Annotated in this window: 59 protein-coding genes; 19 read left to right on the forward strand and 40 right to left on the reverse strand. The window is 64.2% G+C overall.

All coding sequences use genetic code 11. From position 1 onward, the window contains the following. The first annotated feature begins 241 nt into the window (after window positions 1-241). The gene (locus tag DTX69_RS28025) at window positions 242-1,168 is read left to right on the forward strand and encodes a LysR family transcriptional regulator (RefSeq protein ID WP_119304896.1); all 927 of its coding nucleotides are present in this window, start codon (window positions 242-244) and stop codon (window positions 1,166-1,168) included. 321 nt (window positions 1,169-1,489) lie between these two features. Here the strand turns inward: DTX69_RS28025 and DTX69_RS28030 are convergent, their stop codons facing one another. From DTX69_RS28030 to DTX69_RS28070, 9 genes are read right to left on the reverse strand one after another with little or no spacing between them, the layout of a single operon-like run. Continuing rightward, complete coding sequence (locus DTX69_RS28030) at window positions 1,490-2,590, reverse strand: ABC transporter ATP-binding protein (RefSeq protein WP_119304897.1); 1,101 nt, start codon at window positions 2,588-2,590, stop codon at window positions 1,490-1,492. Further along, entirely contained in the window at window positions 2,587-3,399 is an 813-nt protein-coding gene (locus tag DTX69_RS28035) for an ABC transporter permease (protein ID WP_119304898.1), read from the reverse strand. The genes DTX69_RS28030 and DTX69_RS28035 overlap by 4 nt, the downstream gene beginning before the upstream one ends. After that, the gene (locus DTX69_RS28040) at window positions 3,399-4,229 is read right to left on the reverse strand and encodes an ABC transporter permease (protein ID WP_119304899.1); all 831 of its coding nucleotides are present in this window, start codon (window positions 4,227-4,229) and stop codon (window positions 3,399-3,401) included. Before DTX69_RS28040 ends, DTX69_RS28035 begins: the two co-directional genes overlap by 1 nt. Before the next feature lie 60 nt (window positions 4,230-4,289). Continuing rightward, window positions 4,290-5,312, reverse strand: a complete 1,023-nt coding sequence (locus DTX69_RS28045) for an ABC transporter substrate-binding protein (RefSeq protein WP_119304947.1) — start codon at window positions 5,310-5,312, stop codon at window positions 4,290-4,292. Between the two features lie 38 nt (window positions 5,313-5,350). After that, window positions 5,351-5,665 carry an NIPSNAP family protein gene (locus tag DTX69_RS28050; RefSeq protein WP_119304900.1) on the reverse strand — a complete coding sequence of 105 codons (315 nt, stop codon included), beginning with the start codon at window positions 5,663-5,665 and terminating at the stop codon, window positions 5,351-5,353. After that, the gene (locus DTX69_RS28055) at window positions 5,665-7,140 is read right to left on the reverse strand and encodes an aldehyde dehydrogenase (RefSeq protein ID WP_119304948.1); all 1,476 of its coding nucleotides are present in this window, start codon (window positions 7,138-7,140) and stop codon (window positions 5,665-5,667) included. The genes DTX69_RS28050 and DTX69_RS28055 overlap by 1 nt, the downstream gene beginning before the upstream one ends. Window positions 7,141-7,156: 16 nt before the next feature. Further along, window positions 7,157-8,194: an LLM class flavin-dependent oxidoreductase gene (locus DTX69_RS28060; protein WP_119304901.1), complete on the reverse strand. Its 1,038-nt coding sequence runs from the start codon at window positions 8,192-8,194 to the stop codon at window positions 7,157-7,159. Between the two features lie 12 nt (window positions 8,195-8,206). Further along, window positions 8,207-9,946 carry an alpha/beta fold hydrolase gene (locus tag DTX69_RS28065; RefSeq protein ID WP_119304902.1) on the reverse strand — a complete coding sequence of 580 codons (1,740 nt, stop codon included), beginning with the start codon at window positions 9,944-9,946 and terminating at the stop codon, window positions 8,207-8,209. Next, a complete protein-coding gene (locus DTX69_RS28070) occupies window positions 9,936-10,523 on the reverse strand; it encodes an amino acid synthesis family protein (RefSeq protein WP_119304903.1) in 588 nt (195 codons plus the stop codon). The genes DTX69_RS28065 and DTX69_RS28070 overlap by 11 nt, the downstream gene beginning before the upstream one ends. Window positions 10,524-10,610: 87 nt before the next feature. Here DTX69_RS28070 and DTX69_RS28075 point away from each other — a divergent pair, with 87 nt between their 5' ends. Next, window positions 10,611-11,369, forward strand: coding sequence for a GntR family transcriptional regulator (locus tag DTX69_RS28075; RefSeq protein ID WP_284736121.1), 759 nt, complete (start codon window positions 10,611-10,613; stop codon window positions 11,367-11,369). A 199-nt stretch (window positions 11,370-11,568) separates the two neighbouring features. On the opposite strand, the gene DTX69_RS28080 is transcribed toward DTX69_RS28075, so the two are convergent. Next, on the reverse strand, window positions 11,569-11,973 hold the full coding sequence (locus DTX69_RS28080; protein ID WP_119304904.1) for a GFA family protein: 405 nt from the start codon (window positions 11,971-11,973) through the stop codon (window positions 11,569-11,571). A gap of 469 nt (window positions 11,974-12,442) precedes the next feature. On the opposite strand from DTX69_RS28080, the gene DTX69_RS28085 reads away from it, so the two are divergent. Continuing rightward, window positions 12,443-13,369 carry a complex I NDUFA9 subunit family protein gene (locus DTX69_RS28085; RefSeq protein ID WP_119304905.1) on the forward strand — a complete coding sequence of 309 codons (927 nt, stop codon included), beginning with the start codon at window positions 12,443-12,445 and terminating at the stop codon, window positions 13,367-13,369. 132 nt (window positions 13,370-13,501) lie between these two features. On the opposite strand, the gene DTX69_RS28090 is transcribed toward DTX69_RS28085, so the two are convergent. From DTX69_RS28090 to DTX69_RS28155, 15 genes are all read right to left on the reverse strand, one after another. Then, complete coding sequence (locus DTX69_RS28090) at window positions 13,502-14,704, reverse strand: NAD-dependent formate dehydrogenase (RefSeq protein ID WP_119304906.1); 1,203 nt, start codon at window positions 14,702-14,704, stop codon at window positions 13,502-13,504. Between the two features lie 177 nt (window positions 14,705-14,881). Next, the gene (locus DTX69_RS28095; RefSeq protein ID WP_119304907.1) at window positions 14,882-15,235 is read right to left on the reverse strand and encodes an SUF system Fe-S cluster assembly protein; all 354 of its coding nucleotides are present in this window, start codon (window positions 15,233-15,235) and stop codon (window positions 14,882-14,884) included. Then, window positions 15,232-15,690, reverse strand: a complete 459-nt coding sequence (gene sufU, locus DTX69_RS28100; RefSeq protein ID WP_119304908.1) for a Fe-S cluster assembly sulfur transfer protein SufU — start codon at window positions 15,688-15,690, stop codon at window positions 15,232-15,234. Before sufU ends, DTX69_RS28095 begins: the two co-directional genes overlap by 4 nt. Then, on the reverse strand, window positions 15,687-16,940 hold the full coding sequence (locus DTX69_RS28105; RefSeq protein WP_284736122.1) for an aminotransferase class V-fold PLP-dependent enzyme: 1,254 nt from the start codon (window positions 16,938-16,940) through the stop codon (window positions 15,687-15,689). Before DTX69_RS28105 ends, sufU begins: the two co-directional genes overlap by 4 nt. After that, window positions 16,937-18,259 (reverse strand): Fe-S cluster assembly protein SufD, encoded by a 1,323-nt coding sequence (sufD, locus tag DTX69_RS28110; protein ID WP_119304909.1) that lies wholly within the window; start codon window positions 18,257-18,259, stop codon window positions 16,937-16,939. Before sufD ends, DTX69_RS28105 begins: the two co-directional genes overlap by 4 nt. A 22-nt stretch (window positions 18,260-18,281) precedes the next feature. Further along, window positions 18,282-19,034 (reverse strand): Fe-S cluster assembly ATPase SufC, encoded by a 753-nt coding sequence (gene sufC / locus DTX69_RS28115; RefSeq protein WP_119304910.1) that lies wholly within the window; start codon window positions 19,032-19,034, stop codon window positions 18,282-18,284. Between the two features lie 22 nt (window positions 19,035-19,056). Beyond that, on the reverse strand, window positions 19,057-20,520 hold the full coding sequence (gene sufB, locus DTX69_RS28120) for a Fe-S cluster assembly protein SufB (RefSeq protein WP_119304911.1): 1,464 nt from the start codon (window positions 20,518-20,520) through the stop codon (window positions 19,057-19,059). Between the two features lie 15 nt (window positions 20,521-20,535). Then, window positions 20,536-21,003, reverse strand: a complete 468-nt coding sequence (locus DTX69_RS28125) for an RrF2 family transcriptional regulator (protein ID WP_284736123.1) — start codon at window positions 21,001-21,003, stop codon at window positions 20,536-20,538. Between the two features lie 325 nt (window positions 21,004-21,328). After that, window positions 21,329-22,012 (reverse strand): alpha/beta hydrolase family protein, encoded by a 684-nt coding sequence (locus DTX69_RS28130; RefSeq protein WP_119304913.1) that lies wholly within the window; start codon window positions 22,010-22,012, stop codon window positions 21,329-21,331. 15 nt (window positions 22,013-22,027) lie between these two features. After that, window positions 22,028-22,318: a DUF2277 domain-containing protein gene (locus DTX69_RS28135; protein WP_119304914.1), complete on the reverse strand. Its 291-nt coding sequence runs from the start codon at window positions 22,316-22,318 to the stop codon at window positions 22,028-22,030. 284 nt (window positions 22,319-22,602) lie between these two features. After that, complete coding sequence (locus DTX69_RS28140; protein WP_162917640.1) at window positions 22,603-22,839, reverse strand: hypothetical protein; 237 nt, start codon at window positions 22,837-22,839, stop codon at window positions 22,603-22,605. 403 nt (window positions 22,840-23,242) lie between these two features. After that, window positions 23,243-24,196, reverse strand: coding sequence for a fatty acid desaturase family protein (locus tag DTX69_RS28145; RefSeq protein ID WP_162917641.1), 954 nt, complete (start codon window positions 24,194-24,196; stop codon window positions 23,243-23,245). Window positions 24,197-24,470: 274 nt separating this feature from the next. Continuing rightward, window positions 24,471-24,902 (reverse strand): GlcG/HbpS family heme-binding protein, encoded by a 432-nt coding sequence (locus DTX69_RS28150; RefSeq protein ID WP_119304917.1) that lies wholly within the window; start codon window positions 24,900-24,902, stop codon window positions 24,471-24,473. Between the two features lie 153 nt (window positions 24,903-25,055). After that, complete coding sequence (locus tag DTX69_RS30455; RefSeq protein WP_162917642.1) at window positions 25,056-25,229, reverse strand: hypothetical protein; 174 nt, start codon at window positions 25,227-25,229, stop codon at window positions 25,056-25,058. 120 nt (window positions 25,230-25,349) lie between these two features. Further along, window positions 25,350-25,799, reverse strand: coding sequence for a PaaI family thioesterase (locus DTX69_RS28155; RefSeq protein ID WP_119304918.1), 450 nt, complete (start codon window positions 25,797-25,799; stop codon window positions 25,350-25,352). A 184-nt stretch (window positions 25,800-25,983) separates the two neighbouring features. Between DTX69_RS28155 and DTX69_RS28160 the strand changes: the two genes are divergently transcribed. Further along, window positions 25,984-26,670: a class I SAM-dependent methyltransferase gene (locus tag DTX69_RS28160; protein ID WP_119304919.1), complete on the forward strand. Its 687-nt coding sequence runs from the start codon at window positions 25,984-25,986 to the stop codon at window positions 26,668-26,670. Window positions 26,671-26,994: 324 nt separating this feature from the next. Here the strand turns inward: DTX69_RS28160 and DTX69_RS28165 are convergent, their stop codons facing one another. Genes DTX69_RS28165 through DTX69_RS28180 form a run of 4 tightly spaced genes read right to left on the reverse strand, consistent with a single transcriptional unit; the run spans window position 26,995 to window position 30,219 of the window. Continuing rightward, window positions 26,995-28,485, reverse strand: coding sequence for a sensor histidine kinase (locus DTX69_RS28165; RefSeq protein WP_119304920.1), 1,491 nt, complete (start codon window positions 28,483-28,485; stop codon window positions 26,995-26,997). Beyond that, the gene (locus DTX69_RS28170) at window positions 28,472-29,203 is read right to left on the reverse strand and encodes a response regulator transcription factor (protein WP_119304921.1); all 732 of its coding nucleotides are present in this window, start codon (window positions 29,201-29,203) and stop codon (window positions 28,472-28,474) included. The genes DTX69_RS28165 and DTX69_RS28170 overlap by 14 nt, the downstream gene beginning before the upstream one ends. Window position 29,204: 1 nt before the next feature. Beyond that, entirely contained in the window at window positions 29,205-29,822 is a 618-nt protein-coding gene (locus DTX69_RS28175) for a hypothetical protein (RefSeq protein WP_119304922.1), read from the reverse strand. 40 nt (window positions 29,823-29,862) lie between these two features. Then, complete coding sequence (locus tag DTX69_RS28180; RefSeq protein ID WP_162917643.1) at window positions 29,863-30,219, reverse strand: hypothetical protein; 357 nt, start codon at window positions 30,217-30,219, stop codon at window positions 29,863-29,865. A 257-nt stretch (window positions 30,220-30,476) separates the two neighbouring features. On the opposite strand from DTX69_RS28180, the gene DTX69_RS28185 reads away from it, so the two are divergent. From DTX69_RS28185 to DTX69_RS28205, 5 genes are all read left to right on the forward strand, one after another. Then, window positions 30,477-31,007 carry a dTDP-4-dehydrorhamnose 3,5-epimerase family protein gene (locus tag DTX69_RS28185; protein ID WP_119304924.1) on the forward strand — a complete coding sequence of 177 codons (531 nt, stop codon included), beginning with the start codon at window positions 30,477-30,479 and terminating at the stop codon, window positions 31,005-31,007. A gap of 68 nt (window positions 31,008-31,075) precedes the next feature. Beyond that, window positions 31,076-31,615, forward strand: coding sequence for a dTDP-4-dehydrorhamnose 3,5-epimerase family protein (locus DTX69_RS28190; RefSeq protein WP_162917644.1), 540 nt, complete (start codon window positions 31,076-31,078; stop codon window positions 31,613-31,615). After that, window positions 31,612-32,523 carry a Gfo/Idh/MocA family protein gene (locus tag DTX69_RS28195; RefSeq protein ID WP_119304926.1) on the forward strand — a complete coding sequence of 304 codons (912 nt, stop codon included), beginning with the start codon at window positions 31,612-31,614 and terminating at the stop codon, window positions 32,521-32,523. Before DTX69_RS28190 ends, DTX69_RS28195 begins: the two co-directional genes overlap by 4 nt. 12 nt (window positions 32,524-32,535) lie before the next feature. Beyond that, the gene (locus DTX69_RS28200; RefSeq protein WP_119304927.1) at window positions 32,536-33,021 is read left to right on the forward strand and encodes a glycosyltransferase family 2 protein; all 486 of its coding nucleotides are present in this window, start codon (window positions 32,536-32,538) and stop codon (window positions 33,019-33,021) included. Between the two features lie 65 nt (window positions 33,022-33,086). Continuing rightward, window positions 33,087-33,458, forward strand: coding sequence for a hypothetical protein (locus tag DTX69_RS28205; RefSeq protein ID WP_119304928.1), 372 nt, complete (start codon window positions 33,087-33,089; stop codon window positions 33,456-33,458). Between the two features lie 16 nt (window positions 33,459-33,474). Here DTX69_RS28205 and DTX69_RS28210 read toward each other — a convergent pair whose 3' ends face one another. Next, the gene (locus DTX69_RS28210) at window positions 33,475-35,349 is read right to left on the reverse strand and encodes a potassium transporter Kup (protein WP_119304929.1); all 1,875 of its coding nucleotides are present in this window, start codon (window positions 35,347-35,349) and stop codon (window positions 33,475-33,477) included. 305 nt (window positions 35,350-35,654) lie between these two features. Here DTX69_RS28210 and DTX69_RS28215 point away from each other — a divergent pair, with 305 nt between their 5' ends. After that, a complete protein-coding gene (locus DTX69_RS28215) occupies window positions 35,655-37,118 on the forward strand; it encodes an NAD(P)/FAD-dependent oxidoreductase (protein WP_119304930.1) in 1,464 nt (487 codons plus the stop codon). 67 nt (window positions 37,119-37,185) lie between these two features. Here DTX69_RS28215 and DTX69_RS28220 read toward each other — a convergent pair whose 3' ends face one another. Both DTX69_RS28220 and DTX69_RS28225 read right to left on the reverse strand, forming a co-directional pair. Beyond that, on the reverse strand, window positions 37,186-37,632 hold the full coding sequence (locus tag DTX69_RS28220) for a DUF6130 family protein (protein ID WP_284736124.1): 447 nt from the start codon (window positions 37,630-37,632) through the stop codon (window positions 37,186-37,188). Window positions 37,633-37,690: 58 nt separating this feature from the next. Continuing rightward, window positions 37,691-38,092 (reverse strand): Ohr family peroxiredoxin, encoded by a 402-nt coding sequence (locus DTX69_RS28225; RefSeq protein WP_119304931.1) that lies wholly within the window; start codon window positions 38,090-38,092, stop codon window positions 37,691-37,693. Window positions 38,093-38,251: 159 nt separating this feature from the next. Between DTX69_RS28225 and DTX69_RS28230 the strand changes: the two genes are divergently transcribed. Both DTX69_RS28230 and DTX69_RS28235 read left to right on the forward strand, forming a co-directional pair. Next, on the forward strand, window positions 38,252-38,713 hold the full coding sequence (locus DTX69_RS28230) for a MarR family winged helix-turn-helix transcriptional regulator (RefSeq protein WP_119304932.1): 462 nt from the start codon (window positions 38,252-38,254) through the stop codon (window positions 38,711-38,713). A gap of 88 nt (window positions 38,714-38,801) precedes the next feature. Then, window positions 38,802-39,707 carry a DMT family transporter gene (locus tag DTX69_RS28235; RefSeq protein ID WP_119304933.1) on the forward strand — a complete coding sequence of 302 codons (906 nt, stop codon included), beginning with the start codon at window positions 38,802-38,804 and terminating at the stop codon, window positions 39,705-39,707. On the opposite strand, the gene DTX69_RS28240 is transcribed toward DTX69_RS28235, so the two are convergent. The 3 genes from DTX69_RS28240 to DTX69_RS28250 are packed head-to-tail and all read right to left on the reverse strand — an operon-like array spanning window position 39,675 to window position 42,818. Further along, window positions 39,675-40,775 (reverse strand): ABC transporter substrate-binding protein, encoded by a 1,101-nt coding sequence (locus DTX69_RS28240; RefSeq protein WP_284736125.1) that lies wholly within the window; start codon window positions 40,773-40,775, stop codon window positions 39,675-39,677. The genes DTX69_RS28235 and DTX69_RS28240 overlap by 33 nt on opposite strands. After that, a complete protein-coding gene (locus DTX69_RS28245; RefSeq protein ID WP_284736126.1) occupies window positions 40,772-42,154 on the reverse strand; it encodes a sensor histidine kinase in 1,383 nt (460 codons plus the stop codon). The genes DTX69_RS28240 and DTX69_RS28245 overlap by 4 nt, the downstream gene beginning before the upstream one ends. Next, a complete protein-coding gene (locus DTX69_RS28250) occupies window positions 42,147-42,818 on the reverse strand; it encodes a response regulator transcription factor (protein ID WP_119304934.1) in 672 nt (223 codons plus the stop codon). Before DTX69_RS28250 ends, DTX69_RS28245 begins: the two co-directional genes overlap by 8 nt. Before the next feature lie 414 nt (window positions 42,819-43,232). Between DTX69_RS28250 and DTX69_RS28255 the strand changes: the two genes are divergently transcribed. Genes DTX69_RS28255 through DTX69_RS28265 form a run of 3 tightly spaced genes read left to right on the forward strand, consistent with a single transcriptional unit; the run spans window position 43,233 to window position 46,185 of the window. After that, on the forward strand, window positions 43,233-44,201 hold the full coding sequence (locus tag DTX69_RS28255) for a Bug family tripartite tricarboxylate transporter substrate binding protein (RefSeq protein WP_119304935.1): 969 nt from the start codon (window positions 43,233-43,235) through the stop codon (window positions 44,199-44,201). A 4-nt stretch (window positions 44,202-44,205) separates the two neighbouring features. Next, the gene (locus tag DTX69_RS28260) at window positions 44,206-44,697 is read left to right on the forward strand and encodes a tripartite tricarboxylate transporter TctB family protein (protein ID WP_119304936.1); all 492 of its coding nucleotides are present in this window, start codon (window positions 44,206-44,208) and stop codon (window positions 44,695-44,697) included. Beyond that, window positions 44,698-46,185 (forward strand): tripartite tricarboxylate transporter permease, encoded by a 1,488-nt coding sequence (locus DTX69_RS28265; protein ID WP_119304937.1) that lies wholly within the window; start codon window positions 44,698-44,700, stop codon window positions 46,183-46,185. Here the strand turns inward: DTX69_RS28265 and DTX69_RS28270 are convergent. The 4 genes from DTX69_RS28270 to DTX69_RS28285 form a co-directional block, all read right to left on the reverse strand. Next, entirely contained in the window at window positions 46,161-46,589 is a 429-nt protein-coding gene (locus tag DTX69_RS28270) for a DUF4112 domain-containing protein (protein WP_119304938.1), read from the reverse strand. The two genes, DTX69_RS28265 and DTX69_RS28270, sit on opposite strands and share 25 nt — an antisense overlap. A 187-nt stretch (window positions 46,590-46,776) precedes the next feature. Further along, the gene (locus DTX69_RS28275) at window positions 46,777-47,163 is read right to left on the reverse strand and encodes a c-type cytochrome (protein WP_119304939.1); all 387 of its coding nucleotides are present in this window, start codon (window positions 47,161-47,163) and stop codon (window positions 46,777-46,779) included. A gap of 61 nt (window positions 47,164-47,224) precedes the next feature. Beyond that, window positions 47,225-49,411: a xanthine dehydrogenase family protein molybdopterin-binding subunit gene (locus DTX69_RS28280; protein ID WP_119304940.1), complete on the reverse strand. Its 2,187-nt coding sequence runs from the start codon at window positions 49,409-49,411 to the stop codon at window positions 47,225-47,227. 9 nt (window positions 49,412-49,420) lie between these two features. Then, entirely contained in the window at window positions 49,421-49,873 is a 453-nt protein-coding gene (locus DTX69_RS28285; protein ID WP_119304941.1) for a (2Fe-2S)-binding protein, read from the reverse strand. A gap of 306 nt (window positions 49,874-50,179) precedes the next feature. Here DTX69_RS28285 and DTX69_RS28290 point away from each other — a divergent pair, with 306 nt between their 5' ends. Both DTX69_RS28290 and DTX69_RS28295 read left to right on the forward strand, forming a co-directional pair. Next, a complete protein-coding gene (locus tag DTX69_RS28290; protein ID WP_119304942.1) occupies window positions 50,180-51,115 on the forward strand; it encodes a LysR family transcriptional regulator in 936 nt (311 codons plus the stop codon). A 305-nt stretch (window positions 51,116-51,420) separates the two neighbouring features. Further along, window positions 51,421-51,624, forward strand: a complete 204-nt coding sequence (locus DTX69_RS28295; protein WP_119304943.1) for a cold-shock protein — start codon at window positions 51,421-51,423, stop codon at window positions 51,622-51,624. 113 nt (window positions 51,625-51,737) lie between these two features. Here DTX69_RS28295 and DTX69_RS28300 read toward each other — a convergent pair whose 3' ends face one another. Then, window positions 51,738-52,193 (reverse strand): MarR family winged helix-turn-helix transcriptional regulator, encoded by a 456-nt coding sequence (locus DTX69_RS28300; RefSeq protein WP_284736127.1) that lies wholly within the window; start codon window positions 52,191-52,193, stop codon window positions 51,738-51,740. Between the two features lie 84 nt (window positions 52,194-52,277). On the opposite strand from DTX69_RS28300, the gene DTX69_RS28305 reads away from it, so the two are divergent. Then, on the forward strand, window positions 52,278-53,408 hold the full coding sequence (locus DTX69_RS28305) for a homogentisate 1,2-dioxygenase (RefSeq protein ID WP_119304945.1): 1,131 nt from the start codon (window positions 52,278-52,280) through the stop codon (window positions 53,406-53,408). Next, window positions 53,405-54,427: a fumarylacetoacetate hydrolase family protein gene (locus DTX69_RS28310; protein WP_119304946.1), complete on the forward strand. Its 1,023-nt coding sequence runs from the start codon at window positions 53,405-53,407 to the stop codon at window positions 54,425-54,427. Before DTX69_RS28305 ends, DTX69_RS28310 begins: the two co-directional genes overlap by 4 nt. Window positions 54,428-54,568: the final 141 nt, after the last annotated feature.

The following is a 54,568-nucleotide window of genomic DNA, read 5'->3' on the forward strand; positions in this document are numbered from 1 at the left end:
CCCACGGCACGCCGATCAGCGCGATATCGAGCCGCGCCGCATCGGTGACGTGCGGCAGGCGCATGAACGTTGGAATGGCGCCGAACCGCGGCACCAGCGCAGCGTCAACCGGCTGCGGATTGCTATCCGTCAGATTCATGCGACCAAGACCCTCTCGCCAGCCCGTAGAGTCCACCCCGGAATTCAATTGCAAAAAAGCGCGAATATTGGAAACATAGTTTTGGCTTTAATAATGTGATACATGACCGCCGGCGCACTCCACGACATCGACCTGAAGCTGCTCCGTGTCTTCGCCGCAGTGGTGGAGCATGGCGGTTTCGGGCCGGCCCAGGCTGTTCTGAACATCAGCCTGTCGCGCCTCAGCTCGATGATCGCGGAGCTGGAACGGCGGCTCGGCGTGCGGCTCTGCCATCGCGGGCGCGTCGGTTTCCGCCTCACCGATAAGGGCGCGCAGGTCTATCAATCCAGCCTGAAGCTCATGAACAGCCTGGAAGGGTTCCGCGCCGAGGTGGGCGCACTGCGTGGGCGGCTGGTTGGCAAGCTCTCCATCGGCATGGTCGACAACATCGTCAGCAATCCGGAATGCCGGTTGAGCGAGGTCATCAGTCGCTTCTGCGCACGCGACCAGGAGGTGCGCGTCTCGCTCCACATCGATGCGCCGCCGGAGCTCGAGCAACGCGTCATGGACGGGCGTCTAGACCTGGTGATCGGTGCCTTTCACCACACGCTGCCCGCACTCGAGTACCGCCCGTTGTTCGAGGAAGAGCAGACGCTCTATTGCGGCGCCAGCCATCCCTTGTTCCGGCGCGCCGATGCATCGATCGCGCTCGAGGATGTGCGGGCGGCATCGTATGCCGGCCGCGGCTATCCCGAAGAGACGCTCCCCATCCAGCTGAAGCCCGCGACCACGTCGGACTCGATGGAGGGGCTGGCGATGTTCGTCCTGTCCGGCCGCTTCATCGCGTTCCTGCCGACGCACTACGCCTTGCAGTGGGTCGAGCGGGGCCAGATGCGCCCCATCCTTCCGCGCCGCCTCGCCTACCGCTCGCAGTTCCACGCGGTCATCCGCAAGGCCGGCATACCGACCTTGGTGATGCGGGCATTTCTCGCCAATCTGGTGGAGGCGCACGCGAGGAAGCGATCAAGGCGCAAAATCGGGCAACCGTAAACGCCACTCCGGCATGCGCCTTCTGACTTTCCGTGAAGCTGGCATTGAACGCATCGGAATAATGAACGAGGAGTCCGTTCTCGATGTTACGGCCGCCGACCCGTCGATTCCGACATGCATGCTCGCTCAGACCATACAGCTGCGCCGACGCTAGTCCGGTTCACCTCCCTCAGTGGACATTTGGCGGACGCTGTCGCCCGCAAACCGCAAGAGCGGCCTCTCAGTCCCAGTTGTTCAATGCGGCTCGGCGGATGTCGCGGTGCTTCAACTAGCCAGGTAGGTCGAAGATGTCAGCGGGTCAGTATGCCGAGGTCACTTGGCTCAGTATTTTTTGTACACGCGATTCTGATTGATGGCGATGTGCATGTATGCATCCGTCCCTGGACCGACGCACCGCCCCTGATTTCGGGCCCGATCCTCGCGGACAAGCACAGATTGACCATCTCGTGTCGCCACTTCGTAACTGATCGTATCACCCAGAAATATCCTCTCACGCACAGTAACCGGAATGACTGCGCCCGCCGCATCGCTTAACGCATGCGATAGCTTGATCTCCTCGGGACGGATCATGATCCTCACTTCGCTTCCGACGCCTCCAACAGCGTCGACAGGGACGCACACCGCGCTGTTCTCTCCCAGCTTAACAATCGCTGCGTCGCTCCGGCGCTCAGCCACGGAGCCGCGGAGGAAATTGGAGTTGCCGATGAAGCCGGCAACAAAGGCGGTAGCTGGACAATGATAGAGATCCTCGCCGCTCCCCACCTGGACTATGCGCCCATGCTCGAACACGGCGATCCGGTCGCTCATGCGTAACGCCTCCTCCTGGTCGTGGGTGACGTAGAGGATGGTGACGCCGAGCCGGTGGTGCAGCTTGCGGATCTCGATCTGGATCTCCTCGCGCAGCTTCTTGTCGAGCGCGCCCAATGGCTCGTCCATCAGCAGCAGCTGCGGCTCATAGACCAGGGCGCGCGCCAGCGCGACGCGTTGCTGCTGGCCGCCCGACAGCTGGCTGGGCCGCCGCCCGGCGAAGCGGTCGAGCTGCACCAGGCGCAGGGCGTCGAGCACACGGCTGTTCACCTCGTCCTTGCTCAGGCGTCGGACCGAGAGCGGGAATCCGACGTTTTCGGCGACAGTCATGTGGGGAAAGAGGGTATAGCGCTGGAACACCATACCGATGTTGCGCTTCTGCGGCGGCAGGCCGGTCACCGCGCCGCCGTTGAGCAGGATCTGGCCGCTGGTCGGATCGTCGAAGCCGGCGATCATGTTGAGCGTCGTGGTCTTGCCCGAGCCGCTGGAGCCGAGGAAGGTCAGGAACTCACCCTTGCGCACGTCGAGCGAAACGCCGTCCACCGCTGCGAAGTCGCCGTAACGTTTGTGCAGATCCATCAGCCGGACGGCGGGAAGAGGCGTGTCCATTTTCATTGCATTTTGCTCCGGCCGGCGCGTGTCGCGCTCAGTCCCAGCAGGGCCATCAGGATCAGCGAGGCCAGCACCAGCAGCGTGGACGCTGCGGCGATCACCGGCGTGAGGTCGCTGCGCAGCGAGGTCCACATGCGCACCGGCAAGGTCTGCAGCTGCGGGCTGGCCATGAAGATGCTCACCACCACCTCGTCCCAGGACGCCAGGAAGGAAAAGACCGCCGCCGCCAGGAGGCCGGGCGCGATCGACGGAATGGTCACGCGGCGCAGCGTCTCCAGCCGTCCCGCGCCGCAGATCGCCGCCGCCTGCTCCAGAGCGGGATCGAAGCCGCGCAGCGAGTTGCTGATGCAGATGACGGAGAACGGCACCGCGATGATGAGATGCCCGGCGACAAAGCCGGCGAAGGTGCCGTTCAGCCCGACCTTGAGCGAGAAGGCATAGAGCGCGATCGCGACGATGACCACTGGAACGATCATCGGCGCCACGAAGAACGCCTTCAGGACCCGCCGGCCGGCGAAGCGGCCGCGCACCAGCGCGAAGGCTGCGGCGCCGCCCAGGAGGACCGACAGGACCGTGACGATGAGCGCGAGGCGCAGGCTAAGCCACATCGCCTCGGCCCAGCGCGGATCGGTCGCCAGCTCCTCGTACCAGCGCAGCGTCCACTCGGGCGGCGGGAACATCATCCAGCGCGACGATCCGAAGGACAGCAGCGCGATGAAGATGATCGGCAGTAGCAGGAACGCCATGACCAGCACCGCATGCCCATAGAGCACGAAGCGGAACAGCCCCAGCCTGTTGCGCGTCAGGATCATCACGCATCCTCATCGAGATAGCGCATGTGCAGCGCGTAGAGCGCGAGGGTCGCACACAGCAGGACCAGCGCGGCCGCGGCGCCCAGCCCCCAGTTCAGGAAGGATTGCACCGTCTGTGCGATCAGCTCCGCCAGCATCATGTTGCCGGTGCCGCCCAGCAGCGCGGGCGTCACGTAGTAGCCGAGCGACATCACGAACACCATGAGCCCCGCTGCGCCGATGCCCGGCAGGCTGAGTGGCAGCAATACGCTGCGGAACAGCCGCCACGGGCTGGCGCCGCAGACGGCGCCGGCATGCATCAAGGCCGGGTCGAGGGTCGCCAAGGTCGCGCGCAGCGGCAACACGACAAAGGGCAGCATGATGTAGGTCATGCCGATGACGACCCCGGTCAGGTTGTTGACCAGCGGCAACGGCGCATCGATCACGCCCACGGACAGCAGGATGCGATTGATGACTCCGGTCTTCTGCAGCAGCACCAGCCAGGCGTAAGTGCGCGCCAGCAGGCTGGTCCACATGGACATGAGCAGGATCGCCAGCAAAACCTGCTGCCAACGCGCCGGCAGCATCACGAGCAGCCACGCCAGCGGGTATCCGATCAGCAGCGACATCAGGGTGACGACTGCCGCCACCAGGAAGGTGTTGAACAGTACGCGCGCGTAGGTCCCGGTCGCCAGCAAGTCTGAGAAGTTCTGCAGTCCCCATTGCGGATCGGTGACGCTGCGCAGCATCAGGGCGCCGACCGGCAGGGCGAAGAACACGAACAGAAACGCGATCGCCGGCCAGGCCGCGCGTGCTTCCCTGAATGTTCCCGATGTCGCCGCTGCGTTCATGGCTCTCGGATCCAGAAAAGTGGGCGCGCCGGACCGGGAGGTGCCGGCGCGCCCGTTGAGCTACTTCGCTTGCCAGTCGTACCAGCGCTTGCCGATCTCGTCCCTGTGTTCCGCCCAGTAGTTGAGATCGAGGGTGATCTGCGTCTCCGCATGCTGCGAGGGCATCAGCGGCACCAGGTCCTTGTTCAGCAACGCCTCCGACTTTAGGTTGACCGGCGCATAGGCGGTGGCGTTGGCTAGGTCGGCTTGGCCCTGCGCGCTGGTGGCGAGGGCGATGAACTTCATCGCCGCTTCCTTGTTCTTGCTACCCTTCGGCACCACCAGAAAATCGGCGGTGGCGAGATTCTGCTCCCACACCGCGTCGACCGGCGCGCCTTCCTTCTGCAAGGCATAGATGCGGCCGTTCCAGAACATGCCGAGCGGCGCCTCGCCCGAGGCGAGCTGCTGCTGGGACTCGGCGCCGCTGCCCCACCACAGAATGTCCTTCTTGATGCTGTCGAGCTTGGCGAAGGCGCGGTCGAGGTCGAGCGGATAGAGCTTGTCGGGCGCCACGCCATCGGCCAGCAGCGCGATCTCCAGCACGCCTGGTGATGCCCATTTGTAGAAAGTGCGCTTGCCGGGGATCTTGGCGGTGTCGAACAGATCGGCCCACGAGGTTGGGACCTGGTCGCCGATGGCCTGCGGGTTGTAGCCGAGCACGAAGGAGAAATAGAAGCTGCCGATGCCATGCTCGAACACAAAGCGCGGATCGATGTCCTTCTTGTCGATCACGCTGAAGTCGAGCGGCTCCAGCAATCCCATCTTTGCGGCCTGGTAGGCGAAGTCCGGCTCGACGTCGACCACGTCCCAGTCGACCTGGCCGCTGTCTACCATGGCCTTGAACTTGCCGTAGTCGGTCGGTCCGTCCTGCAGCACCTTGACCTTGTATTCGGCTTCGAACTTGTCGGCCCAGGCTGCTTTCTGCGCGTCCTGGGTGGTTCCGCCCCAGCTCGTGAACGTGATGCTATCCTCGGCCAGCGCGCCGGACGTGGCGCCGATCGCCAGAATGGCGGCTCCCAAGAGCCGCTTGATCTTCACTCCCATCGTAACCTCCTCGGTTTCGTTGTTGTTGTGGTGTGCCCTCAAGCAGGCGGCGAGAACGGCGCCGGCTTCATGATCTTGTTCTCCATCGTCTCGATGTGGCTCTGGATGCGCGGCAGAATCGCCTGCCACCTAGGATCAGCGGCGAGCGTACCGCGCCGGCGCTCGCGGTCGGCGAGGTCCTCGTAAGCCCAGATGTGCACGATCTCGTTCAGTGGCCCGATCTCGGAATGGAAGTAGCCGATAAGCCTGCCGAGATGGCCACGCTGAATCGCGATCCCTTCCTCCTGGACCAGCCGGAGATAAGCGGGAACCGCTCCGCTCTTCAGGCGATAGGTGCGGATCTCGTAGATCATCAGCGCATCACGAACGGATCGGGGATGGGGTCATCGGAGGTGCGGATCCACACCGCCTTGCTGCGGGTGTAGTCGCGGATCGAGTCCGCACCGCCTTCGCGGCCGAGGCCGGACAGGCCGAATCCGCCGAACGGCGCCAAGGGCGAGATCGCGCGGTAGGTGTTGACCCACACGATGCCGGCGCGGATGCGGCGCACCAACCGATGCGCGCGCGTCAGGTCGCGGGTGAAGACGCCGGAGGCGAGGCCATAGCGCGTGTCGTTCGCCAGCGTCACAGCCTCCTCCTCGCCATCGAACGCGATCACGCTCAGCACCGGGCCGAACAGCTCCTCGGCGACGCACGGCACCTGGTTGTTGGCGCAAGCGACGATGGTGGGCTCGAAGTAAAAGCCGTCCTTGCGGTCGGGTGGAATCTGGCCGCCGGTCAAGATGCGCGCGCCGGAAGCAACGCTCTGGCTCAGCAGCGCTTCAATATGTGCGCGCTGTCGTGCCGTCGCCAGCGGCCCCATCTCGGTAGCCGGATCCTGCGGATCTCCCATACGGATGGCGCGCGCCTTCGCGACCAGCATATCCACCAACTTGTCGTAGATTGGCCGCTCGACATAGAGTCGTGAGCCGGCGACGCAGCTCTGTCCGGTTGCGGCGAAAATGCCGGCCACGATCGCATTGGCGACACTGTCCAGGTCGGCGTCGCGGAACACCAGCACCGGCGACTTGCCGCCGAGTTCGAGCGAGATATTGGCGAGATTCTCTGCGCTGTTATGCACGATCTGTTGCGCGGTTGCCGGTCCGCCGGTGAAGGCGATGCGCGCTACCAACGGATGCGAGGTCAGCGCCTTGCCGCAGCTCTGGCCGAAGCCGGTGAGGATGTTGACGACGCCCTTGGGGAACCCAGCCTGCTCCACCAGCTTGCCGAACTCGAGCAGCGGCGCCGGTCCCTCTTCGGAGGCTTTCAGCACCACCGTGCAGCCGGCCGCCAGCGCCGGCGCGAGCTTGACCGCGGACAGGAAAAGCTGCGAGTTCCACGGCACGACTGCGGCGACGACACCGATGGGCTCGCGGCGCAGATATACTTCCATGTCCGGCTTGTCGATCGGCAGGTGCGCGCCCTCGGCCTTGTCGGCGAGGCCGCCGAAATAGCGGTAGAAGTCGGCGATGTAGCCGATCTGCGCGCGCGTCTCGCGGATGATCTTGCCGGTATCGCGCGTCTCCAGCTCCGCCAGCCGCGGCGCATGCTCGGCCAGCAGGTCGCCGAGCTTGTAGAGCAGCTTGCCGCGTTGCGTCGCGGTCAGGCCCGCCCATGCCGCATCGCTCAACGCGCGATAAGCGGCGCGCACGGCGCGGTCGGTGTCCACCGCGCTGGCGGCGGGCATGACGGCCCAGGCCCCGCCGGTCGAAGGATCGATGCTCTCGAACGTTTCGTCTGTGTCGACGAATGCACCGTCGATGTAGCAGCGGAAGCGTGGGAGCGTCATGAGCAGCCTCGCTTTCTCAGCGGAACGCCGGCAGGACATGCCGAATGAAGAGATCGAGCGACTTCTTCTTGCGCTCATGGCTGATGCCGCTGTCGATCCAGATGGAATACTGGTCGTAGCCGAGCTGCTCGTAGCCCTTCAGGCGCTGGACGACTTCGTCCGGCTCACCGATCACCAGGGTGCGCCGCACGACGTCCGGCGCGTAGTTCGGCATCGCAGCCATCTCGGCCTCGCTGAGCGGGTCCATGATGCCCTGATGGATCGGCCGCTTGTTCTGGAACCAAGCGCCGAACATGCAATAGAAGACGCTGAGGTCCTTGGCCAGGCGATCGGTCTCTGCGGCCGAGTCTGACACGAAGGTGTGCTGCAGCAGCATGATCTGCGGCCGAGCCCGCTCCGGATGATTGGCGCACGCTGCGTTGAAGCGCGTCATCAGGCTCGCCACCTCCTCGTCGCCGGAGGCGAGCGGCGTCACCTGCACGTTGCAACCCTTGCCCACCGCGAAGTCGTGCGAGCTGGGATCGCGCGCGGCGATCCAGATCGGCGGCCCGGGCTGCTGCACTGGTTTGGGCGATGTGGTGGTGGTCGGGAACTTCCAGAACTCGCCGTCATGGGCATAGTCGCCCTGCCACAGCCGCTGGATGGCCGGCACCATTTCGCGCAGCCGCTTGCCAGCGCCCATCGCATCGAGCCCCGGCAACAACCGCTCATATTCAAAGGAATAGGCGCCACGCGCGATGCCTAGGTCCAGCCTGCCGCCGGTCGCGAGGTCGGCCAATGCCGCCTCGCCCGCCAGTTTGATGGGATGCCAGAACGGCGCGATGATGGTGCCGGTGCCGAGCCGGATCTTGCGCGTCCGGCCGCCAAGGTAGGCGAGATGAATGAAGGGATTTGGCGCGATGGTGAATTCCATCGCGTGATGCTCGCCGATCCAGGCGGTCTCGAAGCCCGCCTCTTCCGCCATGAACACCAGTTCCTCGAGCTCGGCGAACAGCTCGGCATGCGGCTTCGCCGTATCCGGGCGTTCCATATGCACGAACAGGGAAAAGCGCATGTCGCCGGTCTCCTATGCCTGCTTGGCGAGCGCCTGCACGGTGCCGCGCTCTGCATCGCCGATATAGACGCCGAAGGTGTCCTCGGTCCGCTCATGCACGTAGCGCCGCAGCATGGAGCGGATCGCATCGTCGCGCAGGCCGGCCCACGGAATCTGGTCGAGCGGAATGACGCGCAGCCCGGCCGCTTGGGGCATAGGCGGTGTAAGCGCGCCGCGATAATAGACACTGACAGAGCCGGCGCCGCTGCGCGGATCTTCGAACACCGCGAACAGGAAGCCAAGCTGCGCCGAAACGCCGAGCCGGCGCAGCGTGCCGTTGAGGCTGCTGGGGTCGCTGCCCGGCTCCAGGCTGATACCCTCGGGCAGATCGAAGCGGTCGCCGTCCGCCAGGAACAGGATGCCGTCTTCGCTCTCCAGGATCGCGCCGACGCGCGGGCGCGCTGCCGCCAGTGCCGCTTGCGACAGGCCGAAGGTGACATAGGCGCCGCGGCAATAGCCGAGCGGATTGGCGGGCGTATCGCCGAAATCCACCACGCGTCCGATCAGGATCGCATGGTCGCCGGCATCGACCAGGCTGTGCTTGCGGCAATCGAACCAGGCGGTCGCGCCGCTGATCACCGGATTGCCGTTGCCGGACACATGCCAGGACGCGCGCTCGAACTTGTCGGCCGCCTTGGACGCGAACAGGCCCGAGGTGTCGCGCTGATGCTCCGCCAACACGCTGATGGCGAAGCTGTCCGCCTCGGAGAAAACCACGTAGCTGGACGCGCTCTTGGCGATGCAGACCAGGACCAGCGGCGGGTCGAGCGAGACCGACGTGAAGGAGTTGGCCGTGAAACCGCGCGGCCCGCCATCGCGCTGCTTGGTCGCCACTACCGTGACGCCAGTCGCGAAAGCGCCAAGGGCGCGACGGAGGGATCTGCTGTCGATCTCGGATGTGCTTGCCAGGAAGCCGAGCAGCCGCTTGTTCACCTCCTCCGGCGCAGTCAGCGACATCATGTGCCGCTCGCCGGATAGGACTTCACAGCGACCGTTCTGCGCTTCCGACGCCATGATGCGCGACATCTCGAGCGTCGAATTGGGATCGCCGTCGCCGGTCATGAACAGGCTCGGCGCACGCAATTGCGTGAGTCGCCCGCGATGCGCCCCATCCGCAGTGGCGAATAGACGATAGGTGCGCTGGTAGCCGCGCGGATCGACCGCGCTCAGCAAGCGCCGCGTGGTGGCCGCAGCGGCCGCCATCCGCTCCGGCACCGGGTCACCGAACCACCGTGCGATCGTTCCGTCGATGGTCTCCAGGTGCCCGCCTTTTTCCAGGACCGCCGCGCGTGTCTCCACCGCCGATCGCTGCTCTGCCGACCTGCAATAGACGGCGTTCAGCGCAGCGATGCTCAAGATGCGATCCGGATGGGACAGCGCAAATTCCAGCACCACCAGGGCGCCCATGGAGTGGCCGACCAAGTGCGCACACGCGATGCCCAGCCCGTCCAAGACGGCAAGCAGCTGGTCCGCATAGTCGGACAGGCGCGCGTCACGCGGCGGCAGGTCCGAACCGCCATGCCCCAGCATGTCATATGCAACGACATCATACCGCTGGCTCAGGGCCTCGATCTGCGGCCGCCAGATCTCGGCGGACATGCCGACGCCATGCACCAGAATCACCGGCTGGCCCTGGCCCGCGCGCAAGCCGGTGGTCGCGCCGGTCTCGCCATCGCGTAAGGCATGCCGAAAGCGGATCGGCTCAGACGGCATTGCCGCCCAGCTCCTTCAAGTCCTGGTAACGGTCGCCGATGCGATGGTGCGGCCGCCCGCCGATCGAGGCGCCGAGCGCGACCACGATCTCGTCCGGCGTCGGAGCGTCGAGGATCGAGAACTGCACCGTGAGATAGTGCGAGCGCATGCTCTCGTCGTGCTTGTGCATCAGCGGAATGACGATCGGGCAGTCGGGTCCGCCGCGCGTGTTGGTGAAGCTGAGATAGCTCTTCGCGCCCACCGCCTTGCGATAGTGGTTGCCGAAGCGCAGCGTGTGGATGAGCGCCGAGGCATGCTCGACCTCGCCCGCCGTCCCGACCACTGCCGCCTTGCCATAAGCCTCGACCGCGTCGCCCGACCCGGCCAGCTCGAGGATGCGCGCCGTGAGGAGCTCGCCTAGCACTGGCGCGATCGCATGGATCTCTGGCTTTAAATCATCGACGAAGCCGTGCCCGGCCCAGGGGTTGGCGAGAACGGCGCAAACGCCGAACAGCTGCAAGGGCTTGGGCGCCACCCGCTCGCCCTCGATCAGGGTCTCTTCCTTGTAGGTAACGATCTTGCGGATCTTCGCGTCCATCGCGCCTCGCTCCGGCTTCTTGCGTTTTCGGTATTATGGTATACCATAAGATCGGCAGTCAAGAAGATCTTGCGTATAGGCGAGTCGATGGGTCCTATTCCGGGCATGGTGATGAGCGACGAATTGGCGGCCGAACCGGATGAGCTGCGCGTTGAGCGCAGCGCGAAGACCCTGCGCGGCTTGGCGCTGGAAAAAATGCGCGATGCCATCCTCGAATTCCGGTTGCGGCCGGGAGAGCGACTGGTCGAGCGCACCTTGTGCGAGCGCCTCGGCGTCAGCCGGACCGTGGTGCGCGAGGTGTTGCGCCACCTGGAGGCCGAAGGCCTGGTGGAATCCATCCCGCAGCAGGGGCCGGCGGTGGCGCGGCCGGATCCCGCCAAGGCCGACCAGATTTACGAGTTGCGCGGCCTGTTGGAAGCCGAGGCCGCGCGCGCCTGCGCGGAGCGGGCGACGCCGGCCGATGTGAAACGCCTCGCCGCCGCCATCGACCGGATCGAGCAGGCCTTCGCCCAGCACAGCCCGCGCGACGTGATCAAGATGACGACTGCCTTCTACGAGATCCTATTCGCGTGCGCCGGCAAGCAGGTGGCGTGGGACGTGGTGCAGTCGCTCAACGCGCGGATCAACCACCTGCGCGCCATGACGATCTCCACGCCCGGCCGCGCTAAGGCCGCAATCGGCGAGATGCATCGCATCCTAGATGCGATTCGCAAGCGAGATGTCGACGGCGCCTACCGCGCCAGCGTCGACCATGTGCAGACGGTGGCTGAGCTCGCGCGGAACGCACTCCTGAGCAACCGTGGCAGCGCCTCACCGGAGCAGCAAAGTGCGGCTCGCGCCAAATAAGGCTGCAGCTTGCCGGAGGTGCAGCGGTACCATTGAGCAGCGCTGGCGGACTTGGCGCACACAACGGTACGAGTGCGACACCGGCCAAGCGGGAGGCGATGGTGTCGGCCGATCTACATCTCCTTAAGCGCGGCGGCATGGCTTCCCAAGAGACCATCCATGCTGACCCTCGAGGGCAAGGCCACTCAAAACCCTCTCGTCACCTCGTAACGGTGCCTTCAAAGCGACCCGTGGCGTCACGATCGCGGTCGTATCGCCTCGTGAGAGGAAACGGTGGCAACCAGGACTCGCGACGGATAATCCAGCTTTCGTAGGTCGGCATCAGTTGGTCAGGGGCATCCAGGGATCCTAGGTTCACTTCGATCTCGTCTGCGCTGCGTGCGAAAATGGACGAGCCGCAGCGGGGACAGAAAAACCGCCCGGCGTAGTCGCGTGTTTCGCCATCGATCATCACCGCATCCTGAGGGAATATCGCGGACGCGTGAAAAAGGGCCCCATGATGCTTGCGACAGTCGAGACAGTGACAAAGGCCGACCCGGTATGGGAGTCCCGACGCCACAATTCGGACATTGCCGCACAGGCAACCGCCGGTGAATCGGTCCATGCTGCGTCTCCTCTGAAATCAAGAGGTCGGCATGCCTACAACGAACAGCACTGTCATTCAACTGCCCGCTGCGGCAACAATCGTGGACCAGGAACGATGATGGTCTGGCTCGCAGAGGCATGAACCGAAGGGCTAGGCGCTCGCGCTCAGACCCTGCCTGCCTCATTCCAGTGTTGAGAGAGCAGTGATTTCAACCCGTGCAGACAAGCGCTTGTCCAAGACCCTCATGTCGAGCGGCTAAGGGCACCGATGACGGCTCATCGCACGGTGCAAAAGCTTGCGCTAAAGGCATGCCGCGGGACCAGTTGCGCGGACGCATTTGACCTGGGCCAACACCGTCTTGAATGGTGCGCTTCTCATCGGAACTCGACGCCATGAGTGCCGTTATCGAAGCGTCGATCCAGCAGGATTGCCGAGCGCTTCTCAGTCGGTGCCAGGACCGTTTGTTCAAAATGCCACTGGCAATGCCATGACCATGATTACGGTGTTCGGCGGCACGGGGTTCCTGGGCCGACGGCTCGCATTGCGCCTCGCCGCTGAAGGGGCGAGTGTGCGCGCTGCTGTCCGGCATCCCCATTCGGCGCGGAACGCCCTGCGCACGGCGGAATTGAACCAGATCGCATTATTCGGTGCTGATGTGCGTGACCAAGCCTCGGTCGCCGCAGCCGTCGCCGGAGCTGACGGTGTCGTCAACGCGGTCTCGGCCTATGTCGAGAAGGGCGATGTGACCTTCGAGGCCGTGCACGAGCAAGGGGCCGAGACGGTCGCGCGCGAGGCCGCCTCGGCCGGAGTGGCTCGCCTCGTGCTCGTCTCCGGGATCGGAGCAGATCCCAGGTCGGAGTCTCCTTACATCCGCGCGCGCGGGCGTGGCGAACTGCTGGTCCAGCAGGCGTTCCCGGGCGCCACCGTCGTCCGCCCAGGCACCATGTTCGGCCCTGGCGACGCCTTGTTCGGGACGCTCGCCGACCTTGCCCGGCTCCTCCCGGTGCTGCCGCTGATCGGCGGTGGCCGCACCCGCTTGCAACCTGTCTATGTGGAGGACGTGGCGGAGGCCATCACGCGCATGCTCGCCGACCCAGGGACCGCCGGCCGCACCTTTGAACTCGCCGGCCCTGGGGTGCACACGATGCGTCAGCTGGTCACGATCACGATGCGCCTTATCGGCAGACGGCGACTGCTCGTGCCGCTCCCCTTCGCGATTGCGACGGTCCAAGCGCGGCTGTTCGAATTTCTGTCGAGCCCGCCGCTCACCACCAGCCAGGTTGACCTTCTCAGGACGGACAACGTGGCGAGCGGACTCCTGCCGGGTTTCGGGGAACTCGGCATCGAGCCGAAGGCGGTCGAAGACGTCGTACCGACCTATATTGGCAGGTCGCACGTGCCGGGGTCACACTGAGCCCCCTTGCTGTCGTAGATCCACCTAACGCGCCGCTGCGGCGCATCCCACGACCCACGGCTACTGCTGTTGGCGCCTTCGTTGCGGCGTCGATGGTGGTCGCCCTGCTGATGGCCCGAGCGGGTATCTTTTTCACATCCTCTTGAACTTGGCTGCCTCCTCTGAGCCGCCGGTGGCATTGCCGGCGCTATAGGAATGGGCCCCAGCTCCAGCGAGCTTGCCGCGGTCAACGATCAGGTATTCCTCCCGGATCGGCCGCTGCTCGAACCAGCATTCGAGGATTTCCCGAACGCCGGCCGCGTAGCGTGCCTGGGCGGACAGCGACGATCCCGAGGTATGCGGCGTCATGCCGTGATATGGCATCGTCCGCCAGGGGTGATCTCGTGGCGCCGGCTGGGGGAACCAGACGTCGCCAGCATAGCCGGCAAGCTGGCCGCTCTGAAGCGCGGCGGCTATAGCATCGCGATTGCAGATCTTGCCCCGCGCGGTGTTCACGAGATACGCGCCGCGCTTCATCCTGGCGATCATCGCCGCGTCGAACAGGTTCTCGGTTTCCGGATGGAGCGGGCAGTTGATGGTGACCACATCGCAGGCCGGAACCATGTCCGCCGCAGCCGGATGGAAGGTGAGGCCGAGCTCCTTCTCGACACTCTTCGGCAGTCGGTGCCGATCGGTGTAGTGCAGCTTCACATCAAACGGCTTCAACCGGCGGAGCACCGCGAGGCCGATCCGCCCCGCCCCGACGGTGCCGACATGCATTCCCTCAAGGTCGTAGGACCGGGCGACGCAGTCGGCGATGTTCCAGCCGCCCTTCACCACCCACTGGTAGGAGGGAAGATAGTTCCTGACGAGGCCGAGAATCATCATGACCACATGCTCGGACACGCTGATCGAGTTGCAGTAACTGACTTCGGTGACGGTGACGCCACGCTCCATGGCGGCTGCGAGATCGACATGGTCCGAGCCGACTCCCGCGGTTATCGCAAGCTTCAGCTTTGGCGCCTTGGCGATGCGCTCCCGCGTCAGATAGGCGGGCCAGAAAGGCTGCGATATGACGATGTCGGCGTCGGGCAGCTCGCGCTCGAAGACGGAGTTCGGGCCGTCCTTGTCGGAGGTCACGACCAACGCATGGCCCTGCTCCTCGAGATATTTCCCCAGGCCAAGTTCGCCGGAAACGGTGCCAAGCAGTTCGCCAGGATGGAAATCGATCGCCTTCGGAGTGGGCAGCGTCTGTCCGCCCGGGTAGCGGTCGAGCTTGGGGATGCCGTCCCGTGCATAGGACTTGGGATGACCATCCACGGGATCGTCGTAGAGAACACATAACACCTTTGCCATGGCATTCCTCCCTACGTGTCTTCAAAGGTTTTCGCTCAGTCTCCCTTCGTTGCTGCGATCGCTGGTCTTTGACGGAGGGCTCACCTTCGCAAACTTCGCGATCGGCCAGTGATAGAGCTCAGTCTCATCCGCCAACATCATCCAGGACGATATATTGCGGTTGCGACCATTGCTGCCTCACACGAGGCCAAGTTCGAGCCGCGCCGCTTCCGACATGCGCGACTTATCCCAAGGCGGGTCCCACACGAGTTCGACGTTGACGCTGGTGACACCGTCCACCGCAGAGACCTTCGCCTCCACTTCCGCGGGCATCATGCCCGCGGCTGGGCAATTCGGTGTCGTCAGAGTCATCTTGAGGTCGACCACGCCCTGGTCGGTGACACCAAGTTCGTAGATCAGCCCCAGTTCGTAGATGTTGACCGGAATCTCCGGATCATAAACCGTATGCAGCACTGCCTCGACCCGCTCGCGCAGGGTCGGCTCGGACGCCAAACCCGCTTCGTAGTTCTTTTTGTCATCCGCCGACGTCATTCTGTTTTCACCGGCTCTGAGACATGGTCCAGGGCTGCGACCAGCGTATGCCACGGCAAGGTCGCGCACTTGACGCGCACGGGAAACTCACGCACCCCGGCGAAGACGGCGAGCTTGTCCAGTTCGGCGAGCGCACTCAGGGCGGCACCCTCATCCGTCACAGTGAGCCCCGCATGAAATTCTTCGAACATCGCGCGGACCTCAACCTCGGTCTTGCCCATGATCGCCTCGGTCATCAGTGAGGCCGATGCCATCGAGATGGCGCAGCCGCCGCCTTCGAACCGCACATCCGCAACCCGACCATCCGCGATCGTGAGGGTCACCGTCACCTTGTCGCCGCACAGCGGGTTATGGCCGGCCGCGCGATGGCTGGGTCCGTGAATCGCGCCGAAATTCCGGGGCCGCCTGGCATGGTCCAGGACGACTTCCTGGTAAAGGTCACGGAGCTCGTTCATAGCCGGAACATCTCCTGGACCTTGCCCAGGCCGGCGACCAAGGCATCGACGTCGTCCCGGTCGTTGTAGATGCCGAAAGAGGCGCGGGCCGTCGCCGAGACGCCGAACCGGTCCATCGTTGGCTGGGCGCAATGATGTCCGGCGCGAACGCAGATACCGTCCTGATCCAGGATCGTGCCGATATCATGAGGATGCACGTCGCCCAGCGCGAAGGAGATTACGCCAGACCGGTGGCGTGGCTGGCCGATAATGCGCAGCGAGTTGATCTTCGACAGCTCACGCAGCGCATAGGCCAGCAGAGCGTCCTCATGAACCCCGATGGCATCGTAGCCGATCGACTGTACATAGTCGATCGCGGCCCCGAGCCCGATCGCGCCGATGATATGCGGCGTGCCGGCCTCGAACTTCCATGGCAACTCGTTGTACTCCGTCTTCTCAAAGGTGACGGACCGGATCATATCGCCGCCGCCCTGCCATGGCGGCATCGCCTGCAACAGCTCCGCCTTGCCGTAGAGCACGCCGATTCCAGTTGGCCCATACAGCTTATGGCCGGAGAGGACATAGAAGTCGCAGTCTAGCGCCTGAACATCGACCGCTTGGTGCGGTACCGCCTGACATCCGTCGACCAAAACCGGGATGCCATGTTCCTTGGCGAGGCGGATCACCCGTTCAATCGGCACCACGGTGCCGAGCGCGTTGGCAACATGGGTGAGCGCAATCAGCTTGGTGCGCGGCCCGATCAGTTTCTCGAAGGTCTCCAGATCCAGCTCGCCCGCGTCGTCGATCGGCGCCACTCTTAGTTGTACGCCCTTCTCTTCGCGCAGCATCTGCCAGGGCACGATATTCGAATGGTGCTCCATATGACTGATCAGCACCTCGTCGCCCGCCGACAGGAAGGCGCGGCCGAAGCTTTGCGCCACCAGGTTGATCGCCTCCGTAGCGCCGCGCACGAACACGATCTCGCGCGTCTCGCGCGCATTCAGCAGTCGACGGACCTTTTCGCGCACAGCCTCGAACTCACTGGTGGCACGCTGGCTCAGCGAGTACACGCCGCGGTGCACGTTGGCGTATGCGGTCTCATAAATGCCGCGTTCCGCCTCCATGACAGAGCGCGGCTTCTGTGCACTCGCCGCACTGTCGAGGAATACGAGCCGCTTGCCGTGGACCGGTTGGGAAAAGATCGGGAAGTCCTGCCGGATGCGCGCGACATCCAATTCCCGGAGATTGGTCAGAGGCTGCATCGCAGTCATGGCCGGCCTCCGTCTGCTAGCCAGTGGTCGAAGGCACGACGAAAGTAGGTGCGAGCCGAGTCGACGGTGATGTGCTCGATCAGCTCTCCGATGAAGGCGTCGATCAACACGCTGCGCGCCTCGGCCTCGCCGACGCCGCGAGTGCGAAGATAGAAAAACGCCTCCTCATCGAGATCGCCGATCGTGGCGCCATGGCTGCACTTCACATCGTCGGCCAGGATCTCCAGTTCCGGCTTGGTGTCGGCAGCGGCCGTCTTGGACAAGAGCAGGCTGCGACTGATCTGCTGGGCATCGCTCTTCTGCGCGTCAGGCGCGACGCGGACGCGGCCCTGGAAGACAGCATGTGCACGCCCGTCCACCACGTTCTTGAACTCCTGGCCGCTGGTGCCACGGGGCATGGAATGCTCTATGCGCACAGTCGTATCGAGATGCTGCGCGCCGCGTGCGAGCGTCGTCCCAGCAAGCCGTGCCACAGCCTCGGTCGCGGCAAGGTCCACGTCGACCTCGTTGCGGCCGAGTTGCGAGCCCAGCGACGCGGCGAACATGCGATAGGCGGCTTGGTGGTCCAGCCGCACCGACGTCTCGGCCACGTGGAAAGCCGCACTGCCTTCCGCCTGCAGCTTGTAGTGCCGCAGGACCGCGTTCGGCGCGACGTCGATCTGGGTCACGGCGTTGGTCCAGTACGTGCCTTCCCCAAGGCACACGTAGGATTCCAGCACGGTGGCACTCGAGCCTGCCTCGGCTCGGATCAGATTGCGCAGATGGAAGGCCGCCGGTTCGGCTTCGGGCAAGGCGACGAACAGCAACTGCACCGGGTCAAGAATGGCGCCGCGCCCTAGATGCACGACAGCCCCACCGCCCATACATGCGGTATTGAGATCGAAGAGGGTCCGCGCCCGCGGCTCCACTGCCACGGCGGGCGGTGCGATCAAGGCCTGCAAATCGTCTTCGCCGGCGGCGACAAGGTCCACGACGCGCGTTCCGTCGGGAACATGGTCGAGAGCGGACAGATCAGGTCGAAACCGGCCGTTCACAAACACGATGAGGTGACAGTCCGGCGTCAGCCTATACGGTTCAAGGTCAACGCGCGTGATTTTCCGGCCCTTGGTCGCCTCAGCGCTACGGAATGTCGTGCGGGCAAGCGGGCTGAGGTTCGTGAATTTCCAGGACTCCAGCTTGGGCGACGGAAATCCGTCCTCGCGGAAGCGCTCCATGGCCGCCTCTCGGACGCCATCAAGCCAAGCGGGACTCTTGCCCAGATGCTCACGTCCGGCGGATGGCCGGAAATCGCTCGCTTTGTGTGGGGTGTTGACATTCATGGCTGGCACTCGCGATCGCCGTTCATGCCGCTGCCGCCTTCACGAAATCGGCATAACCTTTGGCTTCAAGCTCCAGGGCCAATTCCTTGCCGCCGGATTTGACGATGCGGCCGCCGGCGAGGACATGCACCTGGTCCGGCACGACGTAGTCCAGGAGGCGCTGGTAGTGCGTGACCAGCAATATCGTGCGGTCGGGGCCGCGCAAGCTATTGACGCCCTCTGCAACGATCTTGAGCGCGTCGATGTCAAGGCCAGAATCCGTCTCGTCCAGTACGGCGAGCCTGGGATCGAGCATCGACATTTGAAAGATCTCGTTGCGCTTCTTCTCGCCACCCGAGAACCCGACATTGATCGGGCGCGACAGCAGCGCCTCATCCATGTTCAGGAGCTTCAGTCTCTGGCGGGCGAGCTTCAGGAACTCGATGGCGTCCAGCTCCGCCTCTCCGCGATGGCGACGCACCGCGTTGATTGCGGATTTTAGGAAGTTGGCATTCACCACGCCGGGGATCTCCACCGGATACTGGAAAGCCAGGAACACGCCCTCGCGCGCCCGCTCCTCCGGTGCCATGGCGGTCAGATCTCGCCCCTGATAGAGGATGCGTCCACGCGTGATAGCGTAGCCATCGCGGCCCGCAAGAGCATAGGCAAGAGTGCTCTTGCCTGAGCCATTCGGGCCCATCACGGCGTGCACCTCCCCCTTCGGGATCTCGAGATCGAGCCCGTGGAGGATTTCCCTATTATCGACCTCGACGTGCAGATCTTCGATTTTAAGCATGCCGTCCATTTCCTCTCTTGTGCTACCCGACACTGCCCTCGAGGCTCACGCCGAGAAGCTTCTGCGCCTCGACCGCGAACTCCATGGGCAGCTTCTGCAGAACCTCGCGACAGAAGCCGTTGACGATGGTGTTCACGGCATCCTCCGCGGACAGGCCGCGCTGCCGGCAATAGAACAGCTGATCGTCGCTGATCTTCGACGTCGTTGCCTCATGCTCGACACGTGCCGTCGGGTTCTTGCTTTCGATATAGGGCACGGTGTGACCGCCGCACTTGGAACCGATCAGCAGGCTGTCGCACTGCGAGTAGTTGCGGGCGCCCTCCGCTCGGGGCAGGAAGCGCACGAGCCCTCGATAGGTGTTCTGCCCGTGCCCAGCCGAGATTCCCTTGGAGATGATCGTCGAGCGCGTGTTCCGCCCGATATGAATCATCTTGGTGCCGGTATCGGCTTGCTGCCAATTATTGGTCACGGCGACCGAGTGGAACTGCCCCACGGAATCGTCGCCCTGCAGAATGACGCTCGGATATTTCCAGGTGATGGCCGAGCCGGTCTCCACCTGGGTCCACGAGATCCGCGAGCGCGCGCCGCGGCATGCGCCACGCTTGGTGACGAAGTTGTAGATTCCGCCCTTGCCTTCCTTGTCGCCCGGATACCAGTTCTGCACGGTGGCATAGCGGATCTCGGCGTCCTCGAGCGCCACCAGTTCCACCACCGCAGCGTGGAGCTGGTTTTCGTCGCGCATCGGTGCCGTGCAGCCCTCGAGGTAGCTGACGTAGGAGCCCTTGTCGGCGATGATCAGCGTCCGCTCGAACTGTCCCGATTCCTTCGCGTTGATCCGGAAGTAGGTCGACAGTTCCATCGGGCAGCGCACACCCGGCGGCACATAGACGAAGGAGCCGTCGCTGAACACCGCGGAGTTCAAGGTCGCGAAGAAATTGTCGCTGTAGGGCACGACGCTTCCGAGGTACTTCTGCACAACCTCAGGATGCTCCCGCACGGCCTCGGAGATCGGGCAGAAGATGATCCCCAGTTCCTTGAGCCGCTCCTTGAACGTGGTGGCAACGGAGATGGAGTCAAACACCGCGTCGACCGCGACGCCTGCCAGCGCCGCGCGCTCGGCAAGCGGAATGCCGAGCTTCTCATAGGTCTTCAGCAACTCCGGATCGACGTCGTCCAGGCTCTCCGGCTTCTTACTGCCCTTCGGTGCGGCGTAGTAATAGATGTCCTGGTAGTCGATCTTGGGATAGGTCACATGCGCCCAGGTGGGTTCGCGCGCCTGGGCCTGCTCGTCCCGCCACAAACGGAACGCCTTCAGCCGCCAATCGAGGAGCCATTCCGGTTCGTCCTTCCTGGCGGAGATGAAGCGGATAGTGGTCTCATCAAGACCTTTCGGCGCAAAATCCGATTCGATCTCGGTGACGAAGCCAAACTTGTAATCGCCGCCGAGCGACCGAAGGGTCTCAATCGTCTGCTGAGATGCAGTCATTGTCGGTCTCGATCCTCATGGTTGCGCCTTGGTGGCTGGCAGGCGGCGCACCGCTTCGCGCCGGACCTGCGCTAAAGGCGCCTGGACAGGTGCAGCGATGTCAGCCAGCGACACATCGTCGAGCGCCTTGTGCACGGCCACATTGATGCGATGCAGGCCGATCCGAGAGGGACATACCGCTTCGATCTCGCATCCGCCCGGCCCCGATCTGATGCACTGCGTGAGCGCCACTGGACCATCGAGCGCATTGATGATGGCGCCCACCGAGATATCAGTGGCTGGCCGGGCAAGCTGGTATCCGCCCCTCACTCCGCGACTGGAGGTCAACAGGCCTTCGCGGCAAAGCCGCGCAAGAACCTTGGCAGCGGCTGGTGCGGGCAGCTGGGTCGCAACAGCGGCCTCAGATGCCGTACGGACTCCTTGATGCTGAGCCATATGGGTCATCAGTACGACCGCAAAATCGGCCAAGCGGCTCAATCTCATGATGTCCTGCCGATCCAAACATGACCAATCTAGTCATGATTTATATGGCGCTGCTCAGTTCGGTTTCAATACCGCTCCTGTCGTGACCTGGGCGCTGGCGCCGTTCCATCTGCAGCTGAACGCGAGCCAAATCGATGCCATCGCAAGTTGCCAGTCATCGAAGCCGCGGAACGGTGCGGTTGGCGGGACTTTCCGGTTAGTGGGACTTTAAGCATAAGCTGCCAGTCCCGCGTCACCAACCACCAGCTTGAGGATGCGGCGGTGAAAGCGGGCGTGCCGAGGCCAGTCGCATCCCTGCTCGATAAGACCGGCGATGGTGAGGAAATCAGCCTGCGATCAGCGTCTTGGTCCAGGCCGCGAGCGCATCCAAGATTTTGCGTCTGACTTCCGCGTCCTTGCGGCCGGTCTTTGCCGGCACATGGAACGAATGATCGGCATCCTCCAACAGCGTCAGGGTTGCGCGCTTGCCGAGCCGATCCACCAGCGGCCGAAGCAGCGAGAGGTCGGCCAGGGCATCGCGCGTGCCCTGGAGGAACAGCATCGGAATCGTCACGTCGAACAGGTGTTCGGCGCGATCATCCGATGGGCGCCCGGCCGGATGCAGCGGGAATCCGAGGAAGGCGAGGCCGCGGACCCCCGGCAGCGCAGACTTGGCCTGCGCCTGCGACGTCATGCGCCCGCCGAACGAGCGCCCGCCTGCGATGAGCGGGAGCTTCAGCTCTCCGGCCTTTGCCACCGCCGCCCGGACGGTGGCATGGCAAAGGACGGGCGGGTCCGGCCGCTTCGCCCCTTGCTCCATGTAGGGAAACTGATAGCGCAATGTGGCAACGCCGCGCTCGCCAAGCTCGACCGCCACGGACTGCATGGAGGGATGCGTCATGCCAACGCCCGCACCGTGCGCCAGCACATAGCATGCGAAAGCCCCCGGCGGCGAAATCAGCAGCGCCGAGACCCGATGCGCCGCATCGGCGGTCAGGACAATCTCCTCCGCGGCTGACGATGCCACCATTTGCTCCGCGTTCGGCTAGCGCGTGCCGCCGGCACTCGACGTGCGAAACCGGGCCGCACCGCGCGCGCGAGCCTTGGCGGCCTCCGCGGCGCGATCGCGCGGAACGGCTGTTGTGACGAGCGAGTCCAGCAGCTCACGTGCCGCATCCGCCACCCGGTCGACCGCATGGTTGAAGGCGTGCTCGTTCGCCTTGGAGGGATGGGTGAATCCGCTCAGCTTCCGAACAAATTGTATGGCGGAGGCGCGGATCTCCTCCTCGGTTGCGGGCGGCTTGAAATTGTAAAGGGTCTTGATGTTCCGGCACATGGGCGACCTCTTCGTGAGCGGATAGCCTCGCACGGGGCCCGCGCTGCCATCAAGCGATGCTCCGTGCGGCACTGAACCAGGCCTTGCGCAGCCTCATCCTTTTGTGGAGTTAGACAACGCGAGGCGCCGTCTGCAGCCTGACATAAAACCGCCCAATCCGCGAAGCGGCGCTGGAGCCTTTCGGTGAAAAAAAGAGCGGCGCGGCAAGCGCTCGGGTGCGCTTGGGGTGCCGCGCCGCACGGTGTGTAGGGAAATCTCGAGAAAACGAACTTAAGCGAACGAAACTACGCGGCCGTCGGGATTGCCGCCGGCACGAACTGCATCACCTTGGGCCCTTCGACCGCGAGCAGCTGACGCGTCTCGTCGCGGCTGATGCCCACCCAGCAGTGCGAGATGCCGGGGCTGTTTTCGAGCGTGGCACGCTGACGCGTGGCCGCCCCCACATTGTTGAACGGACCAACCTGAACTCGTTTCGACTTCGGTCCGGAGTTGATCGAATAGTTAACGTAGAACTCGAGCATGCCTCGCTCCATCTGTTAGCCCAAGGGAAGCCGATGACTGAAATGGTGGGGAGTGAACCCATTTCCGTCAACAGAAGTGCCCACACCTGGGTGTAGCCTAGCCGTTTGGGTAGAAAAGCGGTCGGCCTTTTGATTAAGGTTACTGGCCCAGGTGCGCCGCGGTTCTCGGGCCATTTTCTGCGTGCGGAGGAGGAAAACCGTCCGCACTTTCACAAATGCTTGAAGTGGTTTTTCCACGACTGTTGCGCAAATACCAAGCGAGTCTGGCTCACGAGTCGTCCGGTTGGGATGGTTAATTTGACGTCCGGCCCGCGAATCGGCGGCTGCGTCTTTCGCCGCTTTTTGGTTGACGAGACTTAACCGAACCGACGTCCACACGCTGACGCTCGCTGCAAGAGTGCCTCTAGGGTGCGCTCTTTGACGAGCTGAGTTCCCTGATTGGAACGGGACCGGCGAACTGCGCCATCGCCATGCGGAGCAGCGGCGCATCATACTGCTCCTTGCTGGCGGCGAATTGTGCCGGCAGCGCCCACCATGACAGAGCCGGGCGATGATGGTGCACGCGATGCATGTTCATGTTGAGAATGAGCAACCTGAGCGGCACCGGCAGTGACAAGTTGCGCGCATAGTCCGGCCGATCGATCGGCGTGCCGAAATGATAGACATTGTCGAACACGGAGATCAGGAGGCCACGCGCGATCAGGAACCCGAGCAGCATCGGCCAATGTGTGTCGAACACAACCGCCGATGACGCGAGCAGCGACCAGGCCAGCACTGTATCGATGCGAATAAGGCGAAGCCGCTTCGGATCGAGGAACTGGCGATGCGCCGCGAGGCGGATCGCGTGCAGTGCCGGATCGTCTCCGCGATAGACCCGATCGATGATACGCCCGATCGCCGGCCGCGGAAGCCAGCACGCGATCGGCGCAAGCACCTCCGCCAGATAGAGGCCGAACAACAGCGTGCCGAGAAAGGACAGGCGCGCCTTCAACCGGGATGTCGATGCCGGATCGTAGGTGTCGGGCCGGTCGATCGGGTTGCGGTTGTACTGATGATGCATCAGATGCCCGAAGCGTAGCACGTGGAACGACGAGCCGAGCAGAACGGCCATCAGGCGCCCGGCCTGCAGGTTGCGCTGACGGTCGTCATGGAACCCGCCATGGATCGCTTCGTGATGCAGCGCCCAGAAGAGGTTGGTCAGCAACGCGATCGGCAGCAGCAGCCAACCCCACTGCGAATCAAGCGGCAGCAGCCACAGCGGTAGAACGATCAGTCCCCCGATGGTGAAACTCGCCATGACGCCAAGTAACGCCAGATTGATCCGGCGGTAGCGCGCCGCGCCAGAAGTTCCCCGCAAGCCCCCAATCCCCCCGAACGCCGATCCCCAAAGCAGCTAGTGCAGCTGTTCGCCGGCATGCCTCCCCAGATGACGGCTTACCCGGCGGCTGCGCGCTGGCGCGACAGCAACAGCTGGCTTCAAAGAACTGGCGAGCGCACTCTTCGTCAACAAAATCTTTACTCAGAAATAGGAAACAAGAGGCCGAGATCCGCAGCGCCTGAGCGCGCTGTGTGGGGGGTGAGACCAGGCGCTCCGCAGGCAACTGCGGAGCGCCGCTCATCCCAGTCGGTCGCTACAGGGCCTTCGCGCCGGCCTCTGCGACTTGCGCGTCCTGAGTTGAGCGCATGCCGGAAACGCCGATGGCGCCAACGATCCTGCCGGCCGCGATCAATGGCAGCCCACCCTCCAGCGGCAGCATGCCCGGGGCTGCCAATACCCGCAGGTTGAAGCCGCCCTCGGCGAGCGCATCCTCAAACGCCTTGGTGGGCCGCTTGAAATTCACGGCACAACGCGCCTTCTCCTGCGCGATCACGACGCTGCCATGCTGCGCGTGGTCCAGGCTGTGCAGCATCACCAGATTGCCCCCGCTATCGACGATCGCGATCACCATGGGCCAGTCATTGGCATGCGCTTCGGCTTCGGCGGCCACCATCACGCGCTTGGCGGCCTCAAGGGCAATCGGGGGGCCGTACTCCAACGGGCGCGACACAGCGACATTCGACATGAGCAAAGATCCTTCGCGGGAAATGGACGAGCGCTCCGGTCGAAGCGCCCGCAAAGATCAGTATAAGACTGGCAAGACGCGGCGTCGGCAACAAACGCGAAGGGCCGCCGCATCACGCGGTCAGCCCTTCCCGACTTCCGAATGGAGACGTGGTCAGCCGAAGGCGGCCAAAGCGGCCAGGGCGATCACCGAGATACCGATGGCGATCCAGAGCGGCGTGCTGAAGCGATCGAACACGCTGGGCTTGCTGGCGCGCGCGGCAGACATAGCAGGCTTCGGGCCTGCGACCAGATCGGAGGTATGCGGAATATCGTGGCTTGCAGTCATCGAACGTTCCCTCAGGTACTGACCGCCCCGTCCCCACGGGAGCCGCAACGATTGCAAATGGCGATCGCCCCATCGGCCGGCGGATGCTAGGAGCACTTGATTAAGGATTTCTGAGGAAGCCTAGGAAGACATGACGATCAAGCTCGATGTTGCAGATGCATAAAGTTTGCCCGCAATGTCTGTCAATCGCGCCTCGGTGAAGGCGGCGCGACGGCCGATCGATACGATCTTGCCTTCGGCCCGAACCGGGCCGGTCTCCTCAGTCATAGCCTTGTGATAGGCGACCTTGAGCTCAAGCGTCGTGCACATCTGACCGGGCGCCATCATGGACTGGGCGGCATAGCCACAAGCATTGTCGAGAATCGAGGCGGCATAGCCGCCATGCACTACTCCGAACGGATTGTAGACCTGCAGGCTCGGCGTGCCCTCCACCACAACACGCCCTTCTTCGACCTCGATCAGGCGCAAGGCGAGCGTCCGTTCAATCCCGGTCAGGCGCCCGTCTTTCATCATGGTTCGCAGCCGATCGAGGCCGGAGAGATGAGTGCCGATTTCGGCGAAAAGATTCATGGCGTACGCCTGCCGATGTGAGAGTGCCGAGCCTTATAGCAGGTGTTCGATCAAAGGACAGTGCGTCGGCAAAAGGCAGTCGACGGCACCAAAGCCGTCTAGGCACACATCCGATAGAGCAAGGGGCATTCTTGACGGCCTTGGTCTATCGTCCTAACTCAGCTACCGACCTTGCGAGGCGCCGATGACGGCCGATGAACTCTATCAGCAAGCATTCCGCAGCGAGATCGCAGCGCTGAAGCCGGCGAGCCTGTGCGATGTCGGTTGCGGCGCCGGCGCTCTGCTCGCCCACGCGAAATCCCTCGGTATCGCGGCCACGGGTGTCGAGCCGGATGACGCTAGGGCGGCGGAAGGCCACGCGGTCGGCCTGGATATTCGGCCAGGAACGGCAGAGACCCTGCCTTTTCCCGATGAGTCCTTCGACCTCGTTACCTTCGAGAACGCGCTGCACCATGTCGGCGACATCAACCAGGCACTCGCCGAAGCGATGCGCGTCGCGCGGCGCGCTATCGTGATCGTCGATCCCTGGTTCGATCTCTCAATTCCATCCCAGCGCGGCGGCGACCGGTTCGAGCGCTGGCTGAAGAAGCTGGATCGCATGGCCGGCATGGTGCATTGGGATCCGATCCCGGCTGGCGAGATCGTTGCGGCGTGCAATGGCGCCCGCTCGGTTGCGGTTCGTCACCTGCTCCATCTGACACAGATGTCACCGGAAGCCTTCGCCCACTTTGCGAGCCGGGCAGACCCGCACAAGGTGGCGGCCGCCTACCGGGCCGATCAGATGGACGCGGAGATCGCCGCCCTGCGCGCCGAATTCGATCGCACCGGGATCACGGAAGCCGGCACGCTGCTGGTGACCATCGGCAAGTGAGGGGCCCGGATGACGAGCAAAAAAAAACGGCAGCCGCGAGGGCCTGCGGCTGCCGTCGGCTTCGCCTCTCTTGGGGATAGAGGCGTCGGGGACTCGGCATCACATCGCGGCGATTCTTACGAATCAAAACCTGTCGACGTGATGGCGCCTAGATGCTCACAGGACGTCGGTCCTCGATGCATCGTCATCGGCGCGAATGCATGTTGAATATGGCGGCGGATGCCCGGTATGTCGTGGGTCAAACATGTGATTAGCTTGTGACCTTAGGTCACAGATTCTGACAAATCTTTCCAATGGGTTAATCGGTGTTGCGGCGCGTTAACTTTAGCGCGCGGGATAGGCCAGTGGCAGGTCGACCACAACGCGGAAGCCACCGTCGGGGCCATTGTCGGCGGAAACTACCCCACCCAACATCGCCACATTGCGCCGCACAATGGCCAGTCCTAGGCCAAAATGCGGCTGCCCGTCCATTTGGGCTTCGTGGCCGTTCCGCGTGGAGAAATGACGCTCGAAGATGTGCGGCAGCAAGTCGGGCGGGACGCCTGGCCCCTGATCCTCCACCGACAGGCGAGCGCGGTCGCCGGCGCGCTTCAAGGTCACCTTCACTGTGCTGCGCGGCGGCGAGAAGCCGACGGCATTGTCGATCAGGTTCTCGAGCACCGTCTCGATCGTCTCTTCGCTGCCGACCACGGCGAGGTCCGGTGTCACCTTGCAATCGACCTTCGGGCTATCATGATCCACCTGCTGCTCGTTCGCGGCGCGGGCGGCATTGGCTGCGAGCGCGCTCAAATCGACGATCGACCGGCCCTCGGCGATGCTGGTGGCGATGTCATGGTCGATACGCCGCGCCGTGCTGATCAGGCCGTCGAGCTTCTGAAGGGAACGGTCGATGGCGAGGGCCGCATCCCTCACGTCCTCCGGCCGCCCGTGGCGCAGCGATTCCAGCGCCTGGCGGATCGAGGCAACCGGCCCCTTGAGCGCGTGGGCATTCTCCTCCGCCGCCTCGCGGATCGCGCTGGCGGCGCGGCGCATGGTATCGACCAGCCGATCCATCGCGGCGGCGATCGGCTGCAGTTCCTGCACCGGCGTCAGGTCGACGAAGCGGGCCGACGGCTCGAGGTTGGATTCGCTCATGCGACGCGCAAGACTGCCGAAGCGCCGCATCGACTGCCAGATCGAGAGACCGGCCCACACCGACAGCACCGCCATGATGATGTAGAACAAGGCTGCCCAGCGCAACTCGGGCGCGCTCGAGAACGGCTTGGTCAGCGAAGCGATCACCGGATCCTCGGGATAAGAGGTGACCACTAGCCAGCAGCCCTGCTCGGTGTGGAAGGGCGTGAGCGAGGTCAAGAGCTCGGTGACGCCGGTCGGGTTCTCGAACTGGGCGGCCAGCGGACGGTTGCCGGCACAGCTCTCGGTCGCCTTCAGCAGCTGGCCGGACGCGATCAGCGCCTCGCGCTCGGCCGACAATTGCTCGGCCGTCACATGGGGCGCGCTGGCAATGTAGAAATAGCTGGAGGCGTCGTCGGCAGGCCGCAGCAACAGCTTCAGCCATAATTCGCCACGGCTCACCGAATCCAGCAGATCCTGCGCCTCCACCGGCGCGCGTGGGCCGGCCGCGATCAGCTTTTCCTGCAAGGCCTGCGCTGCCAGCCGGCCCTGGATCTGCAGGTTGGTCACCATGAGCTGCTTGCGCTCGGCGTCCGCCTGTTCGAACCGGCCGTAAAGCAGGGCGGGCACGATCAGGAAGACCGCCGAAACCACCATCAGTTTGACGGTGACCGAAGACCGAATCCTCTCAGGCTTGGCCATCTGGCGCCCCTTCGCGCCACCGATATCCGAAGCCGGGAACCGAAATAATGGAGGAGAACTGGCCGTCCACATCGCAGAATTTCTGCCGGATGCGCTTGACCAGGGTGCGGACGTTGGCGCGGTAACCTTCCGAGCCGGAACCGGCAATGAAGCTCTCGCCCTTCAGCACGTCATAGAGCTGGCGATAGCTGACGTCGCCATGAGCGCGAGCCAGACGCTCCGTCACGCGGAACTCGCCGAGCGTCAAGGACACGGGGCTGTCGTTCCACTTGGCCTGATGGATCGCCGGCTCGATCAGCAGGGAACCGCGTTTTAATGTCGCAGCAGGCACGGCGCCGTCGCGGCGATTGCCGGCCAGCACCAACTCGATCCGCTTGCGCAGCACGGAGAAGCTGCGGGTCTTGGAAATGAAATCGACCGCGCCCGCTTCCAGCGCCGCCTCTTCGTAGAAGACGTCATCATGCGAGGTCAGCAGCAAGGCTGGCGCCTTGCAGCCGAGCTTGCGCAGCCGGTCGAGCAGATCGACGCCGGTCATGGCCGGCAGACGCCAATCAAGAATCAAGAGATCGGCGCGCGGCAAGGCGGGAACGCCGGCGATCGCGGTTTCCGGCCGATCGAAATGAGTGGCCGAGAACCCCGCTCCGGCTAGATTGTTGATGAGGACTTTAGCGAAAACGTCGTCGTCCTCGACGACGACCAGCATCGGTTCGCCCGACATTTCAGCTCCGGCGCAGTTTTCCGTAACACGCGTCGATGGCGGTATCGTCCGGATTCTGCGGCCCGCTGGCCACCTCGGCTGAAGCGGTCTCGCCCGCCGCCGCCGGGGATGTCGGTTTTCTCGCCGCTGCCGCCGCGGATTCCGCGCTCGGCGCCACGGTCAACACACGCTCATCGGAGGTCGCCATATCCAGGAAAAAAAAGACGTCGAGGCCGCAGTCACCGCCCTGATACACCCATACCGTCGAGGCCGCGCGCTGCTCGATGCGGGCGGGCGCACCCATGAGCGCCGTCACCTCCGACTGCCGCTTGCCCATCAGTTCGGAGGCCGTATGGACCGGCGCCGCAGGGGCTGGCTCCGGCGCGGGCGCTTCTTGGGTGGGCTTCTTGGACGTGGTGATCGGTGCCTTCTGCTTCACTTCGGCCACGGCCTCCTGCGGACGAACCGCAGGTTGAGTCGGTGCGCGCCGCTCCTGCTCCGGGGTCGCCACCATCCAGGCATCATCGTTTTCCTCGACCGGCTTCATGCAGCCGCTCGCAAGCAATGCCATCGACAGCAGCGTCGCACCCAAAGCGGCACGCGCAGGATTGATCCGTCCCCTCGTCATGTCAGCGATCATAGTGCACATGCACAATCAATCCAGTCCTTTTGCACTACAATCATTTGTGACGCCCGGCTAACAGCACAAGCGAAGCCGGTCCCAGCAAATCTTTCTCACACAAGTCGGTGAAGAAGGGGAAAGAGTGCGACGCGAAGATCCGGCGCGCGGCGCCTTGAGCCGCAAGACGCTGCGCCTGTGGCGCGGCCATTATCGGCATCTGGGCGGCACCGTCGTCCCAATTCGGCCGAGGCAGCGAACTTTGTGGAATCCAGATCCCTTGCAAGCCCTCGTCATCGAACGCCTCCCACCAAACCGGCGTCGACCGTCCGCTGCCCCGCAGCGCGGTACGGTCCGGGGGTGCAACAGTCTCGGCGGCGAATGGTTCCACGCAAATTTTCCCTCTGTTTCGAGCCATCGCTTCGGCTCCGCATTCGAATCGCGTGCCACCTGACGCCCCTTCCAGCAAACTATTGAAATATTGTAGGACTTTTTATCGACAGCAGAAGAAACGAGACGCTCGCATGCAATCTTCAGAGGTAGAGCCGGCAATTAATGCCGAGGTATCGGCGGCGCCCCGAAGGGACGAGCACTTGCGTTGGCTCGGGCGGCAGGCGGATGATCCAACGCAATGCCCATTCCCAGCACTCGTAAGCACTCTTGATCGGGTAATCCATGATTCTGCCTGCCGACGTCAGGCTGATGCCGCTCCAGACCCATCCCGATGCGCGTGGGGAGTTGACCGAGATCTTCCGGAAGGAATGGCATGGCTCGCCTTCGCCGGTGCAGTGGACCGCCTGCCAGAGTGCCCCCAATGCGCTGCGCGGAATCCATGTGTACCGGTATCGTTGGAACTACTTGTGCGTGATTGCGGGCGAGATGTTTGTCGGCCTGCACGATCTGAGACCCGAGGAACCGACGGCGCGCCGATCCGCGATGCTCCGCCTGAACGGCCGACAGCTGCAGATGCTGGTCATCCCGCCAGGAGTGGCTCATGGGTTCTATTCGTCGGCTGATTCAATGTTCTTCACTGGAGCATCGGTCTACGATGACCACTCCGACCATCAGCGGTGCCGATGGGATGCGCCCGAGCTGGGCCTGGAGTGGCCCTGCACCGCGCCTGAATTGTCCGCATCTGATCGCGATGCCGGCGACTATGCTGACTTGGCGGCCGCGCCTTGGCACAAGGCCGCCGCGAACATATAGTTGACGCGCTGCTTGTATTCGTTCGTTCCGATCGCTGGTCCATGCCTGATCCATCCCGATCCGCGTCTATGCAAATGCCGGCCGGCGTTGTTCTGCGCCCGCTATCCGGAGAACATCGCCAGGTCTTCCGCACGACCGAACTCTATCGGGAGGACTGGCAGCTCGACGTCACCCCGGTCCAGTGGAACCTCGTCTGCAGCCGCGCCAACACCTTGCGCGGCGTGCATGTACATCCAACGCATTTCGATTACTTGTGCGTTCTACAGGGCGAGATGTTATTGGCGCTTCGCGATATGCGGCCAGACTCGCCGACCTATCGGCTGGCCGTCCATCAGCTTCTGTCCGGCGAGACGCCCTGCAGTGCCACGATTCCTCCAGGCGTCGCGCATGGTTTCTACTTCGCGTGCGAGACGCGCTATGTCTACGCCGTAAGCCATTACTGGAATCCGGCGGATGAACTCGGCTGCCGCTGGGATGACCCCGAGTTGGGCTTTTCGTGGCCGGCGCACGATCCCTCGCTGTCAGCGCGGGATGCCGGCGCGCCAAGCTATGCCGAGATGGCGCTAGCCCTCGCCGCGACGCTCCGTCATGACGGCTTGCATTCATGAGCCGCATTGGGCTGATCGGTTGCGGCGCATGGGGCCGTCACATCCTGCGCGACCTCAAGGCGTGCGGCGCCATCGTTCACGTCGTAGCCCCGTCTGAAACGTCCCGCCGCATTGCCAGCGAACATCGTGCGGACTCGATCGTCGACCGGCTCGCCGCGTTGCCGCCGGTCGACGGCTATGTCGTGGCGGTGCCTACCAGTTTGCATGCCGAGATCATCGACGCACTCCTGCCATCCGGCCGCCCGATCTTCACCGAGAAGCCCATGACCTCCGATCTGGTCAGCGCGCGCCGCATCGCGAACGCGGCGGGCGATCGCGTCTTCGTCATGCACAAGTGGCGCTATCATCCCGGCATCGAGCGCATGCGGCAGGAGATCGCCGATGGCGCGGTGGGCGAGGTTCTCGGCATCCACATCCAGCGCTGGGGCTGGGGCTGCCCGCATGCCGATGTCAATGCGATCTGGATCCTGATGCCGCACGACCTCTCCATCGTACTTCACTGGCTGGGTGCCATTCCGCCGCTGAGGTTCGTCCGGCCGACCCTGCAACGGGCGATCGATACCGGCCTCGTCGTGCAACTAGGGGAAACGGGCGGGCCGCCGATCACCATCGACATGTCGATTGCGGCGCCGGAGCATCGCCGCACCTTCACCATCGTCGGCAGCCGGGCCAGCCTGGAGCTGCGCGACTCCTATGACACGGCCATTCGCGTGCGCCGCGGCGCGCCGGCCGATGCGCACGCGAAGGCCGAGACAATCGAGATTGCCCAGGACATGCCGCTGCTGCTCGAGATCAAGGCATTCCTGGCCCATCTGAACGGCGGACCGCCTCCGATGAGCTCCGCGCATGAGGGCGCACGCATCGTCGAGCGGACTGCGGAAATCGAAGCTGCCGCGCGCTCGGCGTAGGCGCAAGTTGGCATGAGCGATCCGACGTTCACCATCCTGCTCCCGATCTGTCGCCCGCCGGCGATGCTGCCTTATGCGATCGAATCAGTGCTCGCGCAGGAGCGTCGAGACTTCGAGCTGTTCGTGATTTGTGATGGGGCACCCGCCGAGACGGTGTCGTGCGCTCGGAGTTTCGCAGCGAGAGACCATCGGATCAGGCCATTTGTCCATCCCAAGGGCGAACGGCACGGGGAAGCCTACCGCCACGACGCGCTCCAGGATGCGCGCGGCGCTTACATTTGCCAGATCGGCGACGACGATCTCTGGTTTCCCAATCACCTCACCGAAATGACGGCACTGCTCCAGGGTGTCGATTTCGGAAATCTGTCGCACGTGGACATCCGTGCCGATGGTCGCATCATGCTGCTGCCCGGCGACTTGGGTGAGGCTGCCGTGCGAGAGCGGATGCTCTGCACCGGTTTCAATTTCTTCGGCCGACCGTGGCAGGATACCGCCTGAGTGCCTACCGATACTTGTCGGAGGGCTGGAGCCCGGCGCCCCCCGGCCTGCCAACGGACCTGCATATGTGGCGCAAGTTCCTGGCTCGGAAGCATCTGCGGTTCGGCACCAGGGTGGCCGTGACAGCGGTCAAGTTTGGAGCCAATCGTCGCCGTGACTGGCCCATGGAGCGGCGCGCGGCCGAGGTGAAGGAATGGGCCGCTCGCGTGGCGGATCCTTGCGGCCGCGACGACATCGTCCAGATGGCGCTCGGCGGATTGAGCCGCAGCTCCTATAGCGCGAGTGTCGGCAAGGATGTGTCGGCGTTGCGTATGCAGCTCAAGGCGAAAGCGAAGGAAATCTCGAAACTGCAACAGAGGGTCAAGTGCATGAAGCAGACGTGGTCGTGGCGCCTCACGCGGCCCTTTCGGAAGGCCGCACGCCTGCTCGATCGATGAGCAGGATGGCGAGGCGTCAGATCTCGATCTGCGTGCCCAGCTCCACCACGCGGTTGGGTGGAATGTTGAAGAAATCCATCGCGCTGGTGGCGCTGCGCGACATCCAGGCGAAGAGATGTTCGCGCCACATCGCCATGCCGGGCTTGGTCGAGGGGATCACGGTCTCGCGACTCAGGAAGTAGGAGCTTTGCATCGGGTCGCAATGCAGACCCTTGCCCTCCGCCTTGCGCAAGGCGTCGGGAATGTTCGGCCCTTCCATGAAGCCGTAGCGCAGCCGCAGGCGGTAGAAGTTCTTCGGCAGGACCGTCAGCTCGAAGCGCTGGTCCTCCGGCACATAGGGGATCTCCTCGAACCGGACGGTCAGGACCACCACCTGCTCGTGCAGCACCTTGTTGTGCTTGAGGTTGTGCAGCAGCGATCCGGGCGTGCCGGTGGCCGTGCCGGTCATGAAGATGGCCGTGCCGGGCACGCGCGGCACGCGATCGGAGACCGCCTTGAGAAACGTGTCGAGCTCCAGTGCGTCCTTGCTCACCCGCTCCCACAGCAGGGCGCGGCCGCGCTTCCAGGTGGTGAGGACGAGGAATATGACCAATCCGACCGCCAGCGGGAACCAGCCGCCATGGGTGAGTTTGGTCAGGTTCGCGGTGAAGAAGCTGAGATCGACGAACAGGAACAGCCCGATCACAAGCACTAGCACGATCGGCTTCCATCTCCACAGCAGCGCCGCCACGATCGCCAGCAGCAACGCATCGATGATCATGGTGCCGGTGACCGCAATGCCGTACGCCGCAGCAAGATGCGTGGAGGATTGGAAGCCGAGCACCAACAGCGCGACGAAGAAGGCCAGCATCCAATTGACGAAGGGCAGGTAAATCTGCCCCATCTCCGCCGCCGAGGTATGGATGATCTGCATGCGCGGCAGGTAGCCGAGCTGGATCGCCTGCCGCGTTACCGAGAAGGCGCCGGTGATCACCGCCTGCGAAGCGATGATGGTGGCTGCCGTCGCCAGTCCCACCATTGGCAGCGCCGCCCAGTCCGGCACCATGCGGAACAGCGGATTGTCCAGGGTTCGTGCATCGCCGAGGATCAACGCACCCTGGCCGAAATAGTTGATGACGAGGGCCGGCAGCACCACACCGAACCAGGCGAGGCGGATCGGAAAGCGGCCGAAATGCCCCATGTCGGTGTAGAGCGCCTCGGAACCCGTTACCACCAGGACCACGGAGCCGAGCGCCAGGAACGCAATCCAGCCATCGAGCATGAAGAAATTGACGGCATAGTAGGGATTGAGCGCCCACAGGACGACGGGATGCTCGACGATCTGGATCAGGCCGATTACGGCCAGCACCGCGAACCAGACCATGGTGATCGGCCCGAACAGCGCGCCGACGCGGGCAGTGCCGTGCTTCTGCAGTGCGAATAGCGCAATCAAGATCGCCAGGGTCAGCGGCACCACATAGGGCTCCAGCGCCGGCGCGGCGACCTGCAGGCCCTCCACGGCACTCAGCACCGAGATGGCGGGCGTGATCATGCTGTCGCCGTAGAACAAGGCGGCCGCAAATATGCCGAGGATGATGACGATCGGCGTCAGGTTGGAGCCGTGCGTCAGGCGGCTCGCCAGCGCGAGCAGCGCGAGGCTGCCGCCCTCGCCCTTATTGTCGGCGCGCATCATGAGCGCGACGTACTTGGTTGTCACCACCAGCATGATCGCCCAGAAGATGAGCGACAGAACGCCGAGGACATGCGGCTCGTCCGGCGCCAACGGGTGCGCGCCGCCGAAGGATTCCTTGATGGCATAGAGCGGCGAGGTGCCGATGTCTCCGAAGACGACACCGACGGCGGCGAGCGCGAGGGCAGCGGCGCTCTTCTGTTTGGGCGTGGTTGTCTCCACGGATCCTGGCCTGAACTTTTCTTTCGCTGCCCTGGTGTCGCGCCGGCCAAACTTGCTGGCGGTGCGATGCAAAATGAGGGACGCTATTTAGGTCGGTATTGCTCCCGTGACAAGCGCGGCCAATGGCCCAGCCTCCGCTGCTTCGAAGCAAGATATTGGTTCAATTGCATATTTCTCATGCAAGCCAGTCCATAAAGGCGTCGAAACAGCGCTGAAACAGGCCGCGGAAAGCGTTCCGGCGCGCGGCAAATCCGGGTAAAAGAGCGCCCGAGATTGCTCAAGATTCCACCCTTCGGAGGATCCAGATGGTCCGGCAGGCACCCAACCCGACGCCACAGAATCAGTTCTACCCCTTTGGCGAGCGGCCCATGCCGCAGGTCAAGCACGGCAAGCCCGTCAATCCGGCGGTCGTGCCGTTGCACGATGTCAGCAAGCTGCCGGACGGCGCCAAGTTCGTCGTGGTCGGCGCCGGCATGCACGGCATGTCGACCGCCTATCACCTCGCCAAGTACCTGACCGAGAGCGGCAAGGGCAAAGGCTCGGACGTGGTGCTGATCGACAAGGCCGGGCCCGGCGCGGGTGCCACCGGCCTCGCCTGCGGCTGCGTGCGCAACCTCTATATGACCAAGCCGCTGCACGCGATCCTGCGCGAGAGCGTGAAGGTGTGGAAGTCCGATCCCGTCAATTTCGGCTTCCAGCAGGTGGGCTATGTCTCGGTCGGCGAAGCGAACCAGGAGAGCGACTACATCGCGCTCCACAAGTCGCAGAACGACCAGGGCTACCCTTCCGATCTGTATGTCGGCAAGGACGCGCACAAGTTCCTGAAGAGCATCTGGCCGGACTTCAACACCGAGAAGGCCGATCTCGTGCTGCACGAGAAGCCCTCGGGCTATGCCGGCACGCACATGGCGGTCTGGGGGCTGGACCAGAAGTGCATGCAGTATGGCGTGCGGCGCTGCTATGGCCCGGAAGTCATCGGCTACGAGATGCAGAACGGCCGCGTCACGGCGGTGAAGACCGATCAGGGCGACGTGAAGTGCGACGTGGTGGTGATCGGCGCCGGCGCCTGGACCCCGATGCACTGGGGCTGGCTCGGCAAGGGCGACAAGCTCGACCTCAAATACAAGGATGGGCGCATCGCCAAGGATCACGACATGTGGACCTATTGGCGCCTGCTGGAAGGCGAGGTTTATCTGCCGGAAGGCGTCGACTTCCGCACCGCCGACGATCGCGACAGCCCGGTGCTGCATGTCGAACTGATGAACACGCCGGTGGTCACCGAAGATGGCCGCGAGTTCCCGGACAAGCACTTCTATATGTATGCGCGCTATGCCGCAGAGCGCGTCGGCGCGCCGGGCATCCAGGGCGGCACCATCCCGATCAAGATCGGCGGCAAGGCCGACGTCGAGCCATACGGTCATCTCAATGACAAGTACCAGGCCGATGACTGGTTCGCGGACTATTACTGCGCCACGCTTGCCTACCTGTTCGGCCGGTTCAAAGGCTCGCGCAAATTGTTCAAGGAACGGCGCAACGGCGGCGTTGGCGCCTTCACGCCGGACAACGTGCCGGTGTTCGACTGGGTTGCACCCAACGCCTGGATGATCGCCGACTCGAACCACGGCTTCAAGATGATCGGCGTTGGCGAGCTCAGCGCCCGTCACCTGACCGGCGGCGCGCTGCCCGACGAACTCAAGCCCTTCAGCCTGAAGCGCTACAGCGACGGCTGGACCTATGGCGGCGGCAACTCGAACTGCCCGTGGGTGTAGGTCAGAGAGCGAAGCGCGTGGCCGGCATCGAGCCGGCCACGACGTCTCTCCATAGTTGCCTTTCGGCTCATTGATCGCTCGCGGTCCGTTCAGGGACCACGAGATCTACGGTCTTGCCGTCAATGACCGTGTGGGTCGGATCGGCGAGCTCGATCAGAACCTTGTGCGGCCCGGCGGGCAACTTGTTGATGATGAGCGGCTCGCCGCTCGCATCCACCCAACGCCATGGCCCATCGTCCACCGTGACGTGGAGATGCCCAATCCGCGGTGAGACATCGCGGGCAGCCGGGCCGTAGACCGGCAAGATCCTGACATTCTCGGCGCGATAGCGGATGACGACCCGTCCCTCGGCCAACTGGTCGGCGAGCGGAGCGTCGACGTGAAGGCGGGGTGTGGGCTCTGATGCAAGGGGCGCGAGCGCAGCGGGCTCATAATCGTCTGCCAAGGCGCCGCACGTGGCAGCGAAGCTGCCCGCGCCGACGAGCATCGCCGCAGCGAGAAACCGGCGAACCATGTGCAATCTCCTTTCCTGATAGAGAATGGAAGGCCTGCCCGACGGGCAGGCCTCTCGTTCAAAAGACGTTGGTGGTGACGTCAATATTCCCGTAGATCGCCTTGGAGTACGGGCAGATCCCGTGCGCGGCCTCGGCCAGCTCCTCAGCGACCGCGCGGTCCACGCCCGGCACGTTGACGCTGAGGCGCGCCTGCAGAAAGAACTCGTCGCCGGCGCGGTTCAGATCGATCTCGGCGTCCACGGCTGGAGAGGCCGGAAGCTTGATCTTCCTCTGGGCGGCGGCGAGCTCGATCGCGCCGATGTAGCAGGCTGACCAGGCGGCGGCGAAGAGCTGCTCGGCAGCCGGGTGCGGCTGCGGCAGCTTGAGGTCGACAAAACCGTCGCTGCTGCGCGCCGCACCGTCACGGCCGCCCGTGGTACGGGTCCGGCCGGTGAAGAGAACTTTAGGAGTGGTGGTCATGTCAGGCTTCCTTCTGAAAGTGGTCATTTTTACCGGATACGATTAAATCGTATGCGATCTATATTGTGAAACAACCCGGATTGTCAAGCTTGCGATTTAATCGCACACGATCTATCTATGGCCTTGAGAGGTCAACTTTTCGTGTGAGGACGCGGTGCCATGAAGCCTAAAGACGCGAAAAAGCCGGCCGGTCCGAAGCTTGCCGACTTTCTGTGCTTTGCAATCTATTCCGCCAATCTGGCCTATGGCCGGGCGTACAGGCCGATTCTCGAGGAACTGGGCCTCACCTATCCGCAGTACATCACCATCGTGGCGCTCTGGGAGGAAGACAACCAGACCGTCAGCAGCCTGGGTGAGAAGCTGTTTCTCGAATCCAACACGCTGACGCCGATGCTCAAGAAGCTGGAGAGCATGGGCTACATCCGCCGGCAGCGCAGTTCCGAAGATGAGCGGCAGGTCGTTGTCAGCCTGACCGAGTCGGGTCGCCGCTTGCGTGAGAAGGGCCTCGAGATGAATCTGGTGAAGGCGTCGGGACTGACCCCGGAAGAATTCAGGAAGATGCAGAAGGGCGTCGTCACGCTGCGCGACAATCTCATGAAGGTGGCGCGGGCTCAGGATTGATGGTCGAGACGAGAGCAGCAAGAAGCGGACAGCGGCCGACAACCAGCTTCGGCACACTCCGAGCATGACCCCAGCCGCCCCTGTTTGCATGAGTCCGCTCGACTGGTCGCTACTGCTCGCTCTCTCAATGCTCTGGGGCGGATCGTTCTTCTTTGTCGGCGTCGCGGTCGAAGCGCTGCCGCCCTTCGCCATCGTGCTGCTGCGGGTCGCGATTGCAGCGCTCGCGTTGCATGCCGTGGTGCGGCTCACGCGAACGGCCATGCCATGGGACGGCCACACCTGGCTCGCTTTCTTCGGCATGGGACTGCTGAACAACGCGATCCCCTTCTCGCTCATCGTATGGGGGCAGACACAGATCGCGAGCGGGCTCGCTTCCATTCTCAATGCAACGACACCACTGTTCACGGTCCTGGTTGCGCATGTTCTGACGGCGGATGAACGGCTGTCGCGAGGCCGCTTCGCTGGAATCCTGCTGGGTCTTGCCGGCGTCGTCGTGCTGATCGGTCCCGAGGCCTTGCATGGCCTGGGAAAGGATGTGCTGGCGCAGCTTGCGATCCTTGGCGCAGCGCTTTCCTATGGCTTTGCCGCGATCTTCGGCCGGCGCTTCAAGCGCATGGGTGTGCCGCCGCTGGCCACGGCGGCAGGCCAAGTCACGGCATCGAGTCTGATGCTTCTGCCGGTCACAATGCTGGTCGATCACCCATGGCACCTGGAGGTTCCAGGCCTGCCGGTCTGGGGAGCGGTTCTGGGACTCGCCTTGCTATCCACCGCGCTCGCCTACGTCGTGTTCTTCCGCATTCTCGCGTCGGCCGGCGCGGTCAACCTCTCGCTGGTGACGTTCCTGATCCCGGTCAGCGCGATCGTGCTGGGCAGTGCCTTCCTTCACGAAACCTTGGCGCCGGTCGACTTCATCGGCATGGCGCTGATCGGGCTGGGGCTCGCGGCGATCGATGGGCGCCTGCTACCGCGCCTCGGGATCCGCCCCGCCGAGTGAGGAGCGCCACAGCGCGAGGAAATTGTCGCGCGTCTGCCGGTCAAGGCCGATCAGCAGAGCGGGCGAGAGCGCGATCGGCCGCAGAGTCGGGACTGCGCCGGACAGGGCCGCCAGCCCGCCGCCTGCATCGTCGAACGAGACGAGCAGGCCGCTTTCAGAGAGGGAGCGCCGGCCTGCACCCGACAAAGCGAAGTCGATGAATTGCCGCGCCAGCTCGGCGTTCTTGGCGCGCTTCGGGATGAGGGCCGCTCGCGAGAGGATCAGCGTGTAGTCGGACGGCGCAACGATGCCGATGCGATGGTCCTCGGCCGCTCTGACGAGTGCGTAGGAGCCGAGCATGTTGTAGGCGATCAGGAAGCGCCCCGACGCCACGTCATCGATGATCTCCGCCGAACAGCAGGTTGCCACCACCTTGTTGCGGCCGAAGGCCTCGATCAAGCGGCCGAAAGTCGTCGCCTGCTGCGCATCGACAAAGGCGAACAGATAGCCGACACCCGAGGCCTCGATATCGTAAGTGCCGATGCGCCCGTTGAATGGATTGTCAGCCGGTCGCAACAGATCGATGAGGTCAAAGCGCGAGCGCGGCACCTGCGCGGGCGCCACGAGATCGCGGTTGTAGACGATGACGGCCGGCTCGTAGGTCAAGCCGACCACCTCGTCGCGCCACTTCGCCCAGGCCGGCAGGGCACTTACCGCCGCGGAATGGTTCGGCTGCGCGCAGCCATCATTCGCAAGCTTGACCTGCTGATCAATCGAGGAGCTGACCACCAAGTCGGCGGCCGGCTCCGCCCCGCTGCATCCCCGCTCGGCCAGGTCATAGAGCTCATTGGTCGTGATCTCGCGATAACGGATGGCGACGTCCGGAACGCGTTTGGCAAAGGCTTCCAGGATCGGCGCAAACACCTCCGTATCGGTGGAGCCATCGATAGCGAGTACCGCGCGTGCCGTCTGCAGCGGGGCACCGAATAGGGCGATCTCATTCTGGGTGTCGATGCCCTGCGCATCTGCCCTGCCCGCAGCAAGGCCGAGCAAAGCCACAAGAACGAGGAGCCCGGTCATGCGGATCATGGAGCGCCCTCTACCACCGGGATCTCCAACGCGACCCGGAATCGGCCTTCCGGGGTGCGCGAGAAGGCAAGGCGCCCGTGATGCGCTTCGGCGACCGCGTTCACGATGGCAAGTCCGAGCCCGGCGCTGTCGGGCAGCGAGCCTGCCGATCGCGCGAACCGGCGGCCGCTGTCGCGCCAGTCCGATTCCGGGATGCCGTGGCCACAATCCACGACCGCGAACTCAGCGATCCCCTCGGCTGCCTTGTGCTCCACCGAAAACGAGACCGGCGGCGCGCCGTAGCGCAGGGCATTGCTCAGCAAATTCTTCGAGGCTTCGACCAGGCTGAGCGCGTCGCCGCGCGCATGCACGGGATGCTCGGGCAGATCGAGATGCAGATCGAGCCCGGTAGAAAGGAGATCGTGGTCCGTCTCGTCGGTTGCGCGGATCGCGACCTCGCGCAGATCGATCACTTCCTGCGCGGCGGCATCCGAACGATGGATGATCAGCGCCTGGTTGAGCAGCTGGTCGGCCAGCCGGCTCAATCCGACGGCACGGGTATGAATTCTGCCCGCGATTGTCCGCAGACGCGCCGGATCCTGTTCCTCGCTTGCCAGTTCTGCCTGTGCGCGCACGGCGGCGATCGGCGTCTTCAACTGATGCGTCGCGTCGGCGATCAGGTTCTGCATGATGGTCACGCGACTCGCCAGCCGGCCCATGAAGCGGTTGATGGCCGCGACGATGGTCTCGACCTCGCGCGGCGTGGAAACGGTAAGCGGCGACAGATCCTTCGGATCGCGCGATCGCAAGGCCTGTTCGATGCGTGCCAGGGGTCCCAGCGACGAGCGCACGGCGAAGGCGACAAGCGCCACCAGGGCAACACCCGCAATCGCCACCAAACCCAGCGCCTTGGTCGTGATGTCCCGGGCCAGCGCGCCGCGCGCCCGCGTCGTATGACCGACGATGATCTGGACCTGGCCGGTGAACCCACGCTCGGCAAAGCGGCGCAGCGCCGCTGCGAGCCGCACCGTCTCGCCGCTATATTCGTCGGAATAGAAGGCGACATCCTCGCTCGCTGCCGCGGGCGTCGGCAGATCCTCATACCCGGTGATGGTGCCTCCGTCGGGGCCGATGATGCGATAGAACACGCGATCATCAGGCGCCAGCGCCAGCAGTTCGAAAGCCGAGACGGGCAGGTTGACGACGATCCGTCCTTCGAGCACGGCGATGGACTGCACGATCTGGAACGCCGCTCCCGCGAGCAGGCGGTCATACGCCTCCTGCGCGGCTTGCCGGCCATAGGCGTAGGCCGCCACGCTGATGACGATGCCGCCCGCCGCGATGATCAGCGCGATCGTGACCGCCAGCCGGACGGTGATGGAGGTCGTGCGCCTATTCATCGAGGGCGATCTGATAGCCGAGGCCGCGCAGGTTCCGGATCACCAGGCCGGAGCCCGCGAGCTTGCGCCTGAGGCGGGCGATGTAGAGCTCGACCGCGTTCAGGCCAACCTCCTCCCGGTCAAACGAGAACAGCTTCTCGAAGATCCGCTCTTTCGGCATCACTCGGCCGCGATTGAGCATCAGAATTTCGAGCACGCTGAATTCCCTTCGCGTGAGCTGGAGCGGCGTACCGGCAATGCCGGCAGTCCGTCCGGCTGGATCAAGCGACAGCTTGCCGTATTCGATCACGCCGCTGCCTTCGCCGCTGCTGCGTCGGATCAGCGCCCGCGCCCGCGCCTCGAGTTCGCGCAGATCGAACGGCTTCATCAGATAGTCGTCGGCGCCGATATCGAGCGCGCCGATCCTATCCTCGACCTCGCGCCGCGCAGTGACCACCAGGATCGGCGTCGGGTTCTTCGCACTGCGCAGGGCGCGCAGGAAGTCGAAGCCGGAACCGTCCGGAAGATTGATGTCGAGAATCACCAGATCGTAGTCCTGCACGGCCACCGCGTCGCGCGCCGCGCCGCACCCCGTCACGCGATCGATCGCGTGACCGCTGCGCGAAAAATTCGCGACGATTGCTTCCGCAACATCTTCGGTATCCTCGACCAGGAGAACGCGCACGCCTCGTCCCTCTTCAGACAAGCCAGAACCCGCGCCCTGCCCTGTCGCTGGCCCCTCATAAGACCCAGCTATCATATCGCGCCCGGCGCGGCGACAGCTTCGCGACAACTTCGCGCGCTAGGCTCAGCACCCAGCAGCGGAACTCAGTCTTAATCCGCCAAGAAAACACCAAAAAAACATCTGTGGGAGGAACTGTACTGGATCACTTCATCCTGAAGTTGTGCTCATAACGCGATCGGCGGATTTGCCAATTGCGCCATCGGCACACCAGTCCTAGCCTTCGACCCGATCAACAGGTCTTGGATTGCCGCTTACAGCCATCGCGACGGCTGGCATCCCACCTGCCGGCGGGTCGGCAAGGTTCACTAAGAAAACTCGTATCGAACCCGTTCAGGTTACCAATGGGAGGAATGCATGAACGCAACCACGCTTCGTAAGCTCGCCACGGCCGTCGTCCTGTCGGCCGGGTTGACCACCGCGTCTGGCGCTCTCGCCGTGGACAATCTCAGAATCATCGCGCCCGCCAATCCCGGCGGCGGCTGGGACCAGACCGCGCGCGCCATGCAGGAGGTGATGCAGAGCGCCGGCATCGTCAAATCGGCCACGGTGGAGAATGTCGGCGGCGCAGGCGGCACCATCGGCCTCGCGCAACTGGCGGACAAGGAGAAGGGCAAGCCCAACGTGCTGATGGTCAATGGCTTGGTCATGGTCGGCGCCATCCTGACCAACCAGTCCGCCGTCACCCTGGAGCAGACGACGCCGATCGCGCGCCTCACCGGCGAATACGAGGTCGTCGTGGTGCCGGCCTCTTCCGACATCCAAAATCTCAGCCAGCTGGTGGAGAAGCTGAAGGCCGACACCGGCGCGGTCGCCTGGGGCGGCGGCTCGGCCGGCGGCACCGACCACATCCTGGCTGGCCTCATCGCACAGGCGGCGGGTGCTGACGCCACCAAGATCAACTACGTTCCGTTCTCCGGCGGCGGCGAGGCGCTGGCTGCGATCCTGGGCGGACACGTGACCGCCGGCATCAGTGGCCTCGGCGAATGGATCGGACAGATCGAGGCCGGCGAACTCCGCGCACTCGCCATCTCCTCCCCCGAGCGGCTGGAAGGGGTCGACATCCCAACGCTCAAGGAGCAGGGCGTGGATGTCGAGCTCGCCAACTGGCGCGCCGTGGTGGCGGCACCCGGCATCAGCGACGCGCAGAAGCAGGAGCTGGCCGCCGCAGTGGATGCGATGGTGAAGAGCGACGGCTGGAAGAAGGTGCTGTCCGACAAGGGCTGGATGGATCTCTACATGCCCGGCGACGCGTTCGCCAAATACCTGGCCGATGAGAACGCACGCGTGAGCGCGATCCTGAAGACCTTGGGATTGGTGTCGTAGCGTGATGAAGCGGGGGGCGGCAGCAGCCGAGCTCGTGCTCGGTCTCGGCATTGCCGCCCTCGGCGCATTTCTTTTGTGGGAGACCGGCGAGATTCGCGTCTCGCCGGTCTATGCCAAGGTCGGTCCGCGGGTCATTCCGAACCTCGTCGGCGGCATCATGACCGCGCTTGGTCTTCTGCTCGCCTGGCAGAACTGGCGCGCGATGCAGGCGGCCGGGCCGGCGCCGTCACGCGCAAGCGCAGAGGATCGCACCGATTGGCTGCCGATCGGCGCGATCGCGATCGCCCTCATCCAGCAGATCCTGCTGTTCGAGCTCCTCGGTTTCATGCCGACCGCCGCCATCCTGTTCTACTGCGTTGCCTATGGCTTCGGGAGCCGACGCTATCTGCGCGATGCCCTGATCGCCATCGCCATCGCCGTCGTCGCCTATGTCGGGTTCGTCCATGTACTCGGGCTCAATCTGCCTGCCGGCAGCCTGTTCTTCGGAGAAGACTAGATGGGCGCGCTGCTCGACGGATTCGCCACGGCTCTCACCGTCGTCAACCTTGGTTGGTGCCTGGTCGGCGTGACGCTCGGCACGGCGATCGGCATCCTGCCGGGTATCGGCCCCGCTCTCACCATCGCACTGCTGCTGCCGGTCACGGCGCACCTTGACCCGACCGGTGCCTTCATCATGTTCGCCGGGCTTTATTACGGCGCGATGTATGGCAGCTCCACTACCTCCATCCTGCTCAACACGCCGGGCGAGACCGGCTCGATAATCACCGCGATCGAGGGCAACCTGATGGCGCGCCAGGGCCGCGGCGCGGCCGCGCTGGCAACCGCTGCCATCGGCTCCTTTGTCGCCGGCACTATTGGCACGGTGCTGCTGACCGTGCTGGCGCCGCTCGTCGTCAAGCTTGCGCTGAAGTTCGGGCCCGCGGAATATTTCGCGCTGATGGTGGTGGCCTTCACCACCGTCTCCGGCCTGCTCGGCACTTCGCGCCTGCGCGGCATGATCAGCCTGTTCTTAGGTCTTGCCATCGGGCTGGTCGGCACAGATGCCCTGACCGGGCAAGCGCGGTTCACCTTGGGCATCCTGCAGCTGCTCGACGGCATCGACATCACTGTTGTCGCGGTTGGCCTGTTCGCGGTCGGCGAGGCGCTCTATGTCGCGTCGCGCCCGGAACTGCGCAGCGCCCAGGTCATCCCGATCAAGGGCTCGCTCTGGATGACCAAGGAAGAATGGGCACGGTCCTGGAAGCCGTGGGTACGCGGCTCGTTCCTCGGCTTCCCGTTCGGCGCGCTGCCGGCCGGCGGTACTGAGATCCCGACCTTCCTCTCCTATTTCCTCGAGAAGAAGATGTCGAAGAGGCCGGAGGAATTCGGCAAGGGCGCGATCGAAGGCGTGGCGGGGCCGGAGGCCGCGAACAACTCAGCCGTCGCCGGCGTGCTGGTGCCGCTGCTGACGCTCGGCCTGCCGACCTCCGCCACCGCGGCAATCCTGCTGGCAGCCTTCCAGCAATATGGCCTGCAGCCGGGGCCCCTGCTCTTCACCAGCAACAGCGCGCTCGTCTGGGGCCTGATCGCCAGCCTTTATCTCGGCAACATCGCGCTGCTGTTGCTCAACCTGCCACTGGTCGGTATGTGGGTTCGCCTGCTGGCTATTCCGACACCGTTGCTCTATGGCGGCATCCTCGTGTTCGCGACGCTCGGTGTCTATTCGTACAACCAATCGGTGTTCGATCTCGGCCTGCTGTTCATCTTCGGCATCGTCGGCTATCTGATGCGGCGCTTCGATTTCCCGGTCGCGCCCGCCATCATCGGCATGATCCTGGGCCCGCTCGCCGAGCAGAATTTCCGCCGCGCCCTTAGCATCACCCAGGGCGATTACACGGTGTTCTTCACCCACCCGATCTCCGCGACCCTGCTGGCGATCGCGGCGCTGATCATCGTCGCGCCGTTCCTGCTGCGGCTGCGTCAACGACGCTTGGCGTCCTCGTAAGGCACATCGATCGGCAGCCCGCCGACATGGCGCGCCAGGATCTGCATGTTGCGTTGATTGGACCGGAAGAAGAAGTCCCAGATATCGCCCGCGATGGGCAGTGCGCCGACGGCGGTGTCGAACGCGACATTGGCAATCATGCGCACAAGGGCGGAGCGAGGAATTCCGAGCCGGTGCGCTTCGTAGATGAGATAGGCGCCGACGGCGCCGGACAGCACGTCGCCCACCCCGGGCACCAGCCCCAGGATGGCGTCCGCGCCGATGCGGACGCCAAGGCCCGGCACGCGAAACTGCGAATCCATCAGGCGCGCCAGCCGACGCAGCCGTCGCTGGGCCTCCTCGCGGCCTTTCAGCGCCGCAATGCGCTGGTCGGTCGGACCGGTGCTATCGATCCGCGGTCGCATGACGCAGCTTACCACGCTTCATCACATTTGGTCGCAGGGAGAGTCGAACAGGTTCAAGACGAATCGTGCAAGTCACCCCCTGGAGCCCGGGTCTATGCTTCCGGCATACGGCCGTTGAGCACTGGATCGCGGCCTGGGCCGGGACGACGAGTGCTCGCCACGGACGTCCGCGAAAGGCAGCTATACGCTACTTCTTCGTGCCGTCGGCGTTGAATTGGTCGAGGTAGGCGATGATGTCGGCGATCTTGGCGTCGTCCTTCACGCCGGCGAACACCATCTTATTGCCCGGCACCTTCGTCTTGGGCGCCTTGATGTATTCGGCCAGGTTCGCCTCATCCCACGTGATGCCGGATTCCTTCATGGCGTCGGAGTAGTTGTAGCCTTCGACGGCGCCAGCCTGCCGGCCGACCACGCCATTGAGCATGGGACCCACGCCGTTCTTGGCGCCTTCGCCGACACGGTGGCACGCCTTGCACACGGCGAATGCCTTTTCCCCGGCGGCAGGATCGGCTGCCATCGCCGGAGCCGCAGCGGCCGAGAGCGCCACGGCAGCCATCATCGCACGCAGCATCATGATTGACCTCTTCGATGGGAGCCAGCCGCCCGGCGCGGACACCGGGCGGCTTCAATGCTAGCTAGGCCGAGAGGCCTTTGGCAAATGGCAAGATGCGAACGCGCTTTCCGGTCGCAGCGGCCAGCGCGTTCGCCACCGCCGGTCCGATCGGCGGGACGCCCGGCTCGCCGACGCCGCTTGGCGGCGCGTCGGAGGGGACGATGTAGGTCTCGACCTTCGGCATCTCCTCGATCCGCAAGGGCAGATAGGAATCATAGTTGGTCTGATCCACCTGGCCCTTGGTGAGCGTGAGTTCCTCATGCAGGACGGAGCCGAGGCCGAAGCCGATCCCGCCCTCCATCTGCGCGCGAATCTGATCGGGGTTGATCGCCGTGCCGCAATCGACCGCGCACACCACGCGCTCGACCTTGAAGGCGCCTTTGTCCTGCATCCGGATGTCGGCGATTTCAGCGACCACGGTACCGAAGGATTCGTGCAGGGCCACGCCACGGAACACGCCCTGGGGCATTTCTTTGCCCCACTCGGCCTTTTCCGCGGCAAGGTTCAAGGTCGCGATATGCCGCGGATGATCCTTGAGCAGCGCGCGGCGCAGGTCGACCGGATCCTTGCCGGTCTGCCGCGCGATGTCGTCGATCATCGTCTCCATCACATAGGCCGTGTGGGTGTGCCCGACGGAGCGCCACCACAGAACCGGCACGTCGACCTTGGCGTTCGCGATCTCGGAGCGGAAGTTCTCCACCGCATAGCGATGGTCGGAGACGCCCTCCACCGAGGTGGCATCGACGCCGTCCTTCACCAGCATCGCCTCGAACGGCGTGCCGATCAGGATCGATTGACCGACCTGCCGGTGGTGCCAGGCAACGATGTTGCCGTCGTCGTCCAGTCCCACCTTCACCTTGTGCACGAAGAGCGGGCGGTAGCGGCCGCCGCGCATGTCGTCCTCGCGCGTCCACAGCACCTTGACCGGCGCCTTCCAGTCGATCGCCTTGGCGGTCTCCACCGCTTCGGTGATGACGTCGGCATCGGTGACCGCGCGCCGGCCGAAGCCGCCGCCAGTCTTCATCACGTGCAGCTGGACGTTCTCCGGCTTGAGTCCGGCGATCTCCGCGGCGGCGGCCTGGTAGAGATCAGGCATCTGGTGCCCGCCCCAGATTTCCAGCACATCGCCGTTCTTATACGCGACAGCATCCAACGGCTCCAAGGCAGCGTGTGCCAGGTACGGGAACTGGTACGTCGCCTCGATCATCTTGGTTGCCCGCTTCATCGCGCCTTCGACGTCGCCACGACTGGCGGCGATCGCCTCGCCGGGCTGGTCCGCCTGCTTGAGATACTCGGCGAACAGCTCGGCCGAGCCGCGTTTCTCCGCGGCGCTGTCGTCCCATTCCACTTTCAGGGCCTCACGCCCTTTCATGGCGGCCCAGGTGTTCTCGGCTACCACGGCGACGCCGCGCGAGATCTGCACGACATCGACGACGCCCTTCACCGCCTTGGCCGGCGCGGCATCGAAGCCTTTGACCGTGGCACCGAACAGGGGCGGATGCGCCACCATCGCCGTCAGCATGCCGGGCAGCTTCACGTCGATGGTGTAGTCCTGCCGGCCGGTCGACTTCTCACGGGAATCGATGCGGCGGAACTCCTCCGAGCCGATTAGCTTCCATTGCTGCCGCGGCTTCAGCGCGACATCCGCCGGTACCTTTTGCTTTGCCGCCGCATCGGCCAGCTCGCCGAAGGTCGCCTGCTTGCCGCTGCCGTGGGAAAGCACGCCTTTCTCGACCTTGATCTCCGATACAGGCACGCCCCACTGCTCGGCCGCCGCTTTCACGAGCATGGTACGCGCCAGCGCGCCTGCCTTGCGGTAGCGGTCGAAGGACGAGAACATGGCGGAGGACCCGCCGGTGCCCTGCGCTTCACCGCCCCAGGCGATGTTGCCATAGAGCTTGGGATTGCCGGCTGCACCGACGACAACGAGCTGGCTGCGGTCCGCCTCCAGCTCTTCGGCCACCAGAGTGGCGATGCCGTGATAGCAGCCCTGGCCCATATCCATGTGGGCCGAGAGGATCGTCACCGTGTTGTCGGGCGAGATGGTGACATACGCGTTGAACGGATTCGGAGTGGGCGTGGCTCCTGCCGCTCGCACGCCCGGCACGCGGAACGAGATGGAAAGGCCGGCGCCTGCTGCCGCCGCGCCGATCAGGAACTGACGGCGGCTGGGCTTGAACGTCTCGGTTTTCAGCTTGAGGGGTAGCATGGTGTCACCTCATCCCAGCATCTTGGCGGCTTCATGGATGCCGGCGCGGATGCGCTGATAGGTGGCGCAGCGGCAGAGATTGCCGCTCATCGCCGCATCGATGTCGGCATTGGTCGGCTTCGGGTTCTCGGTGAGCAACGCGGTCGCCGCCATCACTTGGCCGGACTGGCAGTAGCCGCATTGCGGCACGTCGAGCTCAGTCCAGGCGGTCTGCACCGCCTCCGCCACCTTGCCGTTGAGGCCTTCGATGGTGGTGATCTTCGTGCCTTCGACATCGGAGACCGGCGTGATGCAGGAGCGGATGGGCACGCCGTCCTGATGCACGGTACAGGCGCCGCATTGCGCCATGCCGCAACCGAACTTGGTGCCTGTCAATCCGACCATATCGCGAACTGCCCACAAAAGCGGCATGTCCGGATCGGCATCGACCTCATGGACTTGCCCGTTGATGTCAAGTTTCATCGACCTCTCCCTGTACGCAGACGGTGCGGAAATGTGAGTGGGATGGAATCATCCGAGCGGTTGACGGTCCCAGGCACCGCGCCGGTGATTGAGCGATTTGGGTAGCGAAGCGCGTGAGTGCAAGATCCCATCGCGCGCGTTCCTCATCTGTCGCGGAAAATTTCCGGCGCAGCGCCAGACAGCGAACGCGAGTCACGCAAGAGCCCACCTCGTCGACGTGGTCTTGCAGCCCGCCGACGCCGTTTGGCTTCAAGATGATGAGGCAGGGTATCGCCAAACCAATTGCCGTGATATTGAAAAAGCATCATGAACAATTTCGGCCAGGTTCAACTCCGCCGGCTTGACCTCACGCTGTTACTGGTCTTTGCGGAGGCCATGCGCACCCGCAAGCTCGGCACCGTCGCGCACCGGCTGGGGCTGACGCCGTCGGGCGTCAGCCACGCGCTGGCGCGGCTGCGCGACATACTTCAGGATCCGCTCTTCCTGCGCCACGCGAGCGGCGTGCGGCCCACGCCCCGCGCCATCGCCATCCTGGATGATGTGAATGCCGCCATCGCGGCCCTCACCCGCACGATCGAGCGGGACGCGTTCGATCCCGCCAGCATCCGCCGCACCTTCCGCATCGCGGCGCTGGATTTCGGCGTCACCATGCTGGCGCCGCACCTGATCGAGGTGATCGCCAGACACGCGCCGGGTGTGCAGCTTTCCTTCATCGCGCTGCCCAAGGCGGAGGCGCTGCGCAGCCTCGCCGACGGCCAGATTGATATCGCCATCGCCGTGTTCCATGAAGCGCCGCCAGGCTTCCGCCGCCGCGTCCTGGCCAAAGAGAGCTTCGTGACGGTCGCGCGCAAGAAGCATCCCAAGCTGCGCGGCGGCCTCACGCTGCGCAAGTTCGTGAAGCTTGACCATCTGCTGGTCTCGCCGGTCGGCGATCTGGATGGACCGGTCGACGAAGCATTGCAAAAGGTCGGCAAGGGCCGGCGCGTGGTCGCGGCCTTGCCGCAATTCCTGGCCGCACTCGCCACCGCCGCCGCTTCGGATGTGTTGGTGACCGTGCCGAAGGGCCTCGCCAAGGCCTATGCCCCGACCTTCGGCCTTTCGATCTATGACACACCGATCGCGATGCCCGGCTACGAGATGGCGGCGATGCAGGGGCCGCTGTCGGCACGCGATCCCGCGGTCGATTGGCTCGTGAATAATTTGTTACCGGCCGGCCGCCGCGAGTGGGGCGCTGCGGCCTAGACACCGCGAAGCAAACATGTCGCGAGCGCCGTACCCCGAACTGCACCTTTTAGTGAGCATTTTCAAAGTTTTGGCGGAGGCAACGGGATCTGATTTTCGATTGACTGCCGCCTAGGCACAGTGTCATATGGTCCGCGCAATCGAGTTTTGGCCTGCCTTGGCTATTCGTGCCGACGGTTCTCCCGACGGTGCCTGATCAAGTCGCTACCCAAAAATCAGGTTGTTGCAAACGCCGTGCGGCAGTCGCGCGGCACGAGAAACGGCATGCATCGATATCGCATGCCTAGAGAGCCTAGGAGACGAGAATGGCTACTGGTACCGTGAAGTGGTTCAACGCGCAAAAGGGCTTCGGTTTCATCCAGCCGAGCGACGGTTCGCGTGATGTGTTCGTGCACGTAACCGCCGTTGAGCGCGCCGGCCTGCCCGGCCTCACGGAAGGTCAGAAGGTGAGCTTCGACGTCGTGAGCGAGCGCGGCAAGCAGGCCGCCGGCAACCTGAAGCTGGCCTAACTGCCACCCAAAGATCTTCGGATCGTGCGAAGCCCCGGCGGAAACGCCGGGGCTTTTGCTTTTGCGTGTTCGCGCATCAGCCGTCCCGTTTGTCAGGGTCGGAGCGTGTTCTCTCACTCTGATTCAGTCTCATCCAGCCGTGCGCTGATGCGATCCAGCGTCCAATGCAGGTGCGCGATGTCGGCCTTTGACAATCCTTTCGTTACCTCGGCCTCAATTGCGCGCGCCCGAGGGATCACGGCTTCATAGATCTTCCGCCCGGCCTTGCTCAGCGTCAGCTGGATCAGGCGCTGATCCGTCGCGTGGGGCTCGCGCTCGATCAGGCCGCGCTTCAGGAGGTTGGCGACGGCGCGGCTTACCTTGGCCTTGTCCATGGCAGTGCGCTCGACGATCCCGTTGGAGGAGAGCGGCGCGAAGGCGCCGAGCACGGCGATGGCGCGCCATTCGGGAATCGAGATGCCGAATTCCTGTTGATACTGCGCGGCGAACGCCCGGCTCACCCGGTTGGTCGTGACCGACAGCCGATAAGGCAGGAAGCTTTCCAGATCGAAGCCGGGGGATCGTTTCACTCGGAAGGCTTTCCTTGACATTCGTTTCATTTGAAACGATCGTAATGGATCGAATTTCATCCGGCAAGCCGGAGGAGAGTCGCTTTGAAGACCTACATCTCGTTTCCCCGCGTCGAAGGCAATGCCTCGCGCCAGGCTCATGCGTCGCTGCCTACCGGCACCTACGAGCGGGAGCTGGGCAAGGAAGGGTTCTTCGGTCCCGCCACGCACATGTATCACCGCAACCCCCCGACCGGCTGGGTCGATTGGGAAGGGCCGCTAAAGCCCCGCGCCTTCGACCTCAACAAGATCGGAGGCGGTCACAGCTCGCCGTGGGATTCCGCGACGATTCTCTCCAACGCCAACGTGAAGCTGCGCTTCTGGCGGGTGCCGCAGCACATGGAAGCGCTCGCGCGCAACGGCGACGGCGACGAATTGCTGTTCGTGCATGAAGGCCGAGGCGAGCTCTACTGCGACTACGGCCACCTCGCGATCAAGGCGGGCGATTATGTGATGCTGCCCCGCGGCACCATGTGGCGCATCGAGAGCGCCGCGCCGACGACCGCCCTTCTGATCGAGGCGACCAACGGCTCCTACCTGTTGCCCGAGAAGGGACTGGTCGGGCCGCATGCCATCTTCGATCCAGCGATGCTGGATACGCCGAAGATCGACGATGCGTTCCTGAAGCAGCAGGGCCCCGGCACCTGGCGCGTGCAGATCAAGCGCGGTGGTGCCATCTCTACCGTCACCTTCCCCTACAATCCGCTCGATGCGGTGGGCTGGAAAGGCGACCTGGCGCCGGTGCGCATCAATGTCGCGGATATCCGGCCCCTGACGAGCCACCGCTATCACCTGCCGCCATCGGCGCACACCACCTTCGTCGGCAACCGCTTCGTGGTCTGCACCTTCTGCCCGCGGCCGTTCGAATCCGCGGAGGATGCGCTGAAGGTGCCGTTCTTCCACAACAACGACGACTACGACGAGGTGCTGTTCTATCACGCCGGCGACTTCTTCAGCCGCGACAACATCAAGCCGGGCATGATGACGTTCCATCCCTGCGGCTTCACCCACGGCCCGCATCCCAAGGCGCTGAAGAACGCGTTCAAGTCGGCCAAGCCCGCGACCGACGAATATGCCGTGATGCTCGACGCGCGGGACGCGCTGCAAGTCGGCGACGCAGCGAGCGCAATCGAGTGGACCGGCTATGTCGACAGCTGGAAGGCACCCGGCGCATGAAGCTCGCGACTTTGAAAATGAGCGGTCGCGACGGCAGGCTCCACCTGGTCAGCCGCGATCTGACACGCTGCGTGGCGGCACGGGACGCGACGACCTTGCAGCAGGCGCTGGATTCCTGGGCGGTTTCGGCGCCCATGCTGGAGGAGGAAGCGCGCGGGCTCGAAGCCGGCGAGTGGTTAGGCGTCGAGGAGTTCGTGCCGGAGCAGTGTGCCGCGCCCCTACCCCGCGCCTATCAATGGGCTGACGGCTCGGCCTACGTGAACCACGTCGAGCTGGTGAGGAAGGCGCGCGGCGCGGAGATGCCCCCCAGCTTCTGGACCGATCCTCTCATGTACCAGGGTGGATCGGACTCGTTCCTCGGCCCGCGCGATCCGATCCAGATGGCAGACGAAGCGTGGGGCATCGATTTCGAGGCGGAGATCGCGGTCATCACCGACGACGTCCCGATGGGCGTCGGCGCCGATGAAGCCCGCAGCCACATCAAGCTGCTGATGCTGGTCAATGACGTGTCGCTGCGCAACCTCATTCCGGGCGAACTTGCCAAGGGATTCGGTTTCTTCCAGTCCAAGCCGAGCAGCGCCTTCTCTCCGGTCGCCGTGACGCCGGACGAGTTGGGGGCGGCCTGGGGCGACGGCAAGGTCCATCTGCCGCTCATCACGCATCTCAATGGTCAGCCGTTCGGCCGGCCCAATGCTGGCATCGACATGACGTTTGACTTCGGCCAGCTGATCGCCCACGCCGCGCGCACGCGCCCGCTTGCCGCCGGCACCATCGTCGGCTCCGGCACAATCTCCAACAAAGGCGCGGACGGGGGGCCGGGCCGCCCCGTGTCGGAAGGCGGCGCCGGCTATTCCTGCATCGCCGAGCAGCGCACGGTGGAGACGCTGCTGACCGGCAGCCCCAAGACCCCGTTCATGAAGTTCGGCGACCGCGTGCGCATCGAGATGCTGGGCGCCAACAGCAACAGCCTGTTCGGCGCGATCGAGCAGGAGGTGGTGCGATACCAGCGGCAGTCGTAGCTCAGCGCAGTCCTTGCGCGCCGAAACTCGTGATGGTGTGGACGGCCCCCGCGCGGCATCGATGTGCCAGAATGAGGTCGTTGCAGATCTCATTGAAGGGAGCCGTCCATGGATAAGCTTATCCGCATTGGCATTGACACG

Origin of the sequence: Dongia deserti, from assembly GCF_003574735.1 — a bacterium.
GTDB lineage: Bacteria > Pseudomonadota > Alphaproteobacteria > Dongiales > Dongiaceae > Dongia_A > Dongia_A deserti.

Coding starts and splice junctions, on each gene's coding strand:
- DTX69_RS28025 (WP_119304896.1), top strand. CDS start 242: ATGACCGCCGGCGCACTCCACGACATCGACCTGAAGCTGCTCCGTGTC.
- DTX69_RS28030 (WP_119304897.1), bottom strand. CDS start 2,590: ATGAAAATGGACACGCCTCTTCCCGCCGTCCGGCTGATGGATCTGCAC.
- DTX69_RS28035 (WP_119304898.1), bottom strand. CDS start 3,399: ATGATCCTGACGCGCAACAGGCTGGGGCTGTTCCGCTTCGTGCTCTAT.
- DTX69_RS28040 (WP_119304899.1), bottom strand. CDS start 4,229: ATGAACGCAGCGGCGACATCGGGAACATTCAGGGAAGCACGCGCGGCC.
- DTX69_RS28045 (WP_119304947.1), bottom strand. CDS start 5,312: ATGGGAGTGAAGATCAAGCGGCTCTTGGGAGCCGCCATTCTGGCGATC.
- DTX69_RS28050 (WP_119304900.1), bottom strand. CDS start 5,665: ATGATCTACGAGATCCGCACCTATCGCCTGAAGAGCGGAGCGGTTCCC.
- DTX69_RS28055 (WP_119304948.1), bottom strand. CDS start 7,140: ATGACGCTCCCACGCTTCCGCTGCTACATCGACGGTGCATTCGTCGAC.
- DTX69_RS28060 (WP_119304901.1), bottom strand. CDS start 8,194: ATGCGCTTTTCCCTGTTCGTGCATATGGAACGCCCGGATACGGCGAAG.
- DTX69_RS28065 (WP_119304902.1), bottom strand. CDS start 9,946: ATGCCGTCTGAGCCGATCCGCTTTCGGCATGCCTTACGCGATGGCGAG.
- DTX69_RS28070 (WP_119304903.1), bottom strand. CDS start 10,523: ATGGACGCGAAGATCCGCAAGATCGTTACCTACAAGGAAGAGACCCTG.
- DTX69_RS28075 (WP_284736121.1), top strand. CDS start 10,611: ATGGGTCCTATTCCGGGCATGGTGATGAGCGACGAATTGGCGGCCGAA.
- DTX69_RS28080 (WP_119304904.1), bottom strand. CDS start 11,973: ATGGACCGATTCACCGGCGGTTGCCTGTGCGGCAATGTCCGAATTGTG.
- DTX69_RS28085 (WP_119304905.1), top strand. CDS start 12,443: ATGACCATGATTACGGTGTTCGGCGGCACGGGGTTCCTGGGCCGACGG.
- DTX69_RS28090 (WP_119304906.1), bottom strand. CDS start 14,704: ATGGCAAAGGTGTTATGTGTTCTCTACGACGATCCCGTGGATGGTCAT.
- DTX69_RS28095 (WP_119304907.1), bottom strand. CDS start 15,235: ATGACGTCGGCGGATGACAAAAAGAACTACGAAGCGGGTTTGGCGTCC.
- sufU (WP_119304908.1), bottom strand. CDS start 15,690: ATGAACGAGCTCCGTGACCTTTACCAGGAAGTCGTCCTGGACCATGCC.
- DTX69_RS28105 (WP_284736122.1), bottom strand. CDS start 16,940: ATGACTGCGATGCAGCCTCTGACCAATCTCCGGGAATTGGATGTCGCG.
- sufD (WP_119304909.1), bottom strand. CDS start 18,259: ATGAATGTCAACACCCCACACAAAGCGAGCGATTTCCGGCCATCCGCC.
- sufC (WP_119304910.1), bottom strand. CDS start 19,034: ATGCTTAAAATCGAAGATCTGCACGTCGAGGTCGATAATAGGGAAATC.
- sufB (WP_119304911.1), bottom strand. CDS start 20,520: ATGACTGCATCTCAGCAGACGATTGAGACCCTTCGGTCGCTCGGCGGC.
- DTX69_RS28125 (WP_284736123.1), bottom strand. CDS start 21,003: ATGAGATTGAGCCGCTTGGCCGATTTTGCGGTCGTACTGATGACCCAT.
- DTX69_RS28130 (WP_119304913.1), bottom strand. CDS start 22,012: ATGGTGGCATCGTCAGCCGCGGAGGAGATTGTCCTGACCGCCGATGCG.
- DTX69_RS28135 (WP_119304914.1), bottom strand. CDS start 22,318: ATGTGCCGGAACATCAAGACCCTTTACAATTTCAAGCCGCCCGCAACC.
- DTX69_RS28140 (WP_162917640.1), bottom strand. CDS start 22,839: ATGCTCGAGTTCTACGTTAACTATTCGATCAACTCCGGACCGAAGTCG.
- DTX69_RS28150 (WP_119304917.1), bottom strand. CDS start 24,902: ATGTCGAATGTCGCTGTGTCGCGCCCGTTGGAGTACGGCCCCCCGATT.
- DTX69_RS30455 (WP_162917642.1), bottom strand. CDS start 25,229: ATGACTGCAAGCCACGATATTCCGCATACCTCCGATCTGGTCGCAGGC.
- DTX69_RS28155 (WP_119304918.1), bottom strand. CDS start 25,799: ATGAATCTTTTCGCCGAAATCGGCACTCATCTCTCCGGCCTCGATCGG.
- DTX69_RS28160 (WP_119304919.1), top strand. CDS start 25,984: ATGACGGCCGATGAACTCTATCAGCAAGCATTCCGCAGCGAGATCGCA.
- DTX69_RS28165 (WP_119304920.1), bottom strand. CDS start 28,485: ATGGCCAAGCCTGAGAGGATTCGGTCTTCGGTCACCGTCAAACTGATG.
- DTX69_RS28170 (WP_119304921.1), bottom strand. CDS start 29,203: ATGTCGGGCGAACCGATGCTGGTCGTCGTCGAGGACGACGACGTTTTC.
- DTX69_RS28175 (WP_119304922.1), bottom strand. CDS start 29,822: ATGATCGCTGACATGACGAGGGGACGGATCAATCCTGCGCGTGCCGCT.
- DTX69_RS28180 (WP_162917643.1), bottom strand. CDS start 30,219: ATGGCTCGAAACAGAGGGAAAATTTGCGTGGAACCATTCGCCGCCGAG.
- DTX69_RS28185 (WP_119304924.1), top strand. CDS start 30,477: ATGATTCTGCCTGCCGACGTCAGGCTGATGCCGCTCCAGACCCATCCC.
- DTX69_RS28190 (WP_162917644.1), top strand. CDS start 31,076: ATGCAAATGCCGGCCGGCGTTGTTCTGCGCCCGCTATCCGGAGAACAT.
- DTX69_RS28195 (WP_119304926.1), top strand. CDS start 31,612: ATGAGCCGCATTGGGCTGATCGGTTGCGGCGCATGGGGCCGTCACATC.
- DTX69_RS28200 (WP_119304927.1), top strand. CDS start 32,536: ATGAGCGATCCGACGTTCACCATCCTGCTCCCGATCTGTCGCCCGCCG.
- DTX69_RS28205 (WP_119304928.1), top strand. CDS start 33,087: ATGTGGCGCAAGTTCCTGGCTCGGAAGCATCTGCGGTTCGGCACCAGG.
- DTX69_RS28215 (WP_119304930.1), top strand. CDS start 35,655: ATGGTCCGGCAGGCACCCAACCCGACGCCACAGAATCAGTTCTACCCC.
- DTX69_RS28220 (WP_284736124.1), bottom strand. CDS start 37,632: ATGGTTCGCCGGTTTCTCGCTGCGGCGATGCTCGTCGGCGCGGGCAGC.
- DTX69_RS28225 (WP_119304931.1), bottom strand. CDS start 38,092: ATGACCACCACTCCTAAAGTTCTCTTCACCGGCCGGACCCGTACCACG.
- DTX69_RS28230 (WP_119304932.1), top strand. CDS start 38,252: ATGAAGCCTAAAGACGCGAAAAAGCCGGCCGGTCCGAAGCTTGCCGAC.
- DTX69_RS28235 (WP_119304933.1), top strand. CDS start 38,802: ATGAGTCCGCTCGACTGGTCGCTACTGCTCGCTCTCTCAATGCTCTGG.
- DTX69_RS28240 (WP_284736125.1), bottom strand. CDS start 40,775: ATGATCCGCATGACCGGGCTCCTCGTTCTTGTGGCTTTGCTCGGCCTT.
- DTX69_RS28245 (WP_284736126.1), bottom strand. CDS start 42,154: ATGAATAGGCGCACGACCTCCATCACCGTCCGGCTGGCGGTCACGATC.
- DTX69_RS28255 (WP_119304935.1), top strand. CDS start 43,233: ATGAACGCAACCACGCTTCGTAAGCTCGCCACGGCCGTCGTCCTGTCG.
- DTX69_RS28260 (WP_119304936.1), top strand. CDS start 44,206: ATGAAGCGGGGGGCGGCAGCAGCCGAGCTCGTGCTCGGTCTCGGCATT.
- DTX69_RS28265 (WP_119304937.1), top strand. CDS start 44,698: ATGGGCGCGCTGCTCGACGGATTCGCCACGGCTCTCACCGTCGTCAAC.
- DTX69_RS28270 (WP_119304938.1), bottom strand. CDS start 46,589: ATGCGACCGCGGATCGATAGCACCGGTCCGACCGACCAGCGCATTGCG.
- DTX69_RS28275 (WP_119304939.1), bottom strand. CDS start 47,163: ATGATGCTGCGTGCGATGATGGCTGCCGTGGCGCTCTCGGCCGCTGCG.
- DTX69_RS28280 (WP_119304940.1), bottom strand. CDS start 49,411: ATGCTACCCCTCAAGCTGAAAACCGAGACGTTCAAGCCCAGCCGCCGT.
- DTX69_RS28285 (WP_119304941.1), bottom strand. CDS start 49,873: ATGAAACTTGACATCAACGGGCAAGTCCATGAGGTCGATGCCGATCCG.
- DTX69_RS28290 (WP_119304942.1), top strand. CDS start 50,180: ATGAACAATTTCGGCCAGGTTCAACTCCGCCGGCTTGACCTCACGCTG.
- DTX69_RS28295 (WP_119304943.1), top strand. CDS start 51,421: ATGGCTACTGGTACCGTGAAGTGGTTCAACGCGCAAAAGGGCTTCGGT.
- DTX69_RS28310 (WP_119304946.1), top strand. CDS start 53,405: ATGAAGCTCGCGACTTTGAAAATGAGCGGTCGCGACGGCAGGCTCCAC.